The sequence below is a fragment of the Asticcacaulis taihuensis genome (assembly GCF_900100255.1).
Lineage (GTDB): Bacteria > Pseudomonadota > Alphaproteobacteria > Caulobacterales > Caulobacteraceae > Asticcacaulis > Asticcacaulis taihuensis.
Map to the genome: position 1 here is coordinate 170,065 of NZ_FMTS01000006.1, position 55,732 is coordinate 225,796.

The 55,732-nt window shown below is 59.3% G+C and carries 55 protein-coding genes (2 of these 55 running past the window's edge); 30 read left to right on the forward strand and 25 right to left on the reverse strand.

The genetic code is table 11. From position 1 onward, the window contains the following. Positions 1-228, forward strand: partial view of a methyl-accepting chemotaxis protein gene (locus BLO49_RS14700; RefSeq protein ID WP_090650005.1) — the 3' end only. It extends 1,455 nt beyond the left edge of the window; only the last 228 of its 1,683 coding nucleotides appear in the window; its start codon lies beyond the left edge, outside the window; its stop codon occupies positions 226-228. 173 nt (positions 229-401) lie between these two features. Next, entirely contained in the window at positions 402-800 is a 399-nt protein-coding gene (locus BLO49_RS14705; protein WP_090650006.1) for a VOC family protein, read from the forward strand. Positions 801-845: 45 nt separating this feature from the next. Here the strand turns inward: BLO49_RS14705 and BLO49_RS14710 are convergent, their stop codons facing one another. Continuing rightward, complete coding sequence (locus BLO49_RS14710) at positions 846-2,567, reverse strand: hypothetical protein (protein WP_090650008.1); 1,722 nt, start codon at positions 2,565-2,567, stop codon at positions 846-848. Between the two features lie 23 nt (positions 2,568-2,590). Here BLO49_RS14710 and BLO49_RS18220 point away from each other — a divergent pair, with 23 nt between their 5' ends. From BLO49_RS18220 to BLO49_RS18225, 4 genes are all read left to right on the forward strand, one after another. Further along, positions 2,591-2,806, forward strand: a complete 216-nt coding sequence (locus BLO49_RS18220) for a hypothetical protein (protein ID WP_139159703.1) — start codon at positions 2,591-2,593, stop codon at positions 2,804-2,806. A 13-nt stretch (positions 2,807-2,819) separates the two neighbouring features. Further along, positions 2,820-3,530, forward strand: coding sequence for a two-component response regulator ChvI (locus BLO49_RS14715; RefSeq protein ID WP_090650010.1), 711 nt, complete (start codon positions 2,820-2,822; stop codon positions 3,528-3,530). Between the two features lie 6 nt (positions 3,531-3,536). After that, positions 3,537-5,102: an ATP-binding protein gene (locus BLO49_RS14720; protein WP_090650012.1), complete on the forward strand. Its 1,566-nt coding sequence runs from the start codon at positions 3,537-3,539 to the stop codon at positions 5,100-5,102. Positions 5,103-5,235: 133 nt separating this feature from the next. Continuing rightward, a complete protein-coding gene (locus BLO49_RS18225; protein ID WP_139159704.1) occupies positions 5,236-5,433 on the forward strand; it encodes a hypothetical protein in 198 nt (65 codons plus the stop codon). A gap of 152 nt (positions 5,434-5,585) precedes the next feature. Here BLO49_RS18225 and BLO49_RS14725 read toward each other — a convergent pair whose 3' ends face one another. The 3 genes from BLO49_RS14725 to BLO49_RS14735 are packed head-to-tail and all read right to left on the reverse strand — an operon-like array spanning position 5,586 to position 11,394. Further along, positions 5,586-6,281 (reverse strand): TetR/AcrR family transcriptional regulator, encoded by a 696-nt coding sequence (locus BLO49_RS14725; protein WP_090650013.1) that lies wholly within the window; start codon positions 6,279-6,281, stop codon positions 5,586-5,588. Between the two features lie 59 nt (positions 6,282-6,340). After that, on the reverse strand, positions 6,341-8,530 hold the full coding sequence (locus tag BLO49_RS14730) for a beta-glucosidase family protein (RefSeq protein ID WP_090650015.1): 2,190 nt from the start codon (positions 8,528-8,530) through the stop codon (positions 6,341-6,343). 26 nt (positions 8,531-8,556) lie between these two features. Continuing rightward, positions 8,557-11,394, reverse strand: a complete 2,838-nt coding sequence (locus tag BLO49_RS14735) for a glycosyl hydrolase (protein WP_139159705.1) — start codon at positions 11,392-11,394, stop codon at positions 8,557-8,559. A 187-nt stretch (positions 11,395-11,581) separates the two neighbouring features. Here BLO49_RS14735 and BLO49_RS14740 point away from each other — a divergent pair, with 187 nt between their 5' ends. From BLO49_RS14740 to BLO49_RS14750, 3 genes are all read left to right on the forward strand, one after another. Next, the gene (locus BLO49_RS14740) at positions 11,582-11,938 is read left to right on the forward strand and encodes a hypothetical protein (protein WP_245679056.1); all 357 of its coding nucleotides are present in this window, start codon (positions 11,582-11,584) and stop codon (positions 11,936-11,938) included. A 270-nt stretch (positions 11,939-12,208) separates the two neighbouring features. Continuing rightward, positions 12,209-14,542, forward strand: coding sequence for a TonB-dependent receptor (locus BLO49_RS14745; protein WP_090650018.1), 2,334 nt, complete (start codon positions 12,209-12,211; stop codon positions 14,540-14,542). 101 nt (positions 14,543-14,643) lie between these two features. Further along, entirely contained in the window at positions 14,644-17,031 is a 2,388-nt protein-coding gene (locus BLO49_RS14750) for an alpha-L-rhamnosidase-related protein (protein ID WP_090650020.1), read from the forward strand. Between the two features lie 122 nt (positions 17,032-17,153). Here BLO49_RS14750 and BLO49_RS14755 read toward each other — a convergent pair whose 3' ends face one another. Further along, a complete protein-coding gene (locus BLO49_RS14755) occupies positions 17,154-17,576 on the reverse strand; it encodes a DUF3597 domain-containing protein (protein WP_090650021.1) in 423 nt (140 codons plus the stop codon). Positions 17,577-17,744: 168 nt separating this feature from the next. Continuing rightward, positions 17,745-18,107 carry a hypothetical protein gene (locus BLO49_RS14760; protein WP_090650023.1) on the reverse strand — a complete coding sequence of 121 codons (363 nt, stop codon included), beginning with the start codon at positions 18,105-18,107 and terminating at the stop codon, positions 17,745-17,747. 196 nt (positions 18,108-18,303) lie between these two features. Between BLO49_RS14760 and cutA the strand changes: the two genes are divergently transcribed. The 3 genes from cutA (at position 18,304) to BLO49_RS14775 (ending at position 20,273) form a co-directional block, all read left to right on the forward strand. Further along, a complete protein-coding gene (gene cutA, locus BLO49_RS14765; protein WP_090650167.1) occupies positions 18,304-18,621 on the forward strand; it encodes a divalent-cation tolerance protein CutA in 318 nt (105 codons plus the stop codon). Positions 18,622-18,693: 72 nt separating this feature from the next. After that, positions 18,694-19,818: a serine hydrolase domain-containing protein gene (locus BLO49_RS14770; protein WP_090650024.1), complete on the forward strand. Its 1,125-nt coding sequence runs from the start codon at positions 18,694-18,696 to the stop codon at positions 19,816-19,818. Between the two features lie 5 nt (positions 19,819-19,823). Beyond that, on the forward strand, positions 19,824-20,273 hold the full coding sequence (locus tag BLO49_RS14775; RefSeq protein WP_090650025.1) for a hypothetical protein: 450 nt from the start codon (positions 19,824-19,826) through the stop codon (positions 20,271-20,273). Here BLO49_RS14775 and rarD read toward each other — a convergent pair. The 3 genes from rarD to BLO49_RS14790 form a co-directional block, all read right to left on the reverse strand. Continuing rightward, entirely contained in the window at positions 20,270-21,184 is a 915-nt protein-coding gene (rarD, locus tag BLO49_RS14780) for an EamA family transporter RarD (protein WP_090650027.1), read from the reverse strand. The two genes, BLO49_RS14775 and rarD, sit on opposite strands and share 4 nt — an antisense overlap. Before the next feature lie 77 nt (positions 21,185-21,261). Beyond that, positions 21,262-22,290 (reverse strand): aspartate-semialdehyde dehydrogenase, encoded by a 1,029-nt coding sequence (locus tag BLO49_RS14785; RefSeq protein WP_090650028.1) that lies wholly within the window; start codon positions 22,288-22,290, stop codon positions 21,262-21,264. 112 nt (positions 22,291-22,402) lie between these two features. Further along, complete coding sequence (locus BLO49_RS14790; RefSeq protein ID WP_090650029.1) at positions 22,403-22,813, reverse strand: response regulator; 411 nt, start codon at positions 22,811-22,813, stop codon at positions 22,403-22,405. A gap of 99 nt (positions 22,814-22,912) precedes the next feature. Here BLO49_RS14790 and BLO49_RS14795 point away from each other — a divergent pair, with 99 nt between their 5' ends. From BLO49_RS14795 to cimA, 3 genes are all read left to right on the forward strand, one after another. Then, on the forward strand, positions 22,913-23,743 hold the full coding sequence (locus BLO49_RS14795; RefSeq protein ID WP_090650031.1) for an NAD(P)/FAD-dependent oxidoreductase: 831 nt from the start codon (positions 22,913-22,915) through the stop codon (positions 23,741-23,743). Positions 23,744-24,008: 265 nt separating this feature from the next. Continuing rightward, positions 24,009-25,121 carry a cell division protein ZapE gene (gene zapE / locus BLO49_RS14800; protein ID WP_090650033.1) on the forward strand — a complete coding sequence of 371 codons (1,113 nt, stop codon included), beginning with the start codon at positions 24,009-24,011 and terminating at the stop codon, positions 25,119-25,121. Between the two features lie 48 nt (positions 25,122-25,169). Beyond that, on the forward strand, positions 25,170-26,753 hold the full coding sequence (gene cimA, locus BLO49_RS14805) for a citramalate synthase (protein ID WP_090650034.1): 1,584 nt from the start codon (positions 25,170-25,172) through the stop codon (positions 26,751-26,753). 108 nt (positions 26,754-26,861) lie between these two features. On the opposite strand, the gene BLO49_RS14810 is transcribed toward cimA, so the two are convergent. Continuing rightward, a complete protein-coding gene (locus BLO49_RS14810) occupies positions 26,862-28,106 on the reverse strand; it encodes a UbiH/UbiF/VisC/COQ6 family ubiquinone biosynthesis hydroxylase (RefSeq protein ID WP_090650035.1) in 1,245 nt (414 codons plus the stop codon). A 92-nt stretch (positions 28,107-28,198) separates the two neighbouring features. On the opposite strand from BLO49_RS14810, the gene BLO49_RS14815 reads away from it, so the two are divergent. The 3 genes from BLO49_RS14815 (at position 28,199) to BLO49_RS14825 (ending at position 29,897) form a co-directional block, all read left to right on the forward strand. Then, positions 28,199-28,474: a hypothetical protein gene (locus tag BLO49_RS14815; RefSeq protein ID WP_090650037.1), complete on the forward strand. Its 276-nt coding sequence runs from the start codon at positions 28,199-28,201 to the stop codon at positions 28,472-28,474. Positions 28,475-28,504: 30 nt separating this feature from the next. Next, positions 28,505-29,140: a glutathione S-transferase family protein gene (locus BLO49_RS14820; RefSeq protein ID WP_090650038.1), complete on the forward strand. Its 636-nt coding sequence runs from the start codon at positions 28,505-28,507 to the stop codon at positions 29,138-29,140. Between the two features lie 397 nt (positions 29,141-29,537). Next, positions 29,538-29,897, forward strand: a complete 360-nt coding sequence (locus BLO49_RS14825) for a DUF2794 domain-containing protein (RefSeq protein ID WP_090650039.1) — start codon at positions 29,538-29,540, stop codon at positions 29,895-29,897. A gap of 56 nt (positions 29,898-29,953) precedes the next feature. On the opposite strand, the gene BLO49_RS14830 is transcribed toward BLO49_RS14825, so the two are convergent. Continuing rightward, positions 29,954-30,706 (reverse strand): Bax inhibitor-1/YccA family protein, encoded by a 753-nt coding sequence (locus BLO49_RS14830; RefSeq protein WP_090650041.1) that lies wholly within the window; start codon positions 30,704-30,706, stop codon positions 29,954-29,956. 153 nt (positions 30,707-30,859) lie between these two features. Here BLO49_RS14830 and BLO49_RS14835 point away from each other — a divergent pair, with 153 nt between their 5' ends. Next, positions 30,860-31,894: an aldo/keto reductase gene (locus BLO49_RS14835; RefSeq protein ID WP_090650042.1), complete on the forward strand. Its 1,035-nt coding sequence runs from the start codon at positions 30,860-30,862 to the stop codon at positions 31,892-31,894. A gap of 9 nt (positions 31,895-31,903) precedes the next feature. Then, entirely contained in the window at positions 31,904-32,689 is a 786-nt protein-coding gene (locus BLO49_RS14840) for an HpcH/HpaI aldolase/citrate lyase family protein (protein WP_090650044.1), read from the forward strand. Between the two features lie 97 nt (positions 32,690-32,786). Here BLO49_RS14840 and BLO49_RS14845 read toward each other — a convergent pair whose 3' ends face one another. From BLO49_RS14845 to BLO49_RS14855, 3 genes are read right to left on the reverse strand one after another with little or no spacing between them, the layout of a single operon-like run. Beyond that, complete coding sequence (locus BLO49_RS14845; RefSeq protein ID WP_090650045.1) at positions 32,787-33,002, reverse strand: Trm112 family protein; 216 nt, start codon at positions 33,000-33,002, stop codon at positions 32,787-32,789. Positions 33,003-33,009: 7 nt separating this feature from the next. Beyond that, a complete protein-coding gene (gene trxA, locus BLO49_RS14850) occupies positions 33,010-33,885 on the reverse strand; it encodes a thioredoxin (RefSeq protein ID WP_090650047.1) in 876 nt (291 codons plus the stop codon). Positions 33,886-33,937: 52 nt separating this feature from the next. After that, positions 33,938-34,447 (reverse strand): prolyl-tRNA synthetase associated domain-containing protein, encoded by a 510-nt coding sequence (locus BLO49_RS14855; RefSeq protein WP_090650049.1) that lies wholly within the window; start codon positions 34,445-34,447, stop codon positions 33,938-33,940. Positions 34,448-34,489: 42 nt separating this feature from the next. Here BLO49_RS14855 and BLO49_RS14860 point away from each other — a divergent pair, with 42 nt between their 5' ends. Then, positions 34,490-35,260, forward strand: coding sequence for a DUF6065 family protein (locus BLO49_RS14860; RefSeq protein ID WP_090650050.1), 771 nt, complete (start codon positions 34,490-34,492; stop codon positions 35,258-35,260). Positions 35,261-35,302: 42 nt separating this feature from the next. Here the strand turns inward: BLO49_RS14860 and BLO49_RS14865 are convergent, their stop codons facing one another. After that, a complete protein-coding gene (locus tag BLO49_RS14865) occupies positions 35,303-37,426 on the reverse strand; it encodes a M3 family metallopeptidase (RefSeq protein ID WP_090650052.1) in 2,124 nt (707 codons plus the stop codon). 146 nt (positions 37,427-37,572) lie between these two features. Here BLO49_RS14865 and BLO49_RS14870 point away from each other — a divergent pair, with 146 nt between their 5' ends. Then, a complete protein-coding gene (locus tag BLO49_RS14870; RefSeq protein WP_090650053.1) occupies positions 37,573-38,442 on the forward strand; it encodes a glutamate racemase in 870 nt (289 codons plus the stop codon). Positions 38,443-38,619: 177 nt separating this feature from the next. Here BLO49_RS14870 and ahpF read toward each other — a convergent pair whose 3' ends face one another. The 3 genes from ahpF to ahpD all read right to left on the reverse strand — a co-directional run bounded on the left by ahpF (position 38,620) and on the right by ahpD (position 41,657). Beyond that, a complete protein-coding gene (gene ahpF / locus BLO49_RS14875; RefSeq protein WP_090650055.1) occupies positions 38,620-40,206 on the reverse strand; it encodes an alkyl hydroperoxide reductase subunit F in 1,587 nt (528 codons plus the stop codon). A gap of 240 nt (positions 40,207-40,446) precedes the next feature. Beyond that, a complete protein-coding gene (gene ahpC, locus BLO49_RS14880) occupies positions 40,447-41,010 on the reverse strand; it encodes an alkyl hydroperoxide reductase subunit C (RefSeq protein ID WP_090650057.1) in 564 nt (187 codons plus the stop codon). 110 nt (positions 41,011-41,120) lie between these two features. Next, complete coding sequence (gene ahpD / locus BLO49_RS14885) at positions 41,121-41,657, reverse strand: alkylhydroperoxidase, AhpD family (protein ID WP_090650059.1); 537 nt, start codon at positions 41,655-41,657, stop codon at positions 41,121-41,123. A gap of 71 nt (positions 41,658-41,728) precedes the next feature. Here ahpD and BLO49_RS14890 point away from each other — a divergent pair, with 71 nt between their 5' ends. From BLO49_RS14890 to BLO49_RS18230, 3 genes are read left to right on the forward strand one after another with little or no spacing between them, the layout of a single operon-like run. Further along, a complete protein-coding gene (locus tag BLO49_RS14890; protein ID WP_090650060.1) occupies positions 41,729-42,649 on the forward strand; it encodes a hydrogen peroxide-inducible genes activator in 921 nt (306 codons plus the stop codon). 3 nt (positions 42,650-42,652) lie between these two features. Next, positions 42,653-43,075 (forward strand): hypothetical protein, encoded by a 423-nt coding sequence (locus BLO49_RS14895; RefSeq protein ID WP_090650062.1) that lies wholly within the window; start codon positions 42,653-42,655, stop codon positions 43,073-43,075. After that, a complete protein-coding gene (locus BLO49_RS18230; protein ID WP_139159706.1) occupies positions 43,072-43,455 on the forward strand; it encodes a hypothetical protein in 384 nt (127 codons plus the stop codon). Before BLO49_RS14895 ends, BLO49_RS18230 begins: the two co-directional genes overlap by 4 nt. Before the next feature lie 7 nt (positions 43,456-43,462). Here BLO49_RS18230 and BLO49_RS18440 read toward each other — a convergent pair whose 3' ends face one another. Together BLO49_RS18440 and BLO49_RS14900 are read right to left on the reverse strand one after the other, a co-directional pair. Continuing rightward, positions 43,463-43,627, reverse strand: coding sequence for a hypothetical protein (locus BLO49_RS18440; RefSeq protein WP_170828349.1), 165 nt, complete (start codon positions 43,625-43,627; stop codon positions 43,463-43,465). A gap of 22 nt (positions 43,628-43,649) precedes the next feature. Next, positions 43,650-45,638: an NAD(+) synthase gene (locus BLO49_RS14900; RefSeq protein WP_090650064.1), complete on the reverse strand. Its 1,989-nt coding sequence runs from the start codon at positions 45,636-45,638 to the stop codon at positions 43,650-43,652. A 223-nt stretch (positions 45,639-45,861) separates the two neighbouring features. On the opposite strand from BLO49_RS14900, the gene BLO49_RS14905 reads away from it, so the two are divergent. The 3 genes from BLO49_RS14905 to BLO49_RS14915 are packed head-to-tail and all read left to right on the forward strand — an operon-like array spanning position 45,862 to position 48,057. Beyond that, the gene (locus BLO49_RS14905; RefSeq protein ID WP_090650065.1) at positions 45,862-47,064 is read left to right on the forward strand and encodes a threonine ammonia-lyase; all 1,203 of its coding nucleotides are present in this window, start codon (positions 45,862-45,864) and stop codon (positions 47,062-47,064) included. Between the two features lie 52 nt (positions 47,065-47,116). Beyond that, on the forward strand, positions 47,117-47,542 hold the full coding sequence (locus BLO49_RS14910; RefSeq protein WP_090650067.1) for an FKBP-type peptidyl-prolyl cis-trans isomerase: 426 nt from the start codon (positions 47,117-47,119) through the stop codon (positions 47,540-47,542). Further along, entirely contained in the window at positions 47,542-48,057 is a 516-nt protein-coding gene (locus BLO49_RS14915; RefSeq protein WP_090650069.1) for an FKBP-type peptidyl-prolyl cis-trans isomerase, read from the forward strand. Before BLO49_RS14910 ends, BLO49_RS14915 begins: the two co-directional genes overlap by 1 nt. A 26-nt stretch (positions 48,058-48,083) precedes the next feature. On the opposite strand, the gene pgi is transcribed toward BLO49_RS14915, so the two are convergent. Genes pgi through BLO49_RS14940 form a run of 5 tightly spaced genes read right to left on the reverse strand, consistent with a single transcriptional unit; the run spans position 48,084 to position 53,504 of the window. After that, positions 48,084-49,688 (reverse strand): glucose-6-phosphate isomerase, encoded by a 1,605-nt coding sequence (gene pgi, locus BLO49_RS14920; protein WP_090650071.1) that lies wholly within the window; start codon positions 49,686-49,688, stop codon positions 48,084-48,086. Then, positions 49,685-50,677 carry a glycosyltransferase family 2 protein gene (locus tag BLO49_RS14925; RefSeq protein ID WP_090650072.1) on the reverse strand — a complete coding sequence of 331 codons (993 nt, stop codon included), beginning with the start codon at positions 50,675-50,677 and terminating at the stop codon, positions 49,685-49,687. Before BLO49_RS14925 ends, pgi begins: the two co-directional genes overlap by 4 nt. Then, entirely contained in the window at positions 50,667-51,800 is a 1,134-nt protein-coding gene (gene queG / locus BLO49_RS14930; protein ID WP_090650074.1) for a tRNA epoxyqueuosine(34) reductase QueG, read from the reverse strand. Before queG ends, BLO49_RS14925 begins: the two co-directional genes overlap by 11 nt. A 2-nt stretch (positions 51,801-51,802) precedes the next feature. After that, positions 51,803-52,504 (reverse strand): FtsZ-binding protein FzlA, encoded by a 702-nt coding sequence (fzlA, locus tag BLO49_RS14935; protein ID WP_090650075.1) that lies wholly within the window; start codon positions 52,502-52,504, stop codon positions 51,803-51,805. 43 nt (positions 52,505-52,547) lie between these two features. Continuing rightward, positions 52,548-53,504 (reverse strand): cation diffusion facilitator family transporter, encoded by a 957-nt coding sequence (locus tag BLO49_RS14940; RefSeq protein WP_090650077.1) that lies wholly within the window; start codon positions 53,502-53,504, stop codon positions 52,548-52,550. Between the two features lie 228 nt (positions 53,505-53,732). Between BLO49_RS14940 and BLO49_RS14945 the strand changes: the two genes are divergently transcribed. Further along, positions 53,733-54,950 carry a citrate/2-methylcitrate synthase gene (locus tag BLO49_RS14945; protein WP_090650078.1) on the forward strand — a complete coding sequence of 406 codons (1,218 nt, stop codon included), beginning with the start codon at positions 53,733-53,735 and terminating at the stop codon, positions 54,948-54,950. Positions 54,951-55,009: 59 nt separating this feature from the next. Beyond that, positions 55,010-55,732, forward strand: the 5' portion of a protein-coding gene (locus BLO49_RS14950) for an undecaprenyl-diphosphate phosphatase (protein ID WP_090650079.1). It continues 81 nt past the right edge of the window; 723 of the gene's 804 nt are visible here — the first part of the coding sequence; the start codon lies at positions 55,010-55,012; its stop codon lies beyond the right edge, outside the window.

The window sequence follows — 55,732 nt, forward strand, 5'->3', positions numbered from 1 at the left end:
GCCGTCGAACAGCAGGGCGCCGCCACCAGCGAGATCGTCCAGGCGGTCAATCAGGCGTCGCTCGGCACGCAGGAGGTGACCTCCAACATCACCGGCGTGGCCCGCATGGCCGAGGAAACCGGCGCCGGCGCGGCACAGGTACTGTCAGCTTCCGGCGAACTGGCGCTCCAGGCCGAAAACCTGCGCACCCAGATCAACAACTTCCTGGCGCATATCCGGGCGGCGTAAGCCCTGAAAAATCTCCCCCTCTTGGAGGGGGAGCTTCCCTCCGCCGCGTGCGGCGAAGGGAAGAGGGGGTAAATGACTCAGGCGAAGTTACCCCCTTCGGCGCTGCGCGCCACCTCCCCCTCCAAGAGGGGGAGATTATTGTGCCAGCGCGGCGAATACGATAGGGTTTGACTATGACCGTCAAAACTCTCGACCACGTCAATATCCAGACCCGCGACATGGCGGGCACCATCGCCTTTTATGGCGACCTGCTGGGGCTGGTGGCCAGGACGGCGCCGCGCCGCAGGCCGGAAGAGCGCCAATGGCTCTATGCCGGCGAACGGGCCGTCATCCACCTCAATCTCTTCGGCACAGACAATACTTACGAACGCGAGGTCATTCCCGGCGGCACTACCGGCGCCATCCACCATGTCGCCTTCGAGTGCGACGATCTTGATGGCATGGTGTCTCGGCTTGACACCAAGGGCCTGCGTTATGAACGCGCCGAACTGCCGGAGATCGCACTGACACAGTTATTCGTGGTTGATCCCAACAATGTGCTGCTGGAACTCAAATTCCGCGGAATCCTCTGACGCGCAATTTATCCAGAAGGTTCGTCGCACTTTACTGGATCGCGCTTAGGCGGCTAATACCCCCGCCGCCTGCATCATCGGCCTGAGCGTCGCCAGTATCTGCGGCTGAGCCGAAAGCCCCGAGCGCAGGGCCGGATCGCGCATCATCTTCATCACTTCGGCTTTCGCCTGCTCGCTTAAGGGGCCGAAAGGCGCGGACTGCCCGGCGGCGAAGCTCAGCAGCATCGAAAACTTCTGCATGGGGGAGGCGCCGCCGCGCTGGATATGGGCCAGCAGTTTCACATCGGTGGCGATCTGATTACCGATAAGGCCAAGTCGGCGGGTGACCTCTTCGCCATCCTGGTCGATCAGCGCCGCAGCCGCCACACGGCCCTGCATCTGCGCCAGCGAGAGCAGGCGCTGTGCCGCCGATTGCTGGCTTTCGCGCATATGGCGCTCGAACTTGTCGGCGCCGACGATCTGCGACAGCCATCGCGCCGCCTGGCGCTTGTTGGCGGCGCCGACCATGTTTTCGCACAGCCAGATCAGGCGGTCGGCCTCCTCAGCCGGCGTTTCGGCGGTTTCCAGCAGGTTGGTGATGAAATCCGCCGACACCAGCTTGCGGGACCGGTCGGCAAAGGCTTCGGTGATGTCGTCCCTCTGGCTTTCATCACGGCCGGCGGCAGTCATGCACAGGGCCAGGACGCGCAGGATCTCGATCTCGCCCATCGGGTCATTCGGGCGCAGACGGCGCGGGCTCTTCAGTTCCTGCATCAGGCGCTTGGAAATATGATAGCTCAGGTGCGGCAGGCGGCTGTTCAGGATCAGGTCGTGGTAGCCGCCCAGAACACCGCTGAGCGGCGGGGTCAGGCGGGCCACGCGGGCGTCGGCGCGGGCGATCAGGTCCACTTCGCGGCCGGCCGCCAGGCGGGTCATGATCATCATGGCGCCGCCAAGGTCCATCTCTTCGCCCAGCACATCGTTCAGGCTGCCGCGCGCGGCAAAAAGCTCCACAACCGGAATTTCGATCAGTTGCAGCGCCCATTCGCGCTCCGGATGCGCATCGAGCCAGGCATTGATCAGACCGGCATGGATCAGCAGAGTTTCCAGCTTCACCGATGGCCGGCGCTGGCCTTTCAGGGTGGCCGCCAGCGCGCCGCCGAAGACATAGGCGCGTTCAGGGTGGTCATGCAGGCGATCGACCACTTCCAGGCAATTCTCCGGCGTCAGTTCCGGGAAAAGCCCCTTGCGGCCATCCTGGATCAGGCGGGTGCACGCCTTGTCGAACAGGCCCGTCCAGCGCCGCATCAGGTCATGCAGGGCCTGGCCGGTTTCGTGGCTTTCGGGAACGGCCAGCTTTTGCACCACATGCAAAAGTTCGCTGCCGGAGGCTTCCAGCCGTTCGGCCAGATCGGGCCGGTGCAGCAGTTCGAATGCCGTCACGCCCTGCAGCTTCAGCCAGTCTTCCAGCAGGCGCGAAATCTTCTCACGGGCAAGCGCACTGTAAAGGTCCTGCGGGCTGGTGCAGACCGTATCGGTGGTGGGGGCCAGTTTCGGCTTTTTCGCCGCCACCGCCACGCCCTTGTCCAGCACGGTCACGCTGCTGTATTCACCGCTGTCCGGGTCGAGCATTTCCTTGGTGACCCGCACCGCGGCGCGGCCGCTTTTCAGCATTTCATCTGCCGCGGCCACCACCTGATCGCGCGATTCCGACGCCATTTCCAGCACCCACGACGATTGCGGGGTGCGGCGGGAAAAGAGTTCGTAATGCACCGGGCGGTGGCTCATGGGGTCCCTGAAGCGGCGGTTTAGTGATTGATCTGCATGGAATTATTACACCCTCGACGTTAAATTATGATTTAGGCCGCATTTGCGGACCCAAAGGCCAGAAAACGCCGTGTTCAGGCCCTGAAAAGACCGCAGCCATGCGTTTAGTGCCTCATAAGGAACTGCCGATGGTGGTTTTACACGCCAAAGTTCAATTGAACTTTGGAGATATGCGTTTATTTAAGAGACAGCTTTTTTAATTCCGGAGATCACATGGCCAAGATTACTTTGGTGGACGACGACGAGAACATTGTCACCAGCGTGTCGCTCGCGCTCGAAAGCGGCGGCCACACCGTCCAGGCCTATTATGACGGCGCCTCCGGTTTGGCAGCGCTCGAAAAAGACCCGCCCGACCTGGCCATTCTCGACGTCAAGATGCCGCGCATGGACGGCATGGAAGTCCTGCGCCGCCTGCGCAATACCTCCAATCTGCCGGTCATTATCCTGACCTCGAAGGATGACGAGATCGACGAGGTGCTGGGCTTCAATCTCGGCGCCGACGACTATATGCACAAGCCGTTTTCGCAGCGTCTGCTGCTGGAGCGCGTCAAGGCTGTGCTGCGCCGCGCCGGCATTGTCGAGCAGGGCGAGGCCCCCGAAGTCACCGAGGCGCTCAATGCCAAGTCGCTCAAGCGCGGCAAGCTGGTCATGGACGCCGCCCGCCATGAATGCACCTGGGACGGCAAGCCGGTCCGCCTGACTGTCACCGAGTTCCTGCTGCTGCACGCCCTGGCCCAGCGCCCTGGCTTCGTCAAGAGCCGCGACAACCTGATGGATGCCGCCTATGACGACCAGGTATATGTCGATGACCGCACCATCGACAGCCACGTCAAGCGGATGCGCAAGAAGTTCCGCCAGGTCGACCCGACCTTCGACTCGATCGAAACCCTCTACGGCGTCGGTTATCGCTACCGGGAAATTTAAGAGCGCATGGCGAAGCCCTGGCTAAAACGGCTCCCTTTCGGTCAGTCCCGTCTGGGACGGCTGATCTTCGGGCTGAATGTGCTGGGGTTGATCATCATCGTGATCGGCGCCCTGGTTCTGAGCGATTTCCGCGGTGGCCTGATCAATGCCCAGAGCGATTCCCTGCTGTCACAGGCCCAGCTCATGGGCGAGGTCATCGCTGAAGCGGCAACTGAAGGCACGCCGGAACCCTATCTGGAAGCGGACAATGCCGCTTTCGTCATGGCAAGGTTTATTCCGTCAGGCCAGCGCGCCCGCCTGTTCGATGACAAGGGCAACCTGATTTCGGATTCCTACGCGGTTTCCGACATGATTGACGTGTCGCAGCTTCCGCCGGCGCGCAAACCTAACGATCCGGTGCCGGAGGATAAGTCCGCCAAGCGTCAGGCCCGCCGGGCGCTGGCCGAACAGCAACTGCATGGCGAGGTGATGATGGCCCTGTCCGGTGCGCCGCCCACCGCCGTGGTCCGGCGCAATGAGCGCGGCGTCAAGGTAGTGTCGGTATCGGTGCCTCTGCGCCATGTGAAAGAAGTGCTGGGCGTGCTGACCATCGAGCGCGGCGATGTCGACAAGATCGTGGCGGCGCAGCGCTGGTCCATGCTGCCCTTCATCCTCGTCGCCTTTGGCGTCACCATGCTGTCGTCCCTGCTGCTCAACTGGCTGGTCAGCCGGCCGATCCACCGGCTGTCGGCGGCGGCGGATAATGTCCGCCTGGCGCGTACCCGCGCCATTTCCCTGCCGGACCTGGAATCGCGCAGGGACGAGATTGGCACCCTGGCGCGCTCGCTGGAATCGATGACCGATACCCTGTGGCGGCGCATGGAGGAAATCGACCGCTTCGCCGCCGATGTCTCGCATGAGATCAAGAATCCGCTAACCTCGATCCGTTCGGCCCTGGAAACCCTGCCCCTGGTGAAGAATGACGAGGCGAGGGACAGGCTGATGGCGGTCATCAACCAGGATGTGCGCCGTGCCGACCGCCTGATCACCGACATTTCCAACGCCTCGCGCCTCGATGCCGAACTGTCGCGCGATACGCCGAAAAAGGTCGAGGTCGGCACCCTGCTGGAGGATATCATCTCGCTCTACCAGCAGAGCCATATCGCCGGTCAGGTGACGGTCAGCTTCAAGCGTACCCTGTCGCCGGCCGCGTCTCTGGTCAATGGCCGCGAAGGGCCGCTCGGCCAGGTCTTCCGCAATATCATCGATAATGCCCGCTCCTTCTCGCCAGAAGGCGGCGAGGTCCGTGTCACACTCTCGCACAGCAACACCGATCCGTTGCGGCCGACGAGCATTGTCTTCGAGGACGACGGCCCAGGCATTCCGGAGGACAATCTGGAAACCATCTTCCAGCGATTCTATACCTCGCGCCCCAAGGGCACGAGCTTTGGCAGGAATTCGGGCCTCGGTCTGTCGATCTCACGCCAGATCATCGAAGCGCACAACGGCAAAATCTGGGCGGAAAACCGCAAGGATGACAGTGGCAATGTGGTCGGCGCCCGCTTCGCGATCCTTCTGCCAAGTGTGAACTGAGACGGTCATGAGTGAACCTTAGAAGAAGCGGTTTTTCAAGCCGGCGTCTTCGGGCGGTATTGTGCCATCTGTGGGCAAGCACCGCATTCTGTGCTACTGGCCAAATACCGTATTAGTCCGTCCTGATCGATTGTTGGGACAGCTTTTCCGGGTACCGGCCGAAGCGCTCATCGACGCGGTCAATCTTGGTGCGCACGGCTTTGACGTCTGCCTGTCAGATCGCGCGAGAGGACTCGATATCGAGAATGACGGCCTGCTTAGGTCGATCGATAGTTGGGGCGCCGCCCGCATCACCGTCCGCTCGTCCGTCATAACCGGAACCTCCTGCTAATAGGAGGAGTGAGCCAGGATTTTAGGTCGATAGCAACAGCAACTTTTTCAACAATATCGGCGCGAACAAGATCCAAGAATTTCCAAGAACGAACCGTTGAGACTTCCAAAGCAGTGTGCATCAGTAAGAGGTCAAGCACTGCTGTCTCAAGTTTACGCTCTGCGGTTATTTTCTTCTGCAATGCCTGCCATCAGAAGGTTTACAATTCGGTCGGCCGCGAACTTGAATGACGCAAAATCGCTTCTCAATTTGAGAACCTGTACGCGATTGAAATGACCGGCTGCCATGTCGAGTATGGAGGCGGCTATGAACTCCGGATCGCTTACAGTAAGACCGGTCCGTTGCGCCGTATCCCGGATTGTCTGCGCGATCGGATTGATACCGATATCGCGAGTCATCTCCTCGGCAATGAGGGCAATTTCCGGCAGGCCCATCACTTCGGCAGCCCCCAGGGTGCGGATTACCTTCATCGACGGATCGCTGGCGATGATGAAATAGTTTTCTGTATGGAACATCAGACAGGTTCGCATATCCGGAAAGGCCATCGGCTCGGGTACGGCTGCCGTCCGGATGATGGTTTCCAGCACGTCCCTGAAAAGCGTGATCTTGTCCGGGTAGCGGGTGTAAAGCGTCCGCTTGGCGATCCCGACCTTTGTGGCGATCGCTTCCATCGACGTCGCCGCATAGCCCTTGTCCGCGAATAACTCGGTTGCGACCTTCAGGATGTCCAGATCAATGACCGGGGCATGTTGCTTTGTTGGTCGCCCGCGTAGTTTCGGGCGCTCGGCGTGTGGGGTCTCATCCGAAATAACCGGCGTGGGGCGGGAGGGGGTAGTCGAGTTATCCATGGTCTTACTCTAGGCAGGCTTCCAGAAAAATGCACTCACAAATCAGATGGCTGTGACTGTCACGGCGCTATGGATAATTCGCTCAACTGAACAGTCGTCGTGGCAGAAGAATCCGCAGAGGATTTTCCGAGCACCAGATGGTAAGCGCCGGCAGCCACCTTCCACCTCTGGTTGGCGACATCAAAATTGGCCAGCAGTCTGGGGTCAATTCGCACCGTGAGGCTCCGGGTCTCACCGGGTTTCAGCGTGACACGCTGCCACCCCACAAGCCGTTTGACGCGCACGCCGTCCCGTCCAGGAACGCTGGCATATATCTGAGGCGTAGCAATACCCGGGCGCTTGCCTGCGTTCTTGACTGTGAAATTCACCTGGAGGCTATTCGATGGATCCAGGCTTAGGCCGGAATAGGTGAAGCGGGTGTACGACAGACCATAGCCGAACGGGAACAGTGGCTTCAGTTTCTGGTGCTCGAACCATCGATAGCCCACATTCGCCCCTTCGATATTATAGTCGACGTCGAATGCCTTCAGGCCATAATCCAAGCCGTAGGAAATCTCGCCTTTGGAGTTCTTCTTCTCGATCAGGCCGGGAATTTCCGGGCGCGGGAGTTGCGTGGCTGCGGTCGGGAATGTGACGGGCAAGCGCCCTGCCGCATCGACATCGCCGGCCAGAACGCGGGCGATCGCTTCACCGCCATTGGAGCCGGGATACCAGGCCTCCACAACGCCTGCGACTTTGTCGAGCCATGGCATAGCGACAGGGCCACTTGTCTGCAACACGACCACCACCTTTTTGTTGGCTGCCGCAAGCGCTTCAATGAGAGCGTCCTGGTTGTCGGGCAAGTTCATGTTTACGAGGTCTTCGCTCTCGGTCGCCCACTGGTTTGCAAAGACAATAACCAGGTCGGTGTCCTTGGCGAGCGCTGTCGCGACAGCCACATCGTCACCATTGTTGAAGGTAAACTGGCTGCTCGGATAGCGTTTCTCTAAAGCCTTTAGGGGCGAAGACGGGAAATAGGTGATCCGGGCAAACGCCGCTGCGGCCCCTTTGGGAACGATTTCCAGAGCGGGGCCACCGACCGGACGGACCTGGGACGAGCCGCCACCGGACAGCACCCCCACATCCGCGTGTCCACCTATGACAGCGACCTTGCGGGCACCAAGAACCAGCGGCAATATATTGCCTTTGTTCTTAAGGACGACAATGCCTGCTTCAGCGGCCTCCTGACTGACCTTAGCGTTGGACGCATAGTCGATCGCCTGAGGCGTAATCGGTACTGGATTGTCCATGAGACCTGTGGCGTAGAATGACCGGACAATCCTGAAATTCATGTCGTGTATACGGTTCCGTGAAACTGAGCCGCCAGCCAGTGCGTCTTTAAGCGGTGCCCCGAACCAGGGTTTTTTGTCGAGCGTGTACCCCGATTGATGATCCAGTCCCGAGTTGGCAGCGAGTGCGGCACTGTGGACTGAGCCCCAGTCGGACATGACCCAGCCCTTATAAGCCCAGTCGCCTTTGAGAACCTTATTGAGCAGGAAGTCGTTTTCGCAGGCATAGACGCCATTGATGCGGTTATAGGCGCACATCACAGACGCGGGTTGCCCGATTTCGATGGCAAGTTCGAATGCAAGCAAATCCGACTCGCGCAGACTGGCTTCGTCAATCCTGGAACTCAGTACGTTGCGGCCAGTTTCCTGATCGTTAACCACGAAGTGCTTGACCGTGGACAGGATATGATTGCTCTGGACACCTTTGATGGCCTGCCCCGCCATGACGCCACTGAGCAAAGGATCTTCGCCGGCATATTCGAAATTCCGGCCATTTCTGGCATCCCGAACAAGGTTCACACCGCCAGCAAGCAAGACATTGAAGGTTTTGGCGCGGGCCTCAGACCCGATCATTGCGCCGCCGCGATAAGCAATGTCCGGGTCCCAGGTTGCCGCGACGGCCAAGCCTGACGGAAGGGAGGTCGCGACGTCTCCGGTGCGTTTTCCCATAAGATTGGCAACGCCCATTCCGGCATCTGACTCTCGTAATGACGGCAGGCCAAGCCTTTTGATTCCGGGAACCCAGCCGGCGGCGATAACCGCATCACCTGATTTACTGAACCATCCAAAGCTCCCCTTGACCATAATCAACTGCTCGTCCGGCGTCATCTGATCGACGATGGCTTTCGCCCTGGCATCGGGGGGCTCCGGCTGAGCGAAGGTTGAAGTGGCGGCGGCGAGGGTCGCGGCGGAGACAGCCATTGTCAAAAATAACTTAAGCATAAGAACTAGGCCTTCATTATCAGATTTACGGGGCCAACCAGGCCCGCGGGTTTCAATTTTAAATCTTTCAGACCCGGCAATTTCAGATCCATCATCGCGTTGTTGGGACCGTTGAAGGTGCGAATGACCAGGGCATTGGGTCCAGTTTTGATCGCCTGGGTAATGTCAATCTGGAAAGGTGGCGCCAGGGTGGCGCTGAAGTCCGTCCCGTTGACCGTTACGCGCGCCATGTCGTGGACTGTGCCCAGGTCGAGCCAGACGGAAGCGTGGTCGTGTTGCCAGGCCGGATCGATGTCAAAGGTCGCGGCATAGGCGGCCTCGCCCGAGAAATCGGCCAGGGTCTCCGTCGTAGACAAATCTGTGAGGGTGAAGTCGGCCTGAGTACCTGTGACAACCCGGCCACGATGCCCGTGGCCCGCCAGGGTGAGTGTCCAGGCTTGCGGGCCAGGACGGGTATCAATCGTGGCCAGGACCTTCGGCGCCTTCAATCGGTCCGGCGTGAACACTACAAAGCTTGCCCCTCCGGCCTCAATATCGAGTTTAAGCATGGTGAGCCCGCCGGACGTCCGGAGCGCCAGACCCCTTAGATGACCGGTGAATGGATCGTAGAGGCAGGGATATCCCTTGGCCGCAACCTCACAGTCGAGCGTAATGGCCTCGGAACTCGTATTATGGAACACGAACAGTGTCTCGTCGCCGTGACGTTTTTCGATAAACAGGCACGGCGTGCTTTTGAAACGCACATTCGGCGAAACACCTGCCGAAGCCAGGGATGCGGAAATATGCTCCGCACCTACGACCTGAGCGCCCGCTGCCTGAAGCGCGTCCATTCCCTTTCGTATGGTGGCATCGGCCACAGGGCTGTCGCGCAGACTGTCTGAGCGGTCCGGCACGCGATCAACAAAAAGGACTTTTACTCCCGAACGTGCCAGCCTCAGGAGTGTGTCAAGCAGCCCGGGCGCCAAGCCATTCAAAGCGGGTACGATAAGCGCCGAGTAGCGGGCATGGCCGGGGGAAATAAATGATTGTCCATTTATTTTCGATTTCGACAGGCCGTCAGGATTGATCCGGTCATAGTCATAGCCACCATCGAGCAGACCTTGCAGCCATTTCTCGACCTTGTCTTCCCCTGGATTGGAGCCGTAGCCAATGTCGGTCAGGAGGACTGCCACGGGCACGATATTGGCACCACTTTGCAGCAGACCCTGAGCGCGCGTGAGGTAGGCATTCAGTGTGGGGATTGCTGCCCACAAGGGGTTCGCTTCGTTAATCTGGCTGCTGAAGCCGGACAGAAACGGGCTGGGCTCGAAGGGAAACCAACCGGGCCACTTCTCTTTATGCAGGGCATACGGAAAGCCGTGCATGACCAACGCATTGACGCCGCTGACAAACAGCAGATTTGCCCGGCCAAGCCATTGAGCCGGTGTAACCTCGTAAGGCGTGCCGATCCAGCACATGCTTTCGCAACTGACCATGGGGCGGCCATAAATATCTGCGGCGGCGCGCGCAAGCCTTAGAACGTGGGTGTTCCCGCCGGCCCCAAGGTCCTCGGTTTCAGGTATATCGGCCAGGCCATAGGCGCATAACACGTCGCTAGGCCCACCGTGCGCCTGCAAACGTGCCTTGAAGCCGTGACGATGATTCCAGTCGACGAAGGGCTGCCAGAAATTCTCGATCAACAGCTCCGAAACCACCGCCCGATAATCGGCGCGTACGCGATCACCAGTATCATCGGAAATATAGTAGGGTTGCGATACGCGCGGGTTCCACGGGTTCATCCAGCCAGGCTGAACCAGGTAAGGCAGATAAGGCATCAGATCGTAGCCACGCCGCTTCTGAAACTGCTCAGGGAAGTCATCTGACCAGTGCAGGTCGGTCATCAGTTCGAGGCTATCGATGAAGGTCGCGCGAATAGCTGTTTTTGCTGTTCCCAATTGGTCGAGCGGATCACCGACACGACGGGCGTGGGCCTCGAATGCGGCTTTATTGAAATGATCGAGCACCAGTTGCGGGCCCTCGCCGACGCCGGCCATGACACTGCTGTCCACAGTGAAGCGCTTGAAGGCAATGATTTGCCAGGGACCAGCCTCGGGTGGCGTCCAGTTCAAGATACCATCGGGTTGCAGGCACTCGGTGACGACGATGCCAGCGCCGGGCGCAATCTGGCCAGGCATGAGGACCCTGGAATCGCGGAAGGTCTTTCCGTCAGTTTCCGCCGCCGTGCCCTTCACCGCGACAATGGCAATAAGCTTCCAGCGCTTTTCAAGACGGGCCTTCCAGTCCGAGGCTCGTGGATCGCGATTCCGGGAATCCAGACCGCCCATGGCACCAAACTTCTTCGTCTGTACCGGCAGATTTATCACAATCGGTCCTGAAACAGGCGCGGTGATGGAGGTAATCGCGGGGGTCAGTTCGACCAAAGCCAGTTCGGGTGTAATGGCGAAGCCGCCACCGGACGGCCAGGCGGAGCCTAAGGTGTAGTCGATCTGCACGCGGTCCTTTTGGGCGGCTTCGGCGCAGCGTTTGACATGCTCGAAAAAGGTCGGGTTGGCGTAATCGTTGATGTGCGCGCGTTCATCGGCCGTGAGATTGGGCACGGCTGGATTAAACGCCTGGATTTCAGCCCCGCCGAAGCCTGCGGCCTTCAATACCGCGATCTCTCTATCTAGTTCGGTGTTTTCAACGGCACCGCCCGGCCACCACCATCTGATCCAAGGGCGCGCAAACGGTTGCATCGCGGTCGCACTGGAAAGCCAGGATCCCTTGCTGGCAAAGGCCGGGGAGGCAGCCGCAGAGGCGCCAATGGCTGCCAATCCGAGCTTTAGTGTGGTGCGGCGCGACAAATGCAACGGTTCCGTTCCCTTTGGTTATGTTTCTTCGAATTTGAAAATAAAGTAACACTACCGTTTACTTTTAACAAGGCCTGGGTTAGGCTGAATTCACAGCCGGCAATAGCGCAAGATTGGCGCGCCTGGCTTTGGGTGGAATCGGCTCTCTCAATGTGGATCGCCATAAAGGAAGGAAATTATTATGAAAAATATGAATATTGTAGCGACCGCGGCTGCGTGTGCTTTACTGGCAGGTGGCACGGTCCACGCGCAAACGGCCTCGATGCCGGCTTCGTCCGATGCTGCCGCTTCTGAAGCGCCGGCCTGTGCTGCCGAGACACTTTCGTCGGATTCGACGGTAGGCGAGTTGCTGGATAATCCGGCAGCCAAGGCGATCCTCATCAAGCGTGTGCCTGAACTAAAGGATAATGATCAGATCGATCAGGCACGGCCTATGACCTTGCGTTCACTTCAGGCGTATGCCGCCGATACCTTTACCGATAAGGTTTTGGCTGACATTGATACCGATCTTGCGGCTCTCCCCGCTTGCGGCAAGTAGATCGTTTCGAGGCCTCTCTTCAAGGCTGTACCTGGCGTCGCGAAAGCGGCGCCATTTTTATTGTCAGTGCCTCTGCTGCAAAAACGCAACATATCCGTACACTTTTAATTGAAATAATGAAACGGTAGTTGACACTTTCGTCCCGGATATGGAGAATGACGTTCAGAATATGAAATCCGGAAATGAAATCCGGATTGCAGGCGAGTTGCCGGGGTGCCGGCCAGGGAAACAGGCGGTGCCATCGAAGGGTGCCGCATCAGGAGGGACACAATGACTTTTTTTAAATCGGTTATGTACGCGTCTGTGGCTGTCGGCGCGGTGGCGTTGGCGATGCCGGCTTTCGCCCAGGAAAAGACTATCAGCGGGGATGACGCCACGGTTGTCGTGGTCACAGCCACGAAGCGCAAGGAAAGCCTTCAGACCGTGCCAATGTCCGTGGACGCGGTGACCGGCGACACGCTTGCCAAACTGAACGTCCAGAAATTCGAGGATGTTCAAAAGCTGAGCCCCGGCCTGGTTCTCAACGCGGCCGACGGCCGTGGGCAAAACGTATCGCTGCGTGGCGTGACCTTCGATCCGGATACGGGGGCGTCCCCCACAGTCCAGGTCTACTGGAACGAAACGCCGATCTCGACCTCGGATGCCTTCCGCAGCCTGTTCGACATTTCGCAGGTTGAAGTGCTGCGTGGTCCGCAGGGCACTTTGCGTGGCCAAACCTCACCGGCCGGCGCCATCACGATCGCAACCCAGCGCCCCAATCTGCATCGCTTTGAAGGCACCTATAATCAGACCTTCGGGTCACGTTCCCAGATGAACAGCCAGTTGGGTGTCAGCATCCCGCTGATTCAGGACAAGCTGGCGATCCGTCTGGCCGGTGTCTACGATTATTCCGAAAATGGCGTGCACAATGTCATCAATGATCGCGACAACAGCGATATGGCGCACGGCGGGCGTATTTCCCTGCTGTACAAGCCCATGAGCAATCTTGAAATTCTCTTGGTTCATCAGCAATTGAACGATACCAATGTCAATTATCAGGTGGCGGTCGGCGCGCCGGTCAGCGGGCAGGCGGACGGCCCGACTCTGACGGCAAGCAACCGGGCCTCGGTGACGGAAGGTATGTACGACTTCCGCAGCCACTCACAACTGACCTCGCTGAACGTCAGTTGGGACCTGGGCGGTCAACGCTTAAGCTATATCGGCGGCTTGCAACAGGGGCGTGAGGAGGATCTGCGCGACCAGGACGTCACCAACGTCATCTCCGGCTGGACCTACCAGCAGGATGTCTATGCCAAGACGCGGCAGATGACGCATGAATTGCGTTTAGAATCCACCAAGGCCGGGTTCTGGACCTGGATGGTGGGGGCTTACTACAGCAAGAACACCGGCGCAGCGACCTTCACCCAACCGCTGGCTTACTACTTCTATGCACCGTACACCGCACCGCTGGAGACCACCCTCACGGGCACGACCGATCCCGATAACTATGGTCAGAATACCGCCTTCTTCACCGATCATCGCTTTGCTGTCACAGCGAATGACACGATTGAGCTGGGCCTGCGTTATCAGGAAAACAAGTCTCAGAACCAGCAGTATCTGAGCTATTTCGGTCTGACTCAGCCGGCGCTTTCGGCTGACCTGACCCACCTCAAGAGTCACGGAACAACCGGCTCATTGAGCTACAAGCATACGTTCGATAAGGACACCATGGCCTATGCCAGCTACTCAAAGGGGCTGCGCCCTGGCGGGGCGGTGGGTTTCATCACGGCCGTCGGTCTCGACCCGCATTACTATATCTACCAGCCCGAAACGACGGACTCGTATGAGATTGGTTATAAGTCGAAGCTGTTCGATCGTCGCGTCACCTTCAGCGCGGACATCTTCCAGCAGAACATCCATAACTATATCGCACGCGCCAATGGCACCTGGGTGCGGACGGCGGCCGTCGCAGGCGAGCCGGACGGCACTGGTCCTGGCGGCACATATCCGGCCGACACCGGGACCGGCGCAATCAACTTCAATACCAATGGCGACGTCGTATCAAAAGGCATCGAGGCCACGGCGAACTGGCTCATCACCGATCGTTGGAACGCCCAGATTTCCGCGGCCTACATCGATGCGCACTACGACAATGCCCTGCTTTATTGCAATGACAGCAATAACGATGGCGTGCCAGACAATGGTGGCGCCTATGTCCAGCCCGGCCGGCAGGTTTCGCTGTGCGCCAGTGATCGTCCTCTCCAGGACACCTTCGGCAACGAAGCCGGCAAGTTCAACATGACGCTGCGATCCGAGTACAGCCACCAGTTCAGGAAATACGAGGGCTTCGTGCGTGGTCTCGTGCGCTATATTCCGCCATCCTATAATCTGGCGCTCGACAAGCACATCTCGTCCTATACGCCGGTCGACCTCTATGTCGGCCTGCGCAATCCGGACGAGCAATGGGAACTGAGCCTGTGGGCGCAGAACCTGTTCGACAAGTCGATCGACCGCGGCATGAATGCAAACTACGAAGGTGGCTACGCCGGTGGTTATTCGTGGCTGCGGACCGCACCTGAAGAACGCAAGGTCGGCGTGACACTCCGTTATAACTTCGGCCAGTGAGCCGCAGAGGCCGGCCTTCGGGGCCGGCCCTTTCTCATACACCAAAACAGGCTATGATCGCCTTGAGATAGCCGGTCGACAAAAATCGGGTGGAGGACGTGATGAAGTCTGCAATGGGTTTTCTGGCCGGCGTTTCGGTTACCATCGGTCTGTGGGCGACCCAGGTATCGGCTGAGGAATGGATCACGGCCCCGGGGTTGGGAAAGACCGAGACCGTGGTCCTGCATTTCCGCCGCGAGATAGATCTGAAAAACACGCCGGCTCATTTCCCGGTTGAAGTGAGCGCAGACAATCGGTTCATCCTCTATGTGAACGGCCAGCGTGTGGGCCAGGGACCGGCACGTGGTGATCTCGCGCATTGGCGCTACGCTACTTTCGACCTGGCGCCTTATCTGAAACGGGGCCACAATGTCCTGGCGGCGGAGGTATGGAATGCTTCCGGTGATATTTCCAAGCCGGGGTTAAAGGGCGCCCCGATGGCTCAGATCAGTGCTCGCACAGGGTTCTGGCTAAGAGGTGAAGGTGCCTCTCAGGCTGTCGATAGCGGTCCGCAGTGGCGGGTTTCCGTACAGCCGGGTCATAGCTTTGCCTCTCCGTTCATCTCTATCCTGAAGGTATTAAAGACCGGCATCTGGTTCGCCGCCGGCGGCAACGAAGCGGTCGATGGCAATAAAGCCGACTGGAACTGGGCGGGTGACAAAGAGACGGGCGCCGCATGGACCGCCGCCGTCCCGGTTTTGGCCGCAGACGAAGCCGCGCCGTGGACACTGGTGGCTGATCCACTCCCCCCCATGTCTTATACGCCGATTAAGCCAGGCAAGGCGGTTCGGTCCACCCTGCCAATCCTCAAGGCATTTCCAGGCAAGTCAGTCACAATCCCCGCCAATACTGAAGCATCAGTATTAATAGATCAAACTGAGATGGTCGCGGCATATCCGGAGCTGACTCTTTCCGGTGGCAAGGAGGCGCGCGTGACCGTGACCTATTCGGAGGCGCTTTATGACGACAAGGGCCACAAGGCGGATCGTAACTCTATCGAAGGTCGAAAGGCGGTGGGACCGGCGGATGTCTTTATCGCCGATGGCGGTATTGGCCGCACATATAGACCGCTTTGGTGGCGGACCTGGCGGTATATGGAGATAAGCGTCAAGACGGTTGATCAGGCGCTGACACTCGATCGCCTGAAGCTGCACGAGGATGTCTACCCGTTCGCGGCAAAGGGCTATTTCCGCAGCAGCGACCCCGAACTGAACCGGATTTGGGACATCGGTTGGCGGACCCTGAAAATCGATGCTCATGAGACCTTCATGGACAGCGCCTATTGGGAGCAGCTCCAGTATGTCGGTGATACTCGCCTGGAAAGCCTGATCGTCTACCCGGTGTCGGGAGATCCGCGTTTACCGGTACAGGCCATCGATGCCTTCGGTCAAAGCGCCCACGCGGATGGTATGATCGAATCCGCTTATCCCAGTAATTCGAAGAATATCATTCCAACTTTCGGCCTCCTCTGGATCGGCATGATCCATGATTACTGGATGCAACAGCCGGATCATGCGGTTGTCAGGCGCAATCTCCCAGGTATGCGTCGGATTCTGGACTGGTATGCCCCCTATGTATCCGGCAATGGGCTTTTGAAGCAGAATCCAGAATGGAACTTCGTCGATTGGGTCGGTGATCCATCCATCCCCCGTGAAAAGTTCCCGTCCTTCGATCCGGCGTCGGGGACGTCCTGCCTCACCTCGCTGTTTTACCTGGGCGCTCTGCAACAGGCGGCCGATCTGGAGGGTTCGACAGGCGAGGCCGCCCTGGCCGCATCCGACAAGGAAAAAGCGGTCTCTCTTTCGGCGGCTATCCAGAATAATTGCTGGGATGAAAAACGGGGGCTCTATGCGGACGATCCTTCCAAAACGATCTTCAGCCAGCACGCCAATGCGTTAGCGGTCCTCTACGATGTGGCGCCAAAGGATAAGGCAGCGGATGTTCTGAGCAGAATTACCCTGGCGAAGGGCATAGATGCGCCGGAGGGCATTCTTGAGAGCAGCTATTATTTCTCGTGGTATCTGATCCATGCCTTCGACCATGCCGGTCTTGGCGATCGTTATCTCGATCAGGTACAGACGTGGCGCGACCTGACTAAACTCAATTACACGACCTGGCCCGAGCAGCGCGGCAACACGCGATCGGATACGCACGCCTGGAGCGCCCATCCGACAGCGGATTTACTGGGCATAGTGGCTGGCATTTCGCCAAATGCGCCCGGTTATACGTCCGTTCGTGTCGCGCCTCATCCAGGCAACCTCAAATCCTTCGACGCAGCCGCAATGTCTCCGAAGGGGCTCGTGACTGTAGAATATGAAAGGATTGGCGCGAAAATCAGGTTTGCTGTCAGGTTACCTGGTGATTTGTCAGGTGTGTTCGAATGGCACGACAAATCGATGCCCCTGAAACCGGGGGTGAACGTGTTCACCGTGCCGACAACACAACCTTAATGAGGGTTGCCGCACAACCTCCCCTCAAATGCAAGATGCATTGCTCCCAATAAAATATGTTTTATATCAATTGGTTAGTATCTTGAAGGTTGATTAGAACTGAATGCAATCTCACAACCCGATCAGTTCTTCAGTTCCGCCGGCACCTTGCCGCCATTTTCGGCCAATTTTTGCATGACCTGTTTATGCAGCCAGACATTCATGGCGCCTGAATGGCGCAGATCACCGGTAAAGCCCAGTTCTGCGGCCAGAGCCTGACGCACGCCCAGGTCCGATTCCAGCCCGACCAGCTTCAGCAGATCGACGATCGACATGCGCCAGTTGAGCTTCGGGTCGCGCTTAGCGTTTTCCTGGTCGAGAATAGCCGCCACATCGACCTGCTCCATCACCGGCGCTGGCAAAGGATCGGCCATGGTGGTAGCCGGCGCGATGGCTTCAGATGTATGGATAGCCTCTTCGGCGGTTATCGGCTGCCGCGTCGCCGGGACGATCTGATCGCCGTGTTTATGGAAGATGAAGTCCTTGATCTGGCTGAAAATGCTCATAAGCTTTACTCCGTCTTGTCAAACCCCCGTTTGCCGTGACCCGCCTATCTGTCTAGGCCAGCCGATTATAAAAATGCGATAAGGGATTACAGGCGGTGCTCATCGGCACGACCAAAGACAGATGGAGGGGGCGCCTCGCTCCCGGCAATTTAAACAGGCCGCACCTGTTTATTTCAACCCCAGCTTCGCCTTCAGATCGACAGACAGGTCATGGCCTTCTTCCCAAACGGCTTGCGGCCGATTGCAAAGCGCCGTTGCGTTTGCCCCCAGGGACTGCTCGTAACCACTGGTCTTGATGGTGGAAAACGGCACCCAGTCCGGATTCGCCGCCGTCAGAAATTCGCCGCAGATCAGATAGTTTCTGCCATCACCATTGGGAATATAGCCAAGACGCAAATTGCGGATATCGATGGGTGTTGGCGGTTGATGCGCCTGGAAATCGCTTGCTGCATCGTTCAGCAATTCTTCGGTCACGGCCGGCTGGCCGAGCAGATGAGCGCTGGCCAGCAACGCCAAAAGCAGGGTCTTCATCATTTTCTCCGCTATGTCTGCCGCATGACATGGGAGTTGTACGGAAAGTCCGCAATCCTTGCGCAAACAGTTGCAGTTTGAAAACTCACGGATGTGTTCAAATCGTCGGACAGGGTAGCCATGCCCTGAATAACATTTTCATATATTCGTGCCCCGTTCTATTTTCTGTGGCGCCAATCCATGTATGGTCGTCGTTATGACTGATATCGTCACCGTTTCCATCGCCTGTGCTGACGAGGCCGAGGCGCAAAGCCTGACCGGCCTGCTGGTCACCGCTCACCTGGCCGCCTGTGTGCAAAGCTTCGAGGTGCGCTCAACCTACCGCTGGAAGGGTGAAGTCGACACGGCCAACGAAATCATGCTGACAGCCAAGACCCTGATGGAAAAGCTACCCATGCTGGAAAAGCTCGTCCGGCAGCACCACAGCTACGAGGTGCCGGAAATCCTCGCCACGCCTGTTGTCTGGGCCAGTTTGGACTATGAAAAGTGGCTGCGGGAGTCGTTGACGGTCTGATGTGGCGGGTTTGGCTTGTCACGTAACAGGTGTAGAGATACACACAGGCAAACAGCTACAGGTGCCCTCCCCATGACCGAGATTTCAGGTATTTGCCCGCCCAAATTCGCCGCCGTTAAGGATGTTTTCGCCGCCAATCTCAAAGAGGGCAGGGAACGCGGCGCGCGGTTTTCAGCGGTAATCGATGGCGAGACGGTGCTGGATATCTGGAGCGGCAATGCCGACCGTGAAGGCGCCGTGCCTTTCAGCGACACAACCCTGACGCCGGTATTTTCGACCGGCAAGGCGGTGATGGCCGTGATGATCGCCCGGCTGGTCGACAAGGGCAAGCTCGATTACGAGACGGCGGTGGCGCATTACTGGCCGGAATTCGGCCAGAACGGCAAGTCGCGTATCACGGTCGGCCAACTGATTTCGCACCAGGGCGGGCTGCCGGGTTTTTCGCCGCCGCAGGATCCGACCATCTGGTTCGATGTGGAGGCCACGCTGAAGGCGCTGTGCGAACAGGCCCCCCTTTGGACGCCGGGCCAGGGTTCCGGCTATCACCCGATCGCCGGCGGCTATCTGCTGGGCGAGGTTTTTCGCCGCGTCGATGGTCGCTCGATGGGCACCGCTCTGCGAGAGGATATCGCCTCAAAATTCGGCCTGGACCTGATGATCGGCACGCCGGATGACTATGCCGCGCGCATTTCGGTCATGCAAAAGCCGACCTCGGCGCCGGATTTGGGAACGCTTGACGCGATCAAACAGGCGGCTTTTCTCGATCGCGGTTCGTCGCCTGCCGGCAAGGGTTCGGCCGACTGGCGGCGGATGGAAATCCCCTCGGCCAATACCCATTCGACGGCGCTGTCTCTGGCGCAGTTCATGGGCATTGTCGCCAATGGCGGCGCGCTGAAAGGCCAGAAGCTGCTGTCGCTTGGCACTCTGGGGCAACTGACGCGCGAGCGCGTGTATGGCCAGGATCGGGTGCTGCCGTTCAAGCTGTCATGGGCCGCGGGTTTGCTGCGCAATACCGGCATCCGGATTTACGGTCCCAATGAACGCGCGCTCGGCCACAGCGGCTGGGGCGGTTCGTGCGCCATGGCTGATCCGGAAAAGCGCCTGAGCGTCGGTTATGTGATGAACAAGCAATCGGCCTATCTGATCGGCGATCCGCGCCCGGTCGGGCTGATCAATGCACTGTACGGGTGTTTGTAAGCGCGATGATTGACGTCAGCGGCTTTCAGTCAGCAGGTGTTGCCCTTGGTGAGGATGAAAAAGACACCGAACAGTTGCGGGCCCAATTCGAGGATGCGCAAGCCTATATAAAGGGTTTTTCGTGGTCAGAGCCGATTGAGCGTGCATATCTCGCTTTTGGCGTTGGGGGCATTTTTGCTCTTTTCCTTTTCGTTTTCGAAAAGGCAGTCGGTGGCACTGACAAAGAACTCTGGGTCGTGACAGGAGACTTACCAAGCGCTTACTTCATCACCGACGCCGCTGAGATGGTGCCTGACGCCATCGATACATATTGCTGCTTAATGGAAGAATGGATTGTCTCAGTTGAGGAAGACGATCACGAGATTAAAGTTTTTCCGATTGCCGCACAGCGCACAAAAGCAAATGCAGATGCCTTAAGGACTCGGATCGCCTTCCTGCGTAAAAACTTCCTCTAAGCCTCCACCGGCTTAATCGCCTTCAGCCGCCGCCACGCTCCAAAGGCAAAGACCATCGCCCCGGCCCAGATAAAGGCGAAGGAGGCGGCGCGCAGAGGCGTGAAAGGCTCGCCCTGAAACAGGCCGATGACCAGGGTGCTGGTCGGCGATATGAACTGGATAAAGCCCATGGTCGAGAGCGGCAGTCGCCGCGCCACATAGGAGAAGAGTGTCAGCGGCAGGACGGTGATCGGGCCGGTCATCATGAACCAGAAGGCATGGCTGAAGGCGAAGAAATGCCCCTGTCCCGTCGTTTCAAACCAGATCAGATAGAGGATAGCCGGCACGAACATATAGGCGCATTCGACGAACAGCCCGGCCAGGGCATTGATGGCCAGTTGCTTGCGCAGGATGCCATAGGAACCGAAGGTCACGGCCAGAATCAGGGCGATCCACGGCACGTGGCCGAGGGCGAGGGTCTGGATAATGACGCCGATCGCCGCCAGGGCAATGGCGCCCTTGCCCCAGTTATCGAGCCGTTCGCGGAACAGAACGGCGCCGGCGGCCATGTTGAGCAACGGGTTCAGATAATAGCCCAGCGAGGATTCGATGGTGTGGCCATTGGTCACCGCCCAGACATAGACGCCCCAGTTGGTGGCCACCAGGGCCGAGGTCAGGAGCAGCATCCAGCGTAACTGCGGTGAACGGAAGGCGCGGAAGACTTCCGGCCACTGCTTCGTGGCCCAGACCAGCGCGCCGGCGCAGATGACGGCCCAGACCGAGCGGTGGGCGATGATTTCCAGCGCCCCGCCACCGAAGGCATGGATGGGGAGGTAGAACAGGGGCACCAAACCCCAGATCAGGTAGCACAATATGGCCAGGGCAACGGGCGAGGCCAGCGGATTGCCGGGAGACGGCGTGGAGGAGGACATGATCTTCAATCCGGAAAAGAAAAAAGCCGGCGGAACCCTCAGGCGCCGCCGGCTTCAAACATCACAATCTGTGAAATTCAAGCATCTACGGAGGCGATAACACCGCGTTCGTCGAGGAGCTGTGCGATCTGCACGGCATTGAGCGCCGCGCCCTTGCGCAGGTTGTCCGACGCGCACCAAAGGGAGATACCATAGGGTACGGTCGGATCGTTGCGGATGCGCGAGACATAGGTATCGAACTCGCCCACCACCTCGATAGGGGTGATGTAACCGCCGGCCTCGCGCTTGTCGACCACGGCCACGCCCGGCGCTTCACGCAGGATTTCACGGGCCAGTTGCTCGTCCATCGGGCTCTCAAACTCGATATTGATCGATTCCGAGTGGCCGACGAACACCGGCACACGCACGGCGGTCGGCACCACATCGATGGTCGGGTCGAGGATCTTGTGGGTTTCCACGATCATCTTCCACTCTTCCTTGGTGTAGCCGTCTTCCATGAAGACGTCGATGTGCGGGATGACGTTAAAGGCGATCTGCTTGGTGAACTTTTTCGGGGTCTTGTCACCCATGCCGTAGATGGCCTTGGTCTGGTCCCACAGTTCGTCCATGCCCGCCTTGCCCGCGCCGGCCACCGACTGGTAGGTCGAGACGACGACGCGCTTGATCTGCGCGGCATCATGCAGCGGCTTGAGCACCACCAGCATCTGGATGGTCGAGCAGTTCGGATTGGCGATGATGTGCTTCTTCTTGCAGTCCCAGATCGCATCCGGATTCACTTCCGGAATGATCAGCGGCACGTCCGGGTCCATGCGCCAAGCCGAGGAATTATCAATGACGATCGGGCCGGCCTTGCCGATCTTTTCCGACCACGCCTTGGAGACGTCGCCGCCGGCGCTCATCAGCACGATATCGACCTTGCTGAAGTCGAAGGTTTCGAGATCGACGCATTTCAGGGTTTTGTTGCCGAAGGAGACCTCGACGCCGACCGATTTACGCGAAGCGACCGCGTAAATATCCGAGACGGGGAAGTTCACTTCTTCTAGGATCGTCATCATTTCACGACCCACAGCGCCGGTGGCGCCGACTACGGCGACCCGATAACCCATAAGACTGCTCCTGTTAAATATACGAGCAGCGCAAATGATCCTTTTTAAGCCGTATGACAAGGCTTAATTATCCACACGCCGTGGATTTTACCGACAGCGGTTTCTGGTGATACTAAAGCGCCTGTTTCATCTCCGTCAGGCTGCGCCGCTTGACGGCGCGCATCACGCTGTCCAGGGCGTTTATCAGGCCGCCTGAGGTGAAGGGTTTGTTCAGGTGACCGTCGCCGCCCATCTGATAGCCCATGTCGATCCGGTCGGCGCTTTCATTGGCGCTCAGAAAGAGGATCGGCGTGTAACCCAGATGAAAGCCGTCTTCCACCAGGCGGATTTCGCGCGTCGCCTGCAGGCCCGACATGCCCGGCATTTCCATATCCATCAGGACAGCGTCATATTCCGTGGTCTGGTAGGCTTCCAGGGCTTCCTGGCCATCCGCGGCGAAATCAACGTCTATCCCCGTGGCCGCCAGCATCAGATCAACCATTTTCCGTTGGGTGGCATTGTCTTCTACGCATAATACTTTCAAGGTCGTTCCCTCTTCCCCGGTTCAGACCGTGTGCTCACGCGAATCACGATCTGTTACAATTATACACACTACGTGTTATCTGAATATGAGTTACGCAAGATGGATGCCATCATTATAGGCGGCGGTCCCGCCGGGATCAGTTGCGCCATCTGGCTGAAGAAGCTGGGGGTCGAATGCGTCCTGCTGGAGGCCTCGGCGCAATTGGGCGGCCTGCAAACGCGCAGCCCGTACGAGAACCTGTGGATTCCCGGCGTACAAGGCAAAACCGGCCAGCAGGTGGCGGCTTCCCTGGCGGATCATGCGAAAGCGGTAGGTATAGATGTGCGGCTGGGTTGCCCGGTGCTTTTCGTCGATGGCCAGCAGGTGACAAGCCTCGTCGGCACATACTCCGCGCCATATCTGGTGATCGCCACAGGCTCACAGCCACGTACCGGCGGCTTTACGGCGTCAGACAGGATCATTATCGGGCCGGGCGTGGGGATGGAGACGCTCGATGTCAAAGGCCGGCGCGTGGCCATTTTCGGCGGCGGGGATAATGCCTTCGATCAGGCGCGGTTTGTGCGGGATCGCGGCGGAGAGGTGACGATCTTTTCGCGCTCAGCGCCGCGCGCGCAAAAGCTGTTGCAGGACATGATTCCCGATGTGCCGGTAGTCGTCGGGCCATATCAGGCGGATCAGGACGCCATGACCATCAATAGCGAGGCTTTCGATGCGTTCGGGGTGATGTTCGGCTTTGAGGCGGTGGTGCCGGACGGATTGGCGCTGGACCTCGATAACGGCTATGTGCGGGTCGATCGTTTCGGCGAAACCAGTGAGCCGGGTGTCTATGCCTGCGGCGAGGTGACCGATTACTGGCACCCGTGCGTGACCACCTCTGCCGCGCACGGTATTCAGGTCGCCAAGCAGATTTCGATACGGTTGCAAAGGTAAGAAACCCCACCACCACGAGCCAAGAGGCTCGTGGTCCCTCTCCCCATCGGAGATGGGGAGGTACAAGAGGATTGCTTATTCTTATACCTCCCCGGCATAGCCGGGGAGGGGGACCGCGATCATCCTTCATGATCGTGGTGGTGGGGCTTCTTACTTACTTAACGCACATGCAGCATTTTTTTAACGCCATCTTGAGGCGGATCGTTTATAACCATCGTTAATAAATGGTGGGTCGCGGTCAGAAGGCCGTGCGCAGACAGATCGAATGACCAATATCCGTAGTGAATACAAACGCCTGCTGAAATCGGGCGAGATTGTTCCCGATGCCGCCCAGAAGGCGGCCATCGAGGCACTGGTCGTGCTGGAGCGCCGCATCCGTCAGAGCCGCGCCCTGTGGCGGCGCCTGCTCGGCATCCAGCCACGCGTCTGCGGGCTCTATCTCTGGGGACCGCCGGGCCGCGGCAAGTCCATGATGATGGACCTGTTCTACAACAATGTTCACAAGATCCCGAAGCGCCGCGTCCATTTCCATGCCTTCATGGCGGAGGTGCACCACTATATCCGCCTGTGGCGCGAGAGCGACGCGAAGACCCGCAAGATCAATTTCGGCACGCATAAGGGCGACGATCCCATCGCGCCAGTGGCCCGCCTGATCGCCAGCCAGTCGCAACTCCTGTGCTTCGACGAATTGCAGGTGACGGATATCGCCGACGCCATGATCCTGGGGCGCCTTTTTGAGGCGCTGTTTGCGCGTAAAGTCATTCTGGTCGCCACCTCCAATCGCCCGCCGGACGATCTCTATAAGGACGGCCTGAACCGCGAGCACATCCTGCCCTTTATCGCCATGATCAAGGACCGCACCACCCTCGTCCAGGTCTCCGGCCCCAAGGATTTCCGGCTTGATCGTCTGCGCGGCGCCAAAACCTGGTTTTCGCCCTCTACCGAACCGCGCGCCATTGCCGCCTTCAATACCTTGTGGGCCGACATGAAGCACCTGATGACCGAGATGGACACGGTCCTGACGGTCAATGAGCGCAAACTGCATTTCGCCCGCGCCGCCGGCCCGATGCTGCGCGCCACTTTCGCCGAACTGTGCGCCGCCAATAACGGCCCGGCCGATTATCTCGCCATCGCCGAGCGCTTCACAACGGTGTTTATCGAGGGCGTGCCGATCCTGTCCCCTTCCAACCGCAACGAGGCGAAGCGGTTCGTCACCCTGATCGATGCGCTCTATGAGGCCGGCACCAAGACGGTCATCCTGGCCGATGCCGAGCCGTCACTGCTCTATCCGGTGGGAGATGGCGCCTTTGAATTCGAGCGCACGGTGTCGCGCCTGGAAGAAATGCGCTCCGAGGATTACCTCAACCGCGCGGATTAGTTAGCCGAAATCGTTTGACCACACTTATCCCCATTCTGTAGATGGGGCATGGCTGAACGTATCTACCTTTATGACTCCACGCTGCGCGACGGTGCGCAGGCGCAAGGAATAGACTTTTCTGTCGCGGACAAGCAGGCGATTGCGGCTGCGCTCGACGCATTCGGCATTGACTATATCGAAGGCGGTTGGCCTGGCGCCAACCCGACCGACGACGCCTTTTTCGGCGCCCTGCCCAAGACGAAGACGGCGAAGATTTCTGCTTTCGGCATGACCCGCCGCGCCGGCCGTTCGGCGTCCAACGATCCGGGCTTGCAAGATCTGCTGGCGGTCAATACCCCGACCGTCTGTCTGGTCGGCAAGAGCTGGGACTGGCAGGTCGAGACGGCGCTCAAGGTTTCGACCTCAGAAAACCTGCGCATGATCAGCGACTCTCTGGCCCATATCCGCGCCAATGGCCGCGAAGCCGTGTTTGATGCTGAACACTTCTTCGATGGCTACAAGGCCAATCCAACCTACGCCATAGAGGCGCTGAAGGCCGCACACGAAGGCGGCGCCAATTGGCTGGTGCTGTGCGACACCAATGGCGGCTCCATGCCCTCGGAAGTCTATCGCATCGTCAGCGCCGTGAAGGCCGCTTTGCCCGACGCCAATCTCGGTATCCACTGCCATAACGACACCGAGCAGGCCGTCGCCAATTCGCTGGCCGCGGTCGAAGCCGGCGTGCGTCAGGTACAGGGGTGCATCAATGGCATCGGCGAGCGTTGCGGCAATGCCAATCTGATCGCTATTATCCCGACCCTGATGCTCAAGATGGGTTACGATACCGGACTCACGCCTGAGCAACTGACCCATATCGGCGAACTGTCACGGCTGGTCGATGACCGCCTGAATCGCGCCCCCAACCGCCATGCGGCCTATGTCGGCTCATCCGCCTTCGCCCACAAGGGCGGGCTGCATGTCAGCGCCATGAACAAGGACAGCCGGTCCTACGAGCATATTGACCCGGCTTTGGTCGGCAATTCGCGCCTGATCCTGGTGTCGGATAAGGCGGGCCGCTCCAACATCGTCAACCGCCTGCATCAGATGGGCATCGAGGTCGCCGACGATGACGACCATATCGGCGAGTTGGTCAAGGCGGTGAAGGAACGCGAGGCCCTGGGCTATGCCTATGAGGACGCCAGCGCCAGCTTCGAGCTGATGGCGCGCGAACGCCTGGGCCAGTTGCCGCGCTATTACGAACTGCAAAGCTACCGCGCGCTCAACGAATATCGCCTCGATGCAAAAGGCCGCGCCTTCGATGTCGCCGAGGCGACGGTCAAGCTGGTGGTCAAGGGCGAGCAGGTGATGAGCGTGGCCGAGGGCAATGGTCCGGTCAATGCGCTCGACGCCGCCCTGCGCAAGGCCCTGACGCCGCATTATCCGCAACTGAACGCCATGCACCTCAATGACTACAAGGTGCGCATTCTGACGCCTTCGGACGCCACCGCGGCACTGACACGCGTCATGATCGAAAGCCGCGATGATCAGGGCCGCACCTGGAACACGCTGGGCGTCAGCCATAACGTGATCGATGCGTCCTATAATGCACTCTACGACGCCATCACCTATCACCTCCTGAAGGCAGGGGTGTAAGCGATCTGAGCTAAACGGCGAAGCAGGCCATGCCGGCCGGTTTGTCGCCTGCCACTATAATGGCTGAGCGGCGACGTTTCTGACTCTGTATAATGGCAGAGACCCGTCTTAAACCAGCTCGCCCCTGAGCAGCTTCGGCAGATCGCCCGTCGCCGCGCCGGCGTCTTCCATCACGAACTGGCGCAAGGTGGGCACCTTGTTGAACAGGCCGATGCCGACGCCGCGCACCGCCCGCAGCAGGGGATTGCCGTTTGAGAACAGCCGGACGAAGCCATCCATGATCACCGAGGTACTGACATTATCGAAGCGCCGCCATTTGGCGTAACGTTCCAGCACCAGATCCGTGCCGATATCCTCGCCCAGACGCGCCGCCTCTATCAGCACCTCGGCCAGGGCCGCCACGTCCTTCAGGCCGAGATTCAGGCCTTGTCCGGCGATCGGATGAATGCCGTGGGCGGAATCGCCCAACAGGGCCAGCCTGCCCTTGTGCATCTCTTCGGCGAGACCCAGGCCCAGCGGATAGATGAATTTCTCGCCCACCACGGTCAGATCGCCCAGGAATTCGCCGAAACGCCCGATCAGGTGGTCATAGAACAACTGGTCATCGACCTGCATCAGGGCTTTCGCTTTGGCATGGGTCTCCGACCAGACGATGCAGGCGCGGCTATCATTCAGCGGCAGGATGGCGAAGGGCCCCGTCGGCAGGAAGTGTTCATAGGCGACGTGATTGTGCGAATGTTCCATCTGCACCGTGCAGACGACGGCGCTCTGGTCATAGGCCCAGTTGATGTGTTTGATGCCGGCCTTTTCGCGCAAGGTAGACTTGCGGCCTTCCGCCGAGACGACCAGCGGCGCGCGCAGGGTCTCTCCCGTATCGAGGTCAACCTCGGCGAAGGAACCGTCCTCGCGGTTATCGACCACTGAGGCCGGGCTGATCAGGCGGATGCCCTGGTTGACGATCTCCTCATACAGTGCTTTGCGCACCTGACGGTTCTCGACCATGTAGCCCAGCGGTTCGTCGCCGGTGCGGTCGGAGATTTCCTCCGAGGCGAAATGCAGGAAAAACGGCAGGGGTTTCGGCGCCGAAGCGCCCGGCAGATGGCCGTCCGTCACGAAAATCTCGTCCATGCGGCAGGCGTGTTTTTCCAGCACATCGCCAACGCCCAGCGCCTTCCACTGGCGGAAACAGGCATAGGCGATCGCCGAGGCGCGGCCATCGAAACTGACATCCAGCATGTCATCGAAAGGTTGTCGCTCGACCAGGGCGACCTCCAGACCGCCGGATTTCAAAGCCAAGGCCAGGGTCATTCCGGCCATGCCGGCGCCTACGATTACGACATCATATGTTTTCATAGTGACATCATAGCTTTACCGGCCAAAAGCGCAATGCGGTCGGGTGACGCGGTTTGTTGCTTTCCGTACTGGCGCGCCGTAAGAACAGGGTCATGAAAAACCGTCTGCCGCTCATCATCACCCTCGCCGGACTGGCCGCCGCGGTCTATGCCGTGATCCTGAACCTTGTCACGGCGGTGCCGACAGCGGCGCAATCCTTCGTGATCCAGAGCCTGATCTTCGCCGTGGTGGCCATCGTCTGCGGCATCTATGCCTTGCGTCGGGGCGGCGGTTGGCGGTTTCTGGCCATCGCCATGATCGGTCCATCCGTATTTGTCATTGCGGATGCCGGAATGCGTCTCGCGCTTTATCTGCGTCAGGGTGTATAGTCGGCCGCCTGATCTCAAGGATAAGCCGCCATGACCCAGCCCGCCGCACCGATCAAATTCTATTCCATGCACCTCTCCGGCAATGCGCACCGGGTGTTGCTGACCCTGAGGGCGCTCGACCGGCCGTTTGAGCTGATTGAGGTCAATCTGCGCGCCAAGGAACAAAAATCCGAAGCTTTCCTGCAAATGAACCCCTTCGGCCAGGTGCCGGTGATCGATGACAACGGCACGGTCATCTGGGATTCTATCGGCATCATGACCTACCTCGCGCTCCGTTACGATGATGGCAAATTGCTGCCGCGCGATCCGGCGCAATTCGGGCAGATCATGGCCTGGCTGGGCAAGACTTCCGGCCCGATCGCCTACGGCATGGCCACGGCGCGGCGGATCAACCTCTTCAATGCCCCGGCGGATATCGATTCCGCCCACGCCATCGCGCATGACTTCCTGCATGTGATGAACGAACATCTGGAAGGCCGCGCCTGGCTGGTGGGCGGTACCGTCACACTCGCCGATCTGGCCTGCTATGCCTATGTCGCGCACGCGCCAGAGGGTGGGGTGGACCTGAAGGGCTTCGGCAATGTCAGCGGCTGGCTGGCCCAGGTCGAGGCCCTGCCCTTCTTCGCCGCCATGCCGAAAGCCAAGGTCGGCCTGTGGGCGGAATAAAGTCCAGATTTCAATGAAATCTGGAAAGGGCAAGTGCCCGCCCGAGCCTATGCGAGGAGCCCCGCGGCGCTTGAGCGGAAAAATGCCAAAAAAAGACGCCGCTACGAGGGGGAAAACGTAGCAGCGCCAGAATAATCTCGGGGAAGAAGAAATGTCTGCCGGCCGGGGGACTACTGGATTCCGGGGGCTGGGGGGGCTGTTCAGGGGGGAACCCGAGCAAGTCGCCTCGGCCGACATCTGCATAATCAATTGGGAAGCGGGCCACGGAAGGGCCAAATTAAGGTCATATCGCGTCCTTTTCATAACTTTCCCATAAAGACGGCCATATGAATTTACTTGCGCGATTCAGTCGCTTCAGGCGTAATCGGGTCAGATTTTCCTGCGGAGTCTTGGGTTTATGAGTATTCAGGATTTGAGCGGCGCCTTTAACGCCTCGCAGCCCCAAAATGCCGGAAAGCCAGGGCCGGTCTTCTTTGAGCGCAAGGAACTGGAACTGATCCTGCGGCTATACGGACAACATGTCGCCTCCGGTGACTGGCGTGATTATGCCATCGATCAGCTTGCCGACGCCGTAGCCTTCAATATCTTCCGCCGGAGTAACGAAGCGCCGCTGTACCGTATAGAGAAGCGGCCATCGCTCGCTCGCAAGCAGGGGGCTTTCGCCGTCTTCAACCAGGCGGGGATGATCCTCAAGCGCGGCCGCGAACTGGGGCCCGTGCTGGCCGTGCTGGATAAACGCAGGTTCGACGTTCTGTAAAACAAAAACCCCGGAAGTCACCTTCCGGGGTTTTCAATTTCAGGCTTCAATCCGTTTTAGCGACGGCCGCCGAACAGGTTCAGCAGGCTGAGGAACAGGTTGATGAAGCTGACATAGAGGCCGATGGCGCCGATATAGGTCAGGGCGGCACGGTGATTGGCCGAAAGCTGACCGGTCGAATAGTACAGCGTCTTGAGCGATTGCGTCTGGTAAGCGATCAGGGCCGAAAACAGAACAACACCGATGCCTGACATCGCCATCATCATGATGCCGCTCTTGAGGATAAAGGCATTGACCAGGCCCGCGATAATCAGGCCCAGGACCGAGGCCGAGAAGAAGCCGCCCCAGCCGGACATATTGACCTTGGTGGTGTAGCCGATCAGGCTGACAACGCCAAAGGTGGCGGCGGTCACAAAGAAGATGGTGGCGATCGAAATGCCCGTATAGAGCAGGAAGATCGACGACAGCGACACGCCCATGATGGCGACGAACACCCAGTAGAAGGCGCCCGAAACCGCCGCGTTCAGGCCGTTCATGAAACGGCCGGAAATAAAGCTTAAGACCAGCGGTGCGAAGGCGAAGATCCAGCCCAGCGGCGTATAGCCGGTGACGCGGCCGTCAGCGGTGAAATTATAGAGAAGCTGGATCAGGAAAGGCGAATTGGCCACGGCCCACGCCATGCCGCCGGTGACCACGAGGCCCAGCGCCATTTTCTGATAGATGCCCAGCAGGAAGTTGCGCAGGCCCATATCCCTGGCCTGTTCTTCCACGGTGGGCATGGCAATATAGCGAGTGTCCATGTCGTTCATAGGTTTGAAACCCCTGTTAAATGTCTGATGCCGCTGGCTCGGTATTGCCAAGGCATTCTGGTGATAATATGGGACTGTGGCGCTTTCCTGACAAGGGGCTTTCTATGCCGGTCGGGGACTTTGATTATATAAGCAAATTCAGGCGAAACCGGCATGAAATATTCCCCCCTCGGACGCACGGGCCTTCAGGTCTCCCGCGTTTGTCTCGGCACCATGATGTATGGCAGCCAGGTATCGCAAACCGATGCCTGGGCGCAGATGGATTATGCCCTGACCCGCGGCATCAATTTCTTCGATACGGCCGAAGCCTATGCCATTCCACCGCGGCCGGAAACCCAAGGCGCCACCGAGCGGATCATCGGCGAATGGTTCAAAGCGCGCGGCAACCGGAAAGATATCATCCTGGCCACCAAGGCGGCTGGTCGCGCCGATTTCATGACCTGGATTCGGAACGGCCCCCGCCATACGCGCGAGCACCTCGATGCCGCCATTCAGGGCTCGCTCGACCGCCTGCAAACCGACTATATCGACCTCTACCAGCTCCACTGGCCCGACCGCCGCTATGCCGGCTTCGGCTTCCACCATTATACCGACTACGACGCCGATTATGAGAGCTTCCACGCTATTCTCGAAAGCCTCGATCGCCACGTAAAAGCCGGGCGCGTCCGTCATATCGGCGTCTCGAACGAGAGCCCCTACGGCGTGATGAAGTTCCTGGCGGAATCCGAGAAGCACGGCCTGCCGCGCATCGCCTCGATCCAGAATGCCTATTCGCTGGTGTCGCGCGCTTTTGATTACGGCCTGGCCGAGGTGAGTTTGCGCGAAGATGTCGGCCTGCTGGCCTATTCCTCGCTGGCCCAGGGCTATCTGACGGGCAAGTACCGTAACGGCGCCCTGCCGGAAGGCGCGCGCAAGACGCTCTATCAGCGCCTCAACCGTTATGAAGGCCCCGGCGGCATCGAAATGATCGATAAATATGTCGACCTCGCCGCTGAACTCGGTCTGAAGCCCGAACAACTGGCGCTGAAATTCGTCGATCAGAGGCCATTCGTCACCTCGACCATTATCGGCGCCAGTTCGATGGATCAGTTGATCAGTGATATCGACGCCTTCGATCTGGAATGGACGCCGGAGATCGACAAAGCGGTGATGGCCCTGCACCTCAGCCATCCTAATCCTTGCCCGTAAGGTTCAGTCATGATGCGCTCCGCTCTCTTCATTCCCTGCGCCAATCCAAAAGCCATGGCCAAGGCGGCGACACTGGCCTGCGACGCCCTGATCTTCGATCTGGAAGACGCCGTAGGCGACTCTGAGCGCGACGGGGCGCTGGCGCGGCTGGCGGAAACCCTGGCCGGCGATTTTGTGGCCAGGACCGTGCTGGTGCGTATTCATCCGCAGTATCTGGGCGGCATTCACAAAGCGCTGTCGGGTTTACGGATCGACGGGCTGGTCATTCCCAAGGTCAATGGCGTGGCCGATATCACCGGCGTGGCGCATGTCTGGCCGGATATGCCTCTATGGGCGATGATCGAGACAGCGCAAGGCGTGGCCAATCTGGCGGAGATCGCCACGGCCGGCGTGAAGGGCCTGATCGCCGGACCGAACGACCTGCGCAAGGATCTGCGCAGCCGGTCAATGAAGGACCGCGCCGATATCCTTTTCGCCCTGTCCCAGATCGTTCTTTATGGCCGCGCCAATGGGCTGAGCGTGCTCGATGGCGTCTATAATGCCTTCCGGGACGAAGCGGGTTTTGCCGCCGAATGCGAACAGGGCCGCAGCCTGGGTTTCGATGGCAAGACCCTGATCCACCCGGCGCAGATCGCGGCGTGCGAGGTGGCATTTTCGCCTTCTGAAGCCGAGGTGGGGTGGGCAAAGGCTGTGGTGGCCGCCTTTGAAGGCAGTGCGGCCGGCGTGGTGTCGGTCAATGGCGAGATGGTCGAGCGCCTGCATCTTGCACAGGCGCATTGGATATTAAAATCTTAACCGCAGGAATTGGCCAAGACCAATTCTTGGCCGGTTGTTAATCTGGTTTTAGACGACCAGGCATTCAGAATAATAAATATTCTGTCCTCCCCCTTCACTACGCTTTCAGTGGCTCGAACTTGCGCGCCTGATCGACCAGCATGATCGGCACACCGGAACGGATGGGGAAGGCCAGGCCGGCCGTCGGGCTGATCAGTTCCTGCGCGACCTTGTCATAGGTCAGCGGGCGGCGTGTGACCGGACAGACCAGGGCTTCCAGCAGGCGCGGATCGATTTCCAACTCATTTTTGGCGTAGGTTTCGATATCGGTCATGATGATCTCAGGAGAAAAGAAGCGACGACAGGCGGCGGCGGCCGGCCTTGGTCAGCTCGGATGACGCGCCGAGCGCGGTGAAAATCTTGAAGAGATAGGTGCGGGCGGCCTGGCCGTTCCATTCCGGATCATACTTGACGATTTCCAGCAGAGCGTTCATCGCCTCGGCCATCTCGCCCTGGGCCGCCAGCGCCCGGCCAAGATCATACCAGGCATCGAAATCGCGGCCATCCGCGGCGATCCTGGCGCGCAGGCCGGCAATATCGGTGGGCGCACCCTCCGCCAGTTCCAGCGCGGCGCGCAGGCCGAGAATATCCGTATCCTTTGTATCGGCCGGCACCTGATCGAGGGTGGCTTTTGCATGATCCGGCTGTTGTAGTTTCAGGTAAATCCGCGCCATGCCGGCAATGGCCCTGGTATTTTCCGGGTCCTGTTCCAGCACGAACGCATAGGCTTCCATGGCGCTGGGCATATCGCCGTCTTCCACCGACTTGGCGGCCAGGGCCAGGGCATCATCCACCGACGGGCTACCGTCACCGGCCACGCCCAGCTTGTCGATAAAGGCGCGCAGTTCGGTTTCCGATTTGGCGCCCATGAAGCCATCGACCGGACGGCCGCCGACAAAGGCATAGACGGTGGGGATCGACTGGACACGCATCTGGGCGGCGATGGCCTGGTTCTGGTCGACATCGATCTTGACCAGCTTCACCTTGCCCTTCTGCTCGCCGATCACCTTTTCCAGCGCCGGACCAAGCTGGCGGCACGGGCCACACCAGGTGGCCCAGAAATCGACAATGACCGGCTGGGTCATGGAGGCCTCGATGACATCGGCCATGAAGGTGTTTTCGGAACCGTCGATGATATTGGGGTCGTTGCTGGCCATGGGATACCTCTGTCTATTCGCTTATCTCAAGTGGGCGTGCGCATCAATGGAATCAAGTGAGTGTGCTGAAATCGACGATTACCAGTTCACGGCCCAGAGACGCGATAAACGCCCGGAAATCAGCCTGACTGAGCGAAGTCGTGGCCGTATTGGTCAGAGGGTGGAAATTGACAATCTCCGCATCGGCCAGAGCCTTGTCGAGGATAAACCGCACCTTGCGTTCCGGATCATTGATCAGGCCCAGCGCCGTCACCGAACCTGGCCGCACCCCCAGGGCATTATAAAGCCGCTCTTCCGAGCCGAAGCTCAGGCGTCCGGAGCCTATCACCTTCGGCAGGGTTTTCAGCGGAATCTGCGTCGATTGCTCGGCCGATATCAGCCAGAGCTGACCCTTGTCGTCCTTCAGGAACAGGTTCTTGGTGTGCGCGCCCGGCAACTGCGACTTAATGTCGTCGCCTTCGCCCACGCGAAAGACGGCTTCGTGGGTCAGGGTGCTTGTTTTCAGGCCCAAATCATTTAAGGCTTCGAGCAGTTTTTCAGGCGTGTAGAGCGGATCGGTCATGATCCGCCTTTACCGCAATCCTTTTGACGATGGAACTGCCCGATGGAACTTGAGTGCTTTGTCATGACCACCTATCCGCCGGAAATCGTGCCCGGCCGGCCGGAGCGGGAATGGATGGACAGTTTTCAGTCCCGCTTCCCCTATCGCTGCCTGCCGCTCACTATGGCCAATACCACCGGCTGGGAAATTCTTTGCCCCACCGACATCACCATTATCTGGAACGGCGGCATAGGCAAGAACGATCTGACCATCACCTGCGATGCCGATCCGAACTACAATCTCGAACACCTGGTGTCGTCTCACTTCACCCACGGCGTCGTGACCTTCCATACCGGCTTCCTCTTCCGCACCCCGCCGGGCTATGCCGTGCAGGCCTCCGGCGCGCCGAACCAGGTCAAGGACGGCATAGCGCCGCTGACAGGTCTGGTGGAAACCGACTGGCTGCCCTTCCCCTTCACCATGAACTGGCTGATGACACGCCCCGGCATGGTGACCTTCAAGAAGGGCGAGCCGTTCTGCTTTATCCAGGTGGTGCAGCACAAGGGTCAGGATGATATCCAGCCGGTGATCAAGTCGCTGGAAAGCGATCCGGAGCTGAAGAAGCAGTTCGATGCCTGGGCCCGGACACGCCAGGAATTCAATGACAGCCTCGTCCGCCGCGACCCCGACGCGGTCAAGGAAGCCTGGCAGAAATTCTATTTCAAGGGCGAGAAGCCCGACCCGACCGGCCAGGTGGTCGAAAAGGTCGACGACCATATCAATCGTCGCCGCCTGAAGACCCCCAAGGTCATTCGCCCCAAAAAGACGCGCTAAATGGAGAAAGGACCGAGGCCAGTAGCCCCGGTCCTTTCATTTTCAGGCGAAGCCGCGCAGCCGCATCAGCGCATCGCGGTTGACATCCCGGCCGAGGAAATTGCGGAAGGCCACGTCCTGCGGAATGGTGTCCCCCACGCTCAGGATATTGTCGAAGTAGTTCTTCGCCGTCGGGCCGTCGAAAGGCCCGCCTTCCTTCATGAACTTCTCATAGGCGTCGGCCACCAGGGCGTCCGACCACAGGTAGGAATAATAGCCCGCCGAATAACCGTCATCGGCGAAGATGTGCGCGAACTGCGTCGGGCGGTGGCGCATGACGATTTCCTTCGGCATGTTCAGCTTGGCCAGTTCGGTCTTCTCAAAAGCGACGATGTCGATATCGGTTTCGCCGGCCAGGTGATACTTCATGTCGATCAGGGCGCAAGCCAGGTATTCGACCGTGGCAAAGCCCTGGTTGAACTTCGATGACTTCACCAACTTTTCCTGCAATTCGGCCGGCATTGGCTTGCCGGTTTCATAATGGATGGCGAACTGGTTCAGCACCACCGGTAGCGGTAGCCAGTGCTCGTTGAGCTGCGACGGGAACTCGACGAAATCGGTCGCCGTATTGGTGCCACCCTGGCTCGGATACCAGGCGTTCGAGCTGAGCGCATGGATGGCGTGGCCGAACTCATGGAACATGGTCTCGGCATCGTCCCAGGAAATGAGAATAGGCTTGCCCGGCTCAGCCTTGATGAAGTTGCAGTTGTTCGAGCAGATGCAGATGTGATCGAGCATGTAGGACTGACCCTGGTACTCGGTCTCCCAGGCGCCGGAGGATTTGCCTTCGCGGGCGTAAGGGTCATAGTACCACACGCCGACCTGCTTGCCGGCGCGCATCACTTTATAGGTCGTCACGTCCGGTTGGAAGACCGGCACGTCCTTCACCTGAATGAATTCGAAACCGTACATCTTGTTGGCGGCCCAGAACATGGCGTCCTGGATCTTGTCCAGTTGTAGGTAGGGCTTCACTTCCGACTCATCGAGATCGTATTTCGCCTTCTTCACCTTTTCGGCGTAGAAGCGGTAATCCCAGGCAGCAATGGTGATGTTGGCCCCTTCGGCGTCGGCGATCTTCTGCATGTCGGCCACTTCCTCGTGGACGCGATTGACGGCCGGTCCCCACACCGCCTCCATCAGGTTCATGGCGTTGTCAGGTGTCTTGGCCATGGCGACTTCGAGGCGCCAGTGCGCATGGGTCGGATAGCCATAGAGCTTTGCGCGCTTTGCTCTCAGCTTGAGGATTTGCGAACCGATCTGCTTGTTGTCCCACTGGTCGTTATTGTCGCCACGCATGATATAGGCGCGCCACACCTTTTCGCGCAGGTCGCGGCGGGTCGAATAGGTGGTGAAGGGCTCCATGGCCGAGCGCGTATTCTGCACGGCATACATGCCATCCTTACCCAGTTCCTTCGCCTTGGAGGCCAGGGCGGCAATGAAGGGTTCCGGCAGGCCATCGAGATCATCCCTGGTGATGAAGGTGGCCTGGGCCTCGTCATGCTTCAGATTGTTCGAGAAGCGGTTGAACAGGGTGGCCAGTTGCTGATTGATATCGGCCACTTCCTTCTTTTGCGCATCCGACAGCTTGGCGCCGGCGCGGACGAAATTGTTGTACTTCTTCCACAGCAGACGGTCCTGCTGTGGATTGAGCTTCAGGCTGTCGCGCTGGTTATAAACTGCCTCGATACGCTGGAAGAGGTCGGCATTCTGGGTAATTTCGTCGCCGAAAGCCGCCTTGACCGGCGACAGCCTGGCGGAGACATCGGGGAAGCCGCCGGTGGAGAGGTTTGAATCCCAGACATTATAAACCGCACCGACGCGATCATAGGCGGCGCCGGAGGTCTCATAGGCTTCGATGACATTCTGGAAGGTCGGCTGGGCGGGATTGTCCGTAATCGCCCTGATCTCGGCGCGCATGGCATCCATGGCTGTCAGGGTCGCCGGTTCGAAATCGGCAATCTTCACCTTGTCGAAGGCGGGCACGCCGCCATAGGGACCGGTCCAGGCTTGAGTCAGATAGGCGGTAGCGATGGCAATGCCTCCGGTGCTTTGCGCGAGTGTGGGCGTGGTGACGAAGGCGGCTGTGCTGGCGCCGGCCATCAGGCCAAGGGCGGTGCGGCGGTTCATTTGGGGTGAGGACAAGTGAAGCTCCCTTAGAGGGCCGAAGGCTAAAAAGCCTAGTTTACGAGACAGGCCAAAAGTCGTAACTGATGAACCTATAGACCGCAACAAACGCGGCCAAATTAAGTTTTCGTAACACAGGAAATCAGTTCATGGCGATCGGCGTTTTTGATTCCGGCATCGGCGGCCTAAGCATCCATCGCGCCCTGGTCGACCGCCTGCCCCAGGCCGATTTCGTCTATCTCGCCGATCAGAAACACGCCCCCTATGGTGACCGCTCCGGTGAGGAGATCGTCGAACTGACGCGTCAGGGCTGCGAAACCCTGTTTGAAGCCGGCGCGTCGCTGGTGGTGCTGGCCTGCAATACCGCTTCGGCCGTGGCCCTGCGCCGCCTGCAATCGACCTGGCTGGCGCAATTCCGCAAAACCTATAGGCGTCCGGTCAATGTGCTGGGCATTATCGTCCCCACCATCGAGGCCGCCACCGGCCTGCCCTGGGAACACGAGGCCGAGCGTCGCGGCGAGAAGATCGAAAAGCTCGATGTCATCGGCGTGTTCTCGACCGTCGCCACCGCCCGCTCGCGCGTTTACGAGATCGAAATCGACAAGCGCCGTCAGGATATCGCCGTTTTCACCGAAGCCTGTTCCGGCCTGGCCGACATGATCGAGCAGGGCGCAGCGCGCGAAGACCTCTCGGCCAAGATCAAGGGGCATGTCGAATCCCTGCGTATTCGCATCGGCCGTTACCCGGACCGGGCCATCCTCGGCTGCACCCATTATGAACTTGTGGCCGACCTCTTCCGCGAGCACCTGCCCGCCGGCACGCCGCTGATCCACCAACCGGCGCCGGTCTCCAAGGCCCTGGCGGACTATATCGAACGCCATCCGGAATATACCATTGGCGACACCGGCGCGCGCACCTTCCTGACTACCGGCGAACCGCGCACGCAGTCGGCCCTGATCGAAGCCTTCTGGGGTGCGCCGCTGACGTTTGCCGCCGTGAGTGCCGTGAAAGCGGCGTAGAGCAAGGCTAGGAGGCACAGCCTACCGGGGGCGCCTAGCCTGGACCTCATAACAGGACAAGTGATTAACCGCTTAACTACAGAAAAACCGGACCCGCTTGGGCCCGGTTTTTCTGTAGTTCAAATGACTATCCACTGCCCAGTTCCGGGGTCAAGGGGTCCGTGACCCCTTGCCTTGCTACTCTGCTGCGATATCCACCGGCACCGACGTGCGGATCAGGTGATCAAAGGCCGACAGCGCCGCCTTGGAGCCTTCACCCATGGCAATGACGATCTGCTTGTAGGGTACGGTCGTCGCGTCGCCGGCGGCGAAGATGCCGTGGGCCGAGGTTTCGCCGCGGTCATTGATCTCGATTTCGCCGCGTGGGGAGAGGTTGATCGTGCCCTTCAGCCATTCGGTATTGGGCAGCAGGCCGATCTGGACGAAGATGCCTTCCAGTTCGATTGTGTGCAGGGTATCGTGGATGCGATCCTTGTAGACCAGACCCGTCACCTTATCGCCGTCGCCCAGTACTTCTGTAGTCTGGGCATTGGTGATCACCGTCACGTTCGGCAGGCTGTAGAGCTTGCGTTGCAGGACGGCATCGGCGCGCAGTTCCGGCGCGAATTCCAGCAGGGTGACATGGGCCACGATGCCGGCCAGGTCGATGGCCGCTTCCACGCCGGAATTACCGCCGCCGATCACCGCGGTGCGCTTGCCCTTGAAGAGCGGACCGTCACAATGCGGGCAGTAGGCCACGCCCTTGTTGCGGTACTGGTCTTCACCGGGCACGCCCATCTGGCGCCAGCGGGCGCCGGTGGAGATCACCACCGTGCGGGCGCGCAAAGCGGCGCCGCTTTCGAGGCGCACCTCCGCCAGACCGCCGGGCTCTGAGGCCGGGATCAGCTTCGTTGCCTTTTGCAGGTTCATGATATCGACATCATAGTCCTTGACGTGCTGCTCCAGCGCCGTGGCCAGTTTCGGGCCTTCGGTATGCGAGACCGAGATGAAGTTCTCGATCGCCATGGTGTCGAGCACCTGGCCGCCGAAACGTTCGGCCACCACGCCGGTGCGGATACCCTTGCGCGCGGCATAGATAGCCGCGGCCGCGCCGGCCGGGCCACCGCCGATGACCAGCACGTCGAATTCCGACTTGGCGTCGATCTTGGCGGCTTCACGCGCCTGGGCGCCGGTATCGATCTTTGCGAGGATCTGCTCCAGGCCCATGCGGCCCTGACCGAAGGGCTGGCCATTGACCAGGATGGTCGGCACGGCCATGACCTGGCGCGCCTCGACCTCGTCCTTGAACAGGGCGCCATCGATGGCGACGTGCTTGATCTTCGGGTTGAGCACGCTCATCAGGTTCAGCGCCTGCACCACGTCCGGGCAGTTCTGGCAGGTCAGCGAGAAATAGGTTTCGAACTTCAGTTCGCCGTCGATATCCAGCGCCTTAACCTGCTCGATCACGTCGGCTTCGACGCGCGGCGGGTGGCCGCCGACCTGCAACAGCGCCAGGACCAGAGAGGTGAATTCGTGCCCCATCGGCAGGCCGGCGAAGGTGACGCTTATGTCGGTGCCGGGACGCTGAATAGCGAAGGAGGGCACACGCGAGTCAGTGCCATCTGTCTTCAGCGAGACCTTTTCCGAAGCCTCGACGATGTCGTTCAGCAGCTCGGTCATTTCGCGTGACTTCGCGCTGCCATCAACCGTGGCAACCAGTTCGATCGGCATCCGGAGGTTTTCCAGATACGCTTTCAGTTGCGTCTTCATCCCTGCGTCAAGCATGGTGGTACTCCGTTAGAAATAGGGGGAAATCATTGTCCATATTCAGGCTCCGCGAAGCCTGCATAAGGAGAATGAACTTATCTCCTCCCTTGCGAGCTTCTTTGGCGAAGCGGGGGAGGTGGCGAGCAAGCGCCGCCGTCAGGCGAAGCGCGTCGAGACGGAGGGGGCTTTCATAAGCGAGAAGCCCCCTCCACCCCTTCGGGGTCCCCCTCCCCCGCTACGCAGGGGAGGAGAAGGGGCTTAGATCTTGCCGACGAGGTCCAGCGAAGGCGCGAGCGTCTTTTCGCCTTCTTCCCACTTGGCCGGGCAGACTTCGCCAGGGTGCGAAGCGACATATTGTGCCGCCTTGACCTTGCGGAGCAGTTCGGTGGCGTTACGACCAACACCTTCCGAGGTGATTTCCATGAACTGGATGATGCCGTCCGGATCGACCAGGAAGGTGCCTCGATCGGCCAGGCCGACGCCCGGACGCATGACGTCGAAATTGTTGGTGAGGGTGCCGGATTGATCACCAACCATATAGTAGTTGATCTTGCTGATGGCCGGCGAGGTGTCGTGCCAGGCCTTGTGCGAGAAGTGCGTATCGGTCGAAACCGAGAACACTTCAACATTCATCTTTTGCAGTTCGGGATAGATGCCGGCCAGGTCTTCCAGTTCGGTCGGACAGACGAAGGTGAAGTCGGCCGGATAGAAGAAGAAGATGGACCATTTGCCCTTGGTGTCGGCGTCGGAGATGTCGACGAACTTGCCTGCCTTGTAAGCGGTCGCCTTGAACGGCTTGATGGCGGTGTTGATGAGAGCCATGGGGTATTTCCTTGATTAGAGTGGAACCGGGTTAAGCGGTACGGGGGGACAATCGCTCAAAACAATCAATAGAGCAAATTTGTTTTATTTTATTTTTGCATAGATTTTTCTTATGTTGATGCCAGGGCCGATTCCGCGCGCAGAACCGCCGAAATGGCATTGACGGTCGAGGCGATGCGCAGGGCGGCCTGTATCTGGACCGCGGTGACGCCATGATTGCGCAGAACCTTTTCGTGGCTGTCCATGCACAGGCCGCAGGCATTGACCGCCGAAACGGCCAGGGACCACAGCTCGAAATCGACCTTGTCGACGCCGGGATTGGTCAGGATATTCATGCGGAGGCCGGCGCGCATCTTTTCATATTCCTTGTTCTGCATCAGGTGCAGGGCACGGAAATAGACATTGTTCAGCCCCATGATGGCGGCCGCAGCCTTGGCGGCGGTGATCGCTTCCGGCGTCATGATCTCACTGGCGGCAGCTTCGATGTTTTTCACCACCGCCGGCACGCCAACCGCATGGGCGCAGGAGAGAAATGTGCCCCATTTCTGCTGGTCATTCACGATGGTTTCGTTCAGCAGGTTGGTTAGGTTCGACGACAGATCCTTGGCATAGGCGGGGATCAGGCTTTGCAGGGTTTCGATGGACATGGGCGCCTCGGTTTTTATAGAATGTGGTTATGAATTTTGACAATTCAATAAACTGATCTTATATAGCCATCATGCTCCCGACTCTCAGACAATTGCAATACCTCAAGCTGCTGGCCGAACATAAGAGCTTCGGCGGCGCGGCGGAAGCCGCCTTCGTGTCGCAGCCGGCGCTCTCTTCCGGCATTGCCGAACTGGAAAAGATACTGGGCGTGCGCGTGGTTGATCGTTCGCGCGGCCAGGTGATCCTGACGGCCGTTGGCGAAGAGACGCTAAAACGATCGGAAGATATCCTGGCGCGGGCCGAAGACCTGGTGGAGGCAGCGCGCGGCGCCAATCGCCCCCTGACAGGCCGCTTCCGGCTGGGCGTCATCCCCACGGTCGCCCCCTTTCTGCTGCCCAAGGCGCTTTTGAAACTGCGCAGGGATTTCCCTGACCTGCGTCTCTTTCTGCGCGAAGACCAGACGGCCCGATTGATCGCCTCGCTGAAATCAGGGGCGCTTGATGCCGCCGTCATCGCCCTGCCTTATGACCTGGCCGGACTTGACCACGCCTTTATCTGCAAGGATGAGATCGTGGCCGCTACGCCTTTAGGCCACCGCCTTTCCGGCGGCGACCGCATCGCGCCGGAAGACCTGAAAAACGAAGAACTGATCCTGCTGGAAGACGGCCACTGCCTGCGCGATCATGCCCTGGCCGCCTGTTCCTGGACCTCGCCCACCGGCACCTCGGAATCGCTGTCGACATATGCGGCAAACCACGGTGGCGGCTTTGCAGCGACCTCGCTGAATACGCTTGTCCAGATGGTCGGCTCCGGCCTCGGCGTCTCGCTGCTGCCGGCCATGGCGGTGGATTCCGGTATGGTGAAAGCCGACGAGGTCTGTGTGCGCCCTCTTGCCTCGGATCATGCCTTCCGAGATATTGTCGTCATCTGGCGCGCCGGCTCCAGCCGTGCAGCCGAGGCCAGGCTACTGGCGGAAAAGCTCAAGGAGTAGCCAATGCGGATAGTCTGTGCTGCCCTTGCCCTGCTGGCCCTCACGGCCTGCTCCAAACCGGCGCCGGAAGCGGATACATCGTCCGCGGCATCGGTCGCACCGCCGCCGGTCAGGGATGACTGGCCCGGCAAATATGAGGGCGAGCTGATGGTGCGCATCAGCGGTCTGCCCAATGCCCATAAAGTGGTGCTGGTGGCAGCCACGGCGGATGGCTGCACGGGTGATATCGGCCTGGCCGGCGGCGAGCCGGCAAAGGATATATCTCCCACCGAGCTTGGTTTGACTTTGAAACCCGACGACAAGACGACCTGCACCATCAGTATCAAGAAAGACGGTGATAAGTTGACCGTTTCCGAGAGTGGGATCTGCACGGCCTATCACGGCCTGGCGTGCAGCTTTAATGGCTCGGTGGTGAGGTTGAAGTGATCCGATATGTTCTGATTTTGCCCTTATTGCTTCTAGGGGCTTGTTTAAAAGTTAAACAACCGGCCCCATCTCCTGGAGATTGGGCAGGTGTATATTCAGGGTATGGATTGAAGGCTCAAGTTATACCTAAGGGGGGTGGCTATAATATCATTTTGACGCTCAAATCACCTGACGGCTGTAAAGGTAAATTTCAAAACGAGGTCTTATCTAGGCCAGAAGGGGAAAGTCTTGATTTTGGAGCTTCTGCGCCTGGGAAAGCTTGGTGCGAGATAAATTTGACGCGTGACGGCGAGCTTGTGACCATTGAAGAAACAGATACCTGTCAAGTTTTCAGAAAAGAAGGATGTTCTTTCAATGGCTCTATCGCCCGCATAAAATAGCGCGCGTTTACTGCTCGTCTGTTTTTTGATTAGGTTCTTTCTCAGCCAATTCACGCTCTTTAGCCTCAAGCTCTGCAAGCGCTTTGAACACACTATCATATCGATCAAGCGTTCGCCGCATCGCTTCTTCAATAGTGATCGCAGGTTTTTCGGCTTTGGGTTTCTGGGTCATAACTAGTTATACCACGGATTAATCACTCAGGCACATTCGCCTTTAACTCATCAAGCCAGATTTTCGCATTGCCATCACTCGGCGCGCGCCAGTCACCGCGCGGGCTAAGCGCACCGCCGGAGATCAGTTTCGGTCCATTGGGTACGGCCGAGCGCTTGAACTGCGAGATCGTGAAGAAGCGGAACAGGAACAGCTCCAGCCATTTCCGAATTTCAGGAAGCGTATATTTGTCTTTCCACGCCTGATAACTCAGGAAAGCCACCTTGGAGGGCTTCAGGCCATAGCGCGTGAGGTAATAGAGGTTGAAATCCTGAAGCTCATAGGGGCCGACCTTATCCTCGGTGCGCTGGATGACACCGGCTTCGATCGGCACCAGTTCCGGAGAGATTTCGCGCTCCAGCACCGATTGCAGGATACGCCCGGTCTTTGCGTCAAACTCCTTTTTCGCTGCCCAGCGGATCAGGTGCTGGATCAGGGTTTTCGGCGCGCCGCAATTAACATTGTAATGGCTCATATGGTCGCCGACACCATAGGTACACCAGCCAAGCGCCAGTTCACTGAGATCGCCCGTACCGACGACAAAACCTTTCTTTTCGCCTGCCAGCCGGAACAGAAAATCGGTGCGCAATCCCGCCTGAACGTTTTCGAAATTGACATCATAGACCTTTTCGCCCTGGCTGTAGGGATGGCCGATATCCATCAGCATCCGTTTGGCGGCGGGACGGATATCAAGCACTTCGGCAGAAATCCCCAGCGCCTTCATCAGCTTCATGGCGTCGTTGCGCGAACCGGTCGAGGTGCCGAAGCCCTGCATGGTATAGCCGTGGATATTGGCGCGCGGGATACCCAGCCGGTCGAACGCCTTGCACGCCACGATCAGGGCATGGGTGGAATCCAGCCCTCCGGAAATACCGATCACCACGTTTTGCGTATTGCTGGTCGAGAGGCGCTGCATCAGGCCGTGGACCTGGATATTGAAGGCCTCGTAACAGTCCTCGTCCAGCCGCTCCGGATCGGCGGGCACATAGGGGAAGCGCGCGACATGGCGATGGAAGTCGGTCAGGTCATGGGGCGTATAATCAAATGAAGTGAACGCCTCCGCATCTGCCTTGTTGAAGAGCCGTGCATCTGCAAAAGTTGCCGTGCGGAGACGTTCCTGCGCGATGCGGTCGACATCGATATCGGCGAATGTTAGCGTATTACTGGCGAAGCGTTCCCCTTCGGCCAACAGCATCCCCATCTCATAGATCAGCGACTGTCCGTCCCATGCCAGATCCGTGGTGGATTCTCCCGGCCCCGACGCACTGAAGGCGTAGGCGCACATGAGACGCTCCGATGTGGCCTCACAGATGCGCTTGCGTACACGGGACTTGCCGACCGTGACCGGCGAGGCGGACAGGTTGAGGATGATATGCGCACCGGATAGCGCCAGGCCGGTGGAAGGGGTGGCTGGCGACCACATATCCTCGCAGATTTCCACGCCGATCGTGAAGGCATCCTCTCCCCGTGCGACAAAAATCTGATTGGCGGCGACCACAATATATTTACCTGCAAAATAAATGTTTTCATTCAGGTCATGGCCGCTGGAGAACCAGCGCTTTTCGTAGAATTCGCGGTAGTTGGGCAGGTAGGTCTTGGGCACAAGCCCCAGGCACTCTCCCCGGTGTATGATGGCCGCGAGATTATAAAGCGCCCCCTCGATTATCATCGGCACGCCGCAGACAATGACGGGGCGCATGTTCCTCGATGCTGTAATCAGGTCTTCGAGGGCGGTTTTAGCCGCCTCCTGAAGCGTTTGCTGAAGAAACAGATCGTCGAGCGCATAACCGGTCAGGCTGAGTTCGGGGAATAGCACCACATCGGCGCCGGCTTCATCCGCGCGTTTCGCCAGGGACAGATGTTCCGCCAGATTGGCCTGCGGATCAGCGATATGCACCTTTGGCGTCACGCAGGCGATACGAACGAAGCCGTGGCTGGCCGGTGAAAAGAAGTTTTGCGATTTTACGGTCATTTTCGGCTCTCTCAGGCAAGCGCCACCTTCATATAGGCTTATAAAACGCTCAATTCAAAACAAGGTATAAACCAGACATGTCATTTTGACATTAAATTTAGTAAATTTCTAAGGCGCGATTTCAAAAATTGAAATTATAATATCATTTGATACTTTTGTTGCATCGCGTGGCATGCATTTTTTCAAAGCCATGCCCCGTCCCCTCTGATAAGGGAGCGCCATTATGACCGTGACCTTCCCAGACATCGAAGCCGCCGCTGAACGCATCAGGGGACATGTGGTGCGCACACCTTGCGCCTTTTCCCAGCGCCTCAGCACCGCGGCGAAAACGAAACTATGGCTCAAGGCGGAAAACCAGCAATATACCTCGGCCTTCAAGGAACGCGGTGCGCTCAACAAGCTGCTGCAACTGAGCGCAGATGAACGCCAGCGCGGTGTCTTCGCGGCCTCCGCCGGCAATCATGCACAAGGGGTGGCCTGGCACGCCCAGCGCCTCGGCATTCCGGCCACTATCGTCATGCCAATCGGCACCCCTTTCGTGAAGGTGGAAAAGACGCGCGGTTATGGCGCCGAGGTCGTCATCGAGGGCCACAGCTATGATGAGGCATCGGTCATCGCGCAGAAGCTCTGCGTCGAAAAAGGCGGGGTCTATGTCCATCCCTTCAATGACGAACAGGTTCTGACCGGCCAGGGCACCCTGGTCATGGAAATGCTGGAAGACGTGCCGGAACTGGACGTCATCCTGGTGCCGATCGGCGGTGGCGGTCTGATCGCCGGCGCCGCCATTGCCGCCAAGGCAATGAAACCGTGGATCAAGATCATCGGCGTCGAAGCGGCCATGTTCCCCTCCTTCACCGCCCGCAGGCGTGGGATGCCTATTCCCATGGGCGGTGCCACCATCGCCGAGGGCATTGCGGTGAAAGAAGTGGGCGATATCTCGTTCAATCTTGCCAATCCGCTGGTCGATGACGTGCTGATCATCGATGAGGCCGATTTCGAGCACGCCATCGCCGCCTTGGCCAATATCGAGAAGACCGTCACCGAAGGCGCCGGCGCCGCGGGTCTCGCTGCCGTCATGCGCTATCCGGAGCGCTTCGAGGGCCTGAATGTCGGTCTAATCCTCTGCGGCGGCAATATCGACCTACGCCTGCTGGCTTCGGTGCTGCAACGCGAACTGGTCCGTGAAAAACGGCTTGTCACCTATCGAATCTTAGGCGACGATCGTCCCGGCATGTTGTCGCGCATGGCCGATGTCATCTCGCAAAAGGGCGGGAATATCGTCGATGTGGCGCATAACCGCCTGGTGCTCGATGTCCCCGCCAAGGGGGCGGAGTTCGACATCATGGTGGAGACGCAAGGCCCGCGTCATGCCTTTGAAATTTCAGAAGCCCTCAGGAGCACAGGCTATGCCCTCCGTATGGATTAAAAAGACTTCAATATTCGCTCTCGCCTTCATTCTCACAGCCTGCGGACAAGCCATGGACAAGACAAACGCCCAAACCATTTCCGAACAGAACCTGCAAAAGGGTCAGGAATTCCTGGCGCAAACCGCCAAGGTGCCGGGTGTCTCGGTGCTCCCTTCCGGCGTGATGTACAAGATCGTATCGCGTTCGCCCAATCCGGGGGCGCAGCCGACCGTGGCCGATAACGTCACCATCAATTATGAGGGCAAGCTGCTTGATGGCTCGGTTTTCGACTCATCCTTCGCCCGTAATGAACCGGCCAATTTCCCGCTCGGCCGTCTGATTTCGGCGTGGCAACAGGTGATCCCACTGATGCATGTCGGTGACGAGATCGTCCTCTACACACCGCCCACCTCGGCCTATGGCGAGCGCGATCTCGGTGAAATCCCGCCCAACTCGACCCTGATCTTCCGTGTGCAACTGCTGGGGATCAACCAGTAATGCGCGTCATCTCGATTGCCGCTCTGGCTGGCTTGCTTACTCTGACGGCGTGCGGTCAATCACCTGATACCGCCGCTCAGCTTGAGGCCATGCAGGCGTCCGCCGATGCCGCTGCGGCGCAGAACCTGAAAGACGGCGAGGCCTATCTGGCCGATATTGCCAAGCAACCGGGCATCATCAAGCTGCCTTCAGGCGTGATGTACAAGATCGTTTCGCGTGCCGCGACGCCGGGCGCTCAGCCGACGATCAACGACACCGTGAAGATCAATTACGAAGGCAAGCTGTTGAACGGCCATGTCTTCGATTCGTCCTATGCCCGCAATCAGCCGGCCGATTTCCCGCTCTCCCGTCTGGTTCCAGCCTGGCAGGAGGTTATTCCGCTGCTGCATGTCGGCGACGAGGTGATGCTCTATACACCACCGAGCCAGGGCTATGGCGAACGCGACATGGGTGAAATCCCGCCCAATTCGACGTTGATCTTCCGGATTCAGTTGCTGGGCGTACAGGGAAAATAGGGGTGTGGGGGCCGCGCCCCCACGTCTTAACCCTTGATGCGCTTAATCAACGCCGTTGTGCTCGGATCATGCGGCGCAATTTCGCTGCCGGTGATATCCTTGAGCACATTGACGCCGAGGGTCTTGCCCAGTTCGACGCCCCACTGATCGAAGCTGTTCAGCCCCATGACAATGCCTTCGACAAAGGTCTTGTGCTCGTACATGGCCAGAAGGGCGCCGAGGGTCTCCGGCGTCAGTTCATTGAGCAGAACGGTGGTCGAGGGCTTGTTGCCAGGGCAGACCTTTTGCGGGGCGATCTGGGCCGTTTTCGCATCGTCGAAGCCGAGCTTGCGGCATTCGGCCTCGGAGGTTTCCAGCGACTTGCCGACCATGAAGGCTTCGCCCTGGGCGATGACGTTCGACAGCAGTTTTTGCTGCATATCGGTCGAGGCTTCGTCATTATGCTGCGCAGCAATTAGTTCCAGCGGCACGATGTCTTCCGACTGGTGCAGCATCTGGAAGAAGGCGTGCTGGGCATTTGTGCCTTCGTCGCCGAAGACGACGGGGCAGGTCTGGGTATCGAGCAATTCACCGGTCGGCGAGGTGCGCTTGCCGTTCGATTCCATTTCCAACTGCTGCAGGAAGGCGGCCAGACGGCGCAGGCGGTGGACATAGGGGATAACGGCGCGGGACGGGCGGTTCAGGCCGATACGGTTATAAAGCTGGGCGGCCGCCAACAGGACGGGTGCATTCTTTTCCAGCGGCGCGGTCAGGAAGTGCTGGTCCATTTCATGCGCACCGGCCAGCAGGCGCTCATAGACGTCGTAACCGGCGGCGATGATGACCGATAGCGACACGGCCGACCACAGCGAATAGCGGCCGCCGACCCAGTCCTTGAAGCCGAAAACGCGGTCGGCGGGGATGCCGTAGGCGCTGGTCTTGTCGGGGGCAGCGGAAACGGCGGCGAGGTGCTTCTTGGCGCCCTCTTCCCCCAGCCCCTTGATCAGCCAGTCGCGCGCGGCCAGGAAATTGGCCAGGGTCTCCTGCGTGGTGAAGGTCTTGGAAACGGCGATGACCAGGGTTTCGGTCGGATCGAGGCCAGCCGTGGCCAAGGCCAGTTCGGAACCATCGACATTGGCGACAAAGCGGATATCGATCTGCGGATTGAGCGGCGTCAGGCCGTGCCAGACCAGACGCGGGCCGAGATCCGAACCGCCGATACCGATATGGATGATGGTCTTGAAGGGCTTGCCGGTAGCGCCGGTGATGGCGCCGGAGCGGATACCGTCGGCGTAAGATCTCATGGCATCGCGGGCGGTCTTGACATCGGACGTGATTTCCGGTCCGCGCAGGCGCAGGTTTTCGGCGTCAGAATCGCGTAGGGCGACATGCAGCACAGCGCGGCCTTCGGAGACATTGATCTCCTGGCCGGTCCACATCTTCTCGCGCGCTTCGGCGATGGCCGATTGCGCCACGGCGGCGATGGCGGTTTCAAAACCCGCTTTCGACCAGCTCTGCTTCGACACATCGACGAAGAGACCGGCGACATCGAGGCTCATCCGCGCGAGGCGGTCCGGATCGGCCGCGAACTGGTCAACAATCTTGAGAGTGGCGTCAGCAGCGGCCTGGGCTTTCAGGGCATCGAGGGTCATGGTCGGCTCCGGTGGTCCATGGTGCGGGAAAGAATTTTGAGCGGACTCCATGTCAAGCTTTTGGCCAGCCGTAAAGCGCTTATTTGCCTGTGTTCCTGAATTGATTTTCGTTGCTTCAGGATTGGTCCCATGCCTGTGAGCGCGGCGAAAATGCCCCGCCAGACCACGCCGCCCTTCCCTTTGAGGGTATCGACCAGGGCAATGAGCAGCGTAAGACCAATATGCAGCGGCAGGCTCGGCAGCAGCAAGGCCAGAGGCATGTTTCTGACATACATCCAGAGGCGATTGCGATAGCCGTGAAAAAGCGCGAAATCGGAGCGCACGCCTAAGCTGGCCGAACCGATATGATCGACCCGCGCCGAGGGCACGAAGACGCAGCTTTCGCCGATCAGCCGGGCGCGGAAACCGAGATCGACATCCTCGCAATAGCAGAAGAAATTTTCGTCGAAACCGCCCAGATACTCGAACAGGTCGCGCCGGATGATGAAGGCGGCGCCGCAGGGCGAAAAGACATGCGCTGGTTTCAGGTTCGGCGGCAGCACCTGCCCCAGGCCGGAGCGATAGGGGAAGCCGAAAAAGGTCAGGGCGTCGCCGGCACCATCCAGCCGGGAGGTATCCTCGGCCTGGAATTGCAGGGAGGTGAACAGGCCGATGGTCGGATAATCGTCAACGGCCTGCTTCATGGCCTTCAGCCAGTCATCGGCCACGAAGGCATCCGGATTAATAAAGCCGAGCCACTGCCCGCGCGCCGCTTTTGCCGCCCGGTTATTGCCCGCGGCATAACCCAGGTTTTCACCGAACGGCATGAAGATCACCGAGGGGAACTGCGCTTGCAGGGCGTCGAAATCCATGGCTTCCGAACCATTGTCGGCATGAATGATTTCAACCGTGCGCCCCAGCGCCGTTAAAGCCTTCAGGCAACGCTCAATAGAGGCTTCGCTGCGGTAACTGAGGGTAATGAGGGTGAATTTCGGCGTGTCACTGGGCATGGCCGCCCTCCCATTCCTTCAGAACATCCGCGTCGGTTTCGCCAGCGACTTTTTGCACCCGCAGGCGCGCAAAGGCTTCCGGTCCAAGGCCCTGCTTCAGGGCCCAGACCGCGGCACCGCGCACGACCGGATTTTCCTCATCAAGGCTGCGTTCCAATACCGCACCTGTCTCCGGATGGCGAGACACACGGAAGTGATTGCCCAGCGCATAATGAACATTACGCAGAAAGGACTCGCGGCCGATCCGCTTGACCGGCGACTTTGAAAACAGCGCCCGAAAGCTCGCATCATCCAGTCCAACCAGGTCGGTCAGTTTCAAACTCTCGAACCCTTCCCGCACCTGAAGCTTAATTTCATGCGTCGCGCTGGCGAACTTGTTCCACGGACAGACGGCAAGGCAGTCGTCGCAGCCATAGATGCGGTTGCCCATGGCGCGGCGATATATTTCAGGCCACGGCCCGCGATATTCGATGGTGAGATAGGACAGGCACTTGCGGGCATCGAGCCGGTAAGGCCCTTCAAAGGCATTGGTCGGGCAGATATCGAGGCAGGCACGGCACGAACCGCAATGGTCGCGCTCCGGTGTATCCTCAGCAATCACCCTATCGAGCAGGATAACACCGAGAAACAGCCACGAACCAAATTCGCGCGACACCAGATTGGTGTGCTTGCCCTGCCAGCCGAGACCGGCCAAGGCCGCCAGCGGCTTTTCCATCAGGGGCGCCGTATCGACAAAGACCTTCAGCTCGCAGCCGATCTGGCCGACAATCCACGTCGCCAGTTGTTTCAACTTCTTCTTGATCAGCTCGTGATAATCGTCGCCGCGGGCATAGACGCTGATACTGGCCGTATCGGTCTCGGCCAGCAAAGCCAGGGGATCGCTGTCGGGACCGTAATTATAACCTAGCACCAGGGCCGACTGCGCCCCGCTCCACATATTGCGCGGATGTTTGCGGCGCTCCAGCGTCTCTTCCATCCACGTCATCTCTCCATGAAAGCCGGCCTCGACAAACACCTGAAGCCGTTCCGATGCCGCCCATACATCGGGTAAGGCTGCGAAACGCGCCGCGCTGAACCCCAAAACATGCGCCTGCTGCCGGATGGAGGCGGCCAGATCGCTCATGATCAGAAGTCGAGTTCTTTATAGTGGGCCGAGGGCGCCACGCCCGGCAGCTTGTCATTGAGCAACGGTCGGAAGCAGGGGCGCGACTTGATCACCATGTACCAGGTCTTGAGGTGCGGGTAGCGTGACCAGTTGATCTCATCGAGATAATCGAGGATCGACAACTGCCCGGCACAGGCGAAATCGGCATAAGAGATGGTGTGTCCCGCCAGCCAGTTGCGCACGGCCAGCAGGCTTTCAAAATAGCGCAGGTGGTCCTTCAGCGCCTCGCGGCCGGCCTTCATGGCGGGGATATCGGGCACGCCGCCGCCCATCAGCCGCTTTTCCATCTTTTCGTGCAGCAGCAAGGCATTGACTTCGAAATCGAACTTGCGCTCGAACCAGCCCACCAGCCGGCGCGCCTCTGCGCGCTCATTGACGTTCTTCGGCCACAGACGGATATCCGGATAGGCTTCTTCGAGATGCTCCATGATGGCGCGATCCTCGCAGATGCGGTGGGTCTGGCCACCGGAGTCCTGTTCAGGTGTTTCCACCAGGATCGGTAACAGGCCGGATGGATTGAGGCGCAAGATCGTGTCATCCGGCTCCCAGTAGCGTACCGGGATTTCCTCGAAGGCCAGCTTCTTTTCACCCAGCGCCAGGCGGACCATGCGCGAATGCGGGTCGAAGGCGAAATGGTAGAGCTGGCGCGAACTGGCGGTCATGGCCCCTCTATGCCTTATTCGCCCCCCGTAAGTCAAAGCCCAGTCAGGCGTCCGCGTCGTGTTCTTCACTGAAAACGCCGGCATGGGCCTCTGCCCGGCCTTTCGGATCGGGATGGATCAGGATATCGGCATTGGGAAAGATATCGAGCAGGCGCTTTTCGGCGGCGATGATGATCTGGTGCGCCGCATCGAGCGACAGGGTCGGCGCCATTTCGACATGGGCCTGGATCTGGATATAGGGGCCGGTCAGCCGCGTGCGCAACTGGTGGACCCCCAACACGCGCTCATCATCGGCAATCAGGCCGGCAATGCGCGCCACCTCGTCATCGCCCAGCGCCTTGTCCATCAGGTGATCGGCGGCCTCCTTCAGCACATTGACCGCGCCCCAGATGAACCAGGCCGCCATCAGAAAGCCAGCCACCGCATCCATGAAACCGAAGCCGAGCGCCGCCAGCACCACGCCCGCCAGGGCCACGCCGTTACTGACCAGATCGGTGACATAGTGCATCCGATCGGCCGAGACCGCCACCGACTGGCTGCTTTTCAGGGCCAGGTTCTGCACGAACACCAGCCCCAGGGTCAGGGCCAGGGACAGGATCAGCACGCCGATAGCCAGGCCGGAGCGCGCGATCGGCTGCGGATTTTGCAGATTATGAATGCACGACTGCATGACCAGCGCGCCCGAAGCAAAGACAAGCCCCGCCTGAAAAAGGGCGCTGAAGGCTTCGGCCTTGCCGTGGCCGAAGGGGTGCTCCTTATCCGGCGGCACCTTGGCGTAACGCACAGCGCCGAAGGTGATCAGGGAGGCCAGCAGATCGAGCCCGGAATCGGCCAGGGAGGCCAGGATGGACTGCGAACCCGACAGGTAAAGCGTCACCCCCTTCATCGCCACCATGACGCAGGCCGTGACGACCGACAGGGTGGTGGCCAGCCGCACCAGGCTGTCCGGTGACAAATTGTGCAGGCCGGGGCCTTTGGCGTGAGGCGGATTGGAAGTCATTGAAATCTGTTAGCACTTCGCCGCCGGTCTGCAAAGCCGCACGATCGCCCGTTTCCCGCCCTGATTTGGCCCGGAAGCCGTCGGAGGCTGGCAGGCGGCGTTACGATGAAAAAACATGTTAACAAATCGTAAATCCACCTTTGACTTTGGCGCAAAGGGTGTAAACCTCGCAATAATCAATCTTGATATTTGCAGTGGTTTTTGTTTCGTTTTTTGAGCAGGTAGACAATGTCACGAGTCTGGATCAGCCGCACCGAGGCGCTCAAGCGCCTCGACGTCAAGCCGCAAACCCTCTATGCCTATGTCAGCCGCCAGCGCATCGCCGCCAAGAGCGACCCCACGCATCCGCGCCTCAGCCTCTATGCGCTTGATGATGTCGAGCGCCTGTCGCGCCGTGCCCCCGGCCGGGTCGCCAGAACAGCCCATGGCGCGCCCCGCCACCACGCCGCCGCCAGTCTTTCCGGCGGCACCATCACGCGCGGCGAAGCGGCCATCGATACCGAAGTCGCCATTACCCTGCACGGCCATCACTATGTCCGCGGCCGCGATCTTGTCACGCTGGCCGAAACGGAAAATTTTGAAAACGTGGCGGCGCTTTTGTGGCGCAGCGACACGCCCAATCCGTTCGGCCCGCTCAAGCCGCGCCCGGATGTCAACTTCCCCGGCGGGCCGCGCACCCGCGTGCTCTCCATGTTGAGCCGCCGACTGGAAGAGGACGCTCTTTCCGAGATCAGGGCCGAACGCGACCTCGGCACCGAGGCGGCCAGCCTGATCAACGAAATGTTCGATTCGGTCACCAATGGCGGGCCGCGCCTGTTTTTCCACCAGCGCCTGGCGCGCGCCTGGAAGGTCTATGACCTGAAGGACGTCGACCTGCTGCGCCGCGCGCTCGTTCTCTCGGCCGATACCAGCCTTGACGAGGCCACCCTGGCCGTGCGCGTCGCCGCCGCCACCATGGGACCGCTGGCCATTCCGCTGATCGCCGGTTTCGCCACCCTGACCAGCCCGAAACTGGGCGGTCGCATTTCGCGGGCGGAATCCTATGTCACCCAGGTGCGCCGCCACGGCAATCCGCTGGCCCTGGCCAAGGCGCTGCTCGAAAAAGGCCATGAGCTGCCCGGCTTCGAAAAAGAACCTTCGCCTTCGGAAACCCTGCGCGCACGCAACCTGATTGAGGCCGCTCCGCACATGGGCGAGGATCTCAAGATGATCCTGCGCGTCGGCGAAGACCTGACCGGCCAGAGCGTCGGCATGTCGCTCGCCCTGGCCCTGATCGGCCGTCACCTGGACCTGCCGCGGGAAGCGCCGATGACGCTCTATGGTCTTGGCCGCAGTGCCGGCTGGCTGGCCCACGCCATCGAACAGATGCAGACCGGCGCTTCGCCGAAGGCGCGCCTGCGTTATATCGGCATCCACCCGGAAGCGACCGAACCGGTTGATGCATGATTTCGATTCACTTGGCGTTTAAAGTGCTCTAAGGATTTCCCGATCATATAGGGGTTTCCATGCACTATTTACTCGCGGCGCTGCTGGGTCTGATCGAAGGGCTCACGGAATTCTTGCCTGTCTCTTCCACGGCGCACTTGTTGATCGCCGAAAAGCTGATGGCGTTCAATGATCCGGGCGGCAATTTCACGGTCATGATCCAGTTGGGCGCGATCCTGGCCGTCGTCGTGCTCTATTTCGCCCGGCTTTGGAAGGCCGTGATCACCCTGCCGACCTCAGCGGACTCACGCCGTTTCGCCATCAGCGTTCTGGTGGCGTTTTTTCCGGCGGTGGTGATTGGCGTCATCGTCAAAAAATCGGGCATCTTGGGCGCCCTGTTTGACAATGTGCCGCTGATCTGCGGCGCCCTGATCGTCGGCGGCGTGGCCTTGTGGGCGGTCGATAAATACGCGCCGAAGCCGGTGCATCATGATTCCGCCAAACTCGACATCAAGACCTCGCTGCTGATCGGCCTGTTCCAGTGCCTGGCCATCATTCCCGGCATGTCGCGTTCGGGCTCGACCCTGATCGGCGCCATGGTGGCAAAGGTGGACAAGACGGCCGGCGCCGAATTTTCCTTCTTCCTCGCCATCCCGACCATGCTGGGCGCCTTCGTGGTCGAATTCGCCGACAGCCACAAGGAACTGACCTCCGATCAATACAGCACCATCGCCATTGGTTTCCTGGTCGCCTTCCTGTCTGCGCTCCTGGTCATCAAGCCTTTCATCAGCTTCGTGCAGAAG

Excerpts from the sequence above, each read along its gene's own strand:
- BLO49_RS14795 (WP_090650031.1), top strand. The coding sequence starts at position 22,913 with ATGGATGCCATCATTATAGGCGGCGGTCCCGCCGGGATCAGTTGCGCC.
- BLO49_RS14925 (WP_090650072.1), bottom strand. The coding sequence starts at position 50,677 with ATGCCCAGTGACACGCCGAAATTCACCCTCATTACCCTCAGTTACCGC.
- BLO49_RS14740 (WP_245679056.1), top strand. The coding sequence starts at position 11,582 with ATGAAAAATATGAATATTGTAGCGACCGCGGCTGCGTGTGCTTTACTG.
- BLO49_RS14810 (WP_090650035.1), bottom strand. The coding sequence starts at position 28,106 with ATGAAAACATATGATGTCGTAATCGTAGGCGCCGGCATGGCCGGAATG.
- trxA (WP_090650047.1), bottom strand. The coding sequence starts at position 33,885 with ATGGCCAGCAACGACCCCAATATCATCGACGGTTCCGAAAACACCTTC.
- queG (WP_090650074.1), bottom strand. The coding sequence starts at position 51,800 with ATGAGCGATCTGGCCGCCTCCATCCGGCAGCAGGCGCATGTTTTGGGG.
- BLO49_RS18440 (WP_170828349.1), bottom strand. The coding sequence starts at position 43,627 with ATGACCCAGAAACCCAAAGCCGAAAAACCTGCGATCACTATTGAAGAA.
- ahpF (WP_090650055.1), bottom strand. The coding sequence starts at position 40,206 with ATGCTTGACGCAGGGATGAAGACGCAACTGAAAGCGTATCTGGAAAAC.
- BLO49_RS14865 (WP_090650052.1), bottom strand. The coding sequence starts at position 37,426 with ATGAACCGCCGCACCGCCCTTGGCCTGATGGCCGGCGCCAGCACAGCC.
- BLO49_RS14860 (WP_090650050.1), top strand. The coding sequence starts at position 34,490 with ATGGAACTTGAGTGCTTTGTCATGACCACCTATCCGCCGGAAATCGTG.
- BLO49_RS14815 (WP_090650037.1), top strand. The coding sequence starts at position 28,199 with ATGAAAAACCGTCTGCCGCTCATCATCACCCTCGCCGGACTGGCCGCC.
- BLO49_RS14750 (WP_090650020.1), top strand. The coding sequence starts at position 14,644 with ATGAAGTCTGCAATGGGTTTTCTGGCCGGCGTTTCGGTTACCATCGGT.
- BLO49_RS14705 (WP_090650006.1), top strand. The coding sequence starts at position 402 with ATGACCGTCAAAACTCTCGACCACGTCAATATCCAGACCCGCGACATG.
- BLO49_RS14755 (WP_090650021.1), bottom strand. The coding sequence starts at position 17,576 with ATGAGCATTTTCAGCCAGATCAAGGACTTCATCTTCCATAAACACGGC.
- BLO49_RS14830 (WP_090650041.1), bottom strand. The coding sequence starts at position 30,706 with ATGAACGACATGGACACTCGCTATATTGCCATGCCCACCGTGGAAGAA.
- BLO49_RS14770 (WP_090650024.1), top strand. The coding sequence starts at position 18,694 with ATGACCGAGATTTCAGGTATTTGCCCGCCCAAATTCGCCGCCGTTAAG.
- BLO49_RS14835 (WP_090650042.1), top strand. The coding sequence starts at position 30,860 with ATGAAATATTCCCCCCTCGGACGCACGGGCCTTCAGGTCTCCCGCGTT.
- BLO49_RS14820 (WP_090650038.1), top strand. The coding sequence starts at position 28,505 with ATGACCCAGCCCGCCGCACCGATCAAATTCTATTCCATGCACCTCTCC.
- cimA (WP_090650034.1), top strand. The coding sequence starts at position 25,170 with ATGGCTGAACGTATCTACCTTTATGACTCCACGCTGCGCGACGGTGCG.
- pgi (WP_090650071.1), bottom strand. The coding sequence starts at position 49,688 with ATGACCCTCGATGCCCTGAAAGCCCAGGCCGCTGCTGACGCCACTCTC.
- BLO49_RS14890 (WP_090650060.1), top strand. The coding sequence starts at position 41,729 with ATGCTCCCGACTCTCAGACAATTGCAATACCTCAAGCTGCTGGCCGAA.
- zapE (WP_090650033.1), top strand. The coding sequence starts at position 24,009 with ATGACCAATATCCGTAGTGAATACAAACGCCTGCTGAAATCGGGCGAG.
- BLO49_RS14730 (WP_090650015.1), bottom strand. The coding sequence starts at position 8,530 with ATGGCTGTCTCCGCCGCGACCCTCGCCGCCGCCACTTCAACCTTCGCT.
- BLO49_RS14945 (WP_090650078.1), top strand. The coding sequence starts at position 53,733 with ATGTCACGAGTCTGGATCAGCCGCACCGAGGCGCTCAAGCGCCTCGAC.
- BLO49_RS14775 (WP_090650025.1), top strand. The coding sequence starts at position 19,824 with ATGATTGACGTCAGCGGCTTTCAGTCAGCAGGTGTTGCCCTTGGTGAG.
- ahpC (WP_090650057.1), bottom strand. The coding sequence starts at position 41,010 with ATGGCTCTCATCAACACCGCCATCAAGCCGTTCAAGGCGACCGCTTAC.
- BLO49_RS14870 (WP_090650053.1), top strand. The coding sequence starts at position 37,573 with ATGGCGATCGGCGTTTTTGATTCCGGCATCGGCGGCCTAAGCATCCAT.
- BLO49_RS14910 (WP_090650067.1), top strand. The coding sequence starts at position 47,117 with ATGGACAAGACAAACGCCCAAACCATTTCCGAACAGAACCTGCAAAAG.
- rarD (WP_090650027.1), bottom strand. The coding sequence starts at position 21,184 with ATGTCCTCCTCCACGCCGTCTCCCGGCAATCCGCTGGCCTCGCCCGTT.
- BLO49_RS14785 (WP_090650028.1), bottom strand. The coding sequence starts at position 22,290 with ATGGGTTATCGGGTCGCCGTAGTCGGCGCCACCGGCGCTGTGGGTCGT.
- BLO49_RS14715 (WP_090650010.1), top strand. The coding sequence starts at position 2,820 with ATGGCCAAGATTACTTTGGTGGACGACGACGAGAACATTGTCACCAGC.
- BLO49_RS14760 (WP_090650023.1), bottom strand. The coding sequence starts at position 18,107 with ATGAAGACCCTGCTTTTGGCGTTGCTGGCCAGCGCTCATCTGCTCGGC.
- BLO49_RS14900 (WP_090650064.1), bottom strand. The coding sequence starts at position 45,638 with ATGACCGTAAAATCGCAAAACTTCTTTTCACCGGCCAGCCACGGCTTC.
- BLO49_RS14725 (WP_090650013.1), bottom strand. The coding sequence starts at position 6,281 with ATGGATAACTCGACTACCCCCTCCCGCCCCACGCCGGTTATTTCGGAT.
- BLO49_RS14720 (WP_090650012.1), top strand. The coding sequence starts at position 3,537 with ATGGCGAAGCCCTGGCTAAAACGGCTCCCTTTCGGTCAGTCCCGTCTG.
- BLO49_RS14825 (WP_090650039.1), top strand. The coding sequence starts at position 29,538 with ATGAGTATTCAGGATTTGAGCGGCGCCTTTAACGCCTCGCAGCCCCAA.
- cutA (WP_090650167.1), top strand. The coding sequence starts at position 18,304 with ATGACTGATATCGTCACCGTTTCCATCGCCTGTGCTGACGAGGCCGAG.
- BLO49_RS14895 (WP_090650062.1), top strand. The coding sequence starts at position 42,653 with ATGCGGATAGTCTGTGCTGCCCTTGCCCTGCTGGCCCTCACGGCCTGC.
- ahpD (WP_090650059.1), bottom strand. The coding sequence starts at position 41,657 with ATGTCCATCGAAACCCTGCAAAGCCTGATCCCCGCCTATGCCAAGGAT.
- BLO49_RS14845 (WP_090650045.1), bottom strand. The coding sequence starts at position 33,002 with ATGACCGATATCGAAACCTACGCCAAAAATGAGTTGGAAATCGATCCG.
- BLO49_RS14940 (WP_090650077.1), bottom strand. The coding sequence starts at position 53,504 with ATGACTTCCAATCCGCCTCACGCCAAAGGCCCCGGCCTGCACAATTTG.
- BLO49_RS14905 (WP_090650065.1), top strand. The coding sequence starts at position 45,862 with ATGACCGTGACCTTCCCAGACATCGAAGCCGCCGCTGAACGCATCAGG.
- fzlA (WP_090650075.1), bottom strand. The coding sequence starts at position 52,504 with ATGACCGCCAGTTCGCGCCAGCTCTACCATTTCGCCTTCGACCCGCAT.
- BLO49_RS14915 (WP_090650069.1), top strand. The coding sequence starts at position 47,542 with ATGCGCGTCATCTCGATTGCCGCTCTGGCTGGCTTGCTTACTCTGACG.
- BLO49_RS14840 (WP_090650044.1), top strand. The coding sequence starts at position 31,904 with ATGATGCGCTCCGCTCTCTTCATTCCCTGCGCCAATCCAAAAGCCATG.
- BLO49_RS14710 (WP_090650008.1), bottom strand. The coding sequence starts at position 2,567 with ATGAGCCACCGCCCGGTGCATTACGAACTCTTTTCCCGCCGCACCCCG.
- BLO49_RS14855 (WP_090650049.1), bottom strand. The coding sequence starts at position 34,447 with ATGACCGATCCGCTCTACACGCCTGAAAAACTGCTCGAAGCCTTAAAT.
- BLO49_RS14745 (WP_090650018.1), top strand. The coding sequence starts at position 12,209 with ATGACTTTTTTTAAATCGGTTATGTACGCGTCTGTGGCTGTCGGCGCG.